Genomic DNA, 52,020 nt, shown 5'->3' with positions numbered 1-52,020 from the left:
AGTGTCCTCCATGGATTCTACGAAGAAGTGAAACAGGAATGGGTTGGAGAAGGTAGACGGATCGAAGACTTTGAGCAGGATGGCCCTAAGATTCTTATCATTTTAGAAAATGCAAGTATTCATAAAAAGGCAGAGATTCTAGAGAAGATAGCGAAGGAGATGCCCAACATTGGGCACCTCGATTAATTACCGTATAGCGAACATGAAAAGCCTGAAACCCCTGAAATCTCGTAGCTACTTCCACGAAGATTTGGATTTTTCGAGGTGCCCCATTGTTTTAGAATTTCTGCCACCCTACAGTCCGGACTATAATTTAATCGAGTTAGTTTGGCACTCTGCAAAGGAATTCATTGCCAATCGTCTATTTGAGTCGATTGAGGATCTAGAAGCGCTTGTTCATAACCTGTTGAACGAAGGGCAGCTTGTCGTCAACTGGGATCGCAAGATCAGAAATAAAGGAAACACAATCAATGTAATTTAAATGCATATCAGCTTACCCTCAAGACCATTTTTAGAATGAAATAGCCCTGCGTCCTTTTCTTTTCGACAATAGCTGTTTTAGGGATTTCTCTAACGGCTATCAGCATGGCAGAATCGCAAGATAGAGGAGAAGTTTCACGGCGAGTGATGGATTCGACCTTACCCCTCTATGGCACCTGGGTCGGTACAATTCTAGCCTTCTATTTCTCCCGTGAATCCTTTGATGCCGCCTCACAATCGGCTGAACGGATTCAGATTATCACGAGGGATCAACCCCTACGGCCTCTAGCCAATGGAAAGCTTAGTCAAATCGCCGTCAAGTCTTTAGCCAATGGGCTGATTTTCTCTGAAACAGACCTCACCAAGCCTCTCAAAGAATTGGTGCAGGATATGGAGTCTAAGGGGCGCTACAGAATTCTGATTGTTGATTCAAATAAAAAGTACGTTGATCTGGTGTATCGACTAGACGCACAAAGCTATATCACCCAGCCCGTAGCCCGTTCTTCCCATGCCGCCCCCCCTTCGCCAGAAGCCTCCGTTACGGCTTCAGGATGTGGAGAGATCGAGATGCCCGCTACCGTTGAAGTACCAGCCAGCCTAGAGCCTCAATCTGGCAATGCCCCAGATGCTGCACCCCCGATAGAGGGTGGGCAACCCGATAACGATCCCGCTGCCCAAATCACGTTGAATAATTATTTAGAATGGCGCAATGCACAAGGCGATAAAGCTAGGCCAAAGGTGGCGTTTTTGCCCGCTGGGGCAACCCTAGCCGATGCCGATACCAAAATTCAAACAACGCTGGGCTGTCGAGACATCATTGTAACTCGCGATGGTACACCAACCAGCCCGGTGGTGGTCTATATTACCGACGCTGACATTGAGCAATATCGGTAGGTAAAGCTGGGACGCTTCAAGCTCACCATCGCCAAAACCGAAATTTCTCGCTATTCTTGAGCCATTTCCCGTACTTGTGCGTTTTGTCTCTACGGAAGGCTCCTAACAATGACCGACTCTACCCCCATGGCTCACATCACCATCACCTTCAACAATGGCGTAGTCCAGGTCTATGCTGTCACCGAGCAACAGCTCGACGGCTTGCAACTGGCTAGTCGGGTCAAAAGCATGATGGAAGCGAGCATGGTGGCTCTGGAAGTGGAGGATCGCTTGGTGATGCTGCCGATGGCCAACATTCGGATGATTGAGGTAAGTCCATCACCGACCAAGCTACCCGATACCGTCATTCGTCATGTGGTGCCCCTGGAGTAGGGCATGGTTGCGCAGATGGCGTCAATGATTAGGCTATTGTCGAGGTCGGGGGGTTAGCGCTTTCCACAGAGGGTGGGTTGGCCCCTGTTGGAGAATTTGATGGTGGAGTTGGTTGAGTCGTTGCCGTTCCGATGGGGTGGGGCCGAAGAGAATATGGCGGCTTTCGGCCACCAGGAGCGCCACGGTGAGACCGACACAGAGGCCCAGACCTAAAGCGGCAAGGCGATTATAGGCCACGGCGTAGCGAACGGCTGTCCAGGTGAAATATTGCCGCAGCATGGCCCCCTCTCCCCTCAGGCTCCATAGGCTGAGGCTACCCACCGTCAGCCAGAGGAGGACACTGGTGCGCCACCAGCGACGAAGCAAGATAACCCGAAGTCGCTCAATTTGGCGCTGATGCTGGGGATCCACAGTCACAGTCAAGGCCTAAGGAGATAGACGAGGAAAACCGAGGTGGAGCAGCGGGCCAGGTTAAACTTGCTCGGCAGGAGTGGAGGCATCCGGGTCGGTGGCGGTGTCGTCTGGGGAATCTGATTCGCCGCCGCCGTAGGCTTGGCCGCTGCGTTCGCGCCAGAGGGTCAGCAGGGTACTAGCTACAAAGATACTGGAATAGACCCCGGCCAGGAATCCCACAATCATCGCCAGGGCAAAGAATTTCAGGGTTTGCCCCCCAAACAGCACAATGGCCAATAGGGGCAGGGTGGTCGTGAGGGTAGTATTGACGGAACGAGCCAGGGTTTGGTTGACCGATTCGTCTACCACTTCGCTGATGTGCCGTTCGGGGTGCAGCTTCAGATTTTCGCGGATGCGGTCGTAGATCACCACCGTATCGTTCACCGAGAAACCGACTATGGTGAGCAACGCCACGATGAAGAGGCTGTCGATTTCTACCCCCAACACCAGTCCCAAGACGGCAAAGACGCCCATGGTCACCAGTACGTCGTGGGCCAAGGCGACGATGGCAAAAACGGCGTAGTCGAGCTTAAACCGCAGGCTGAGGTAGGCGACGATGCCCGCAAAGGACACCAGCAACGCCAACAGACCAGAGGCCAAAAGCTGCCGCCCAATCACTGGCCCCACCGAGTCGATTTGGGTGGAGTTGATGTCGAAGGGGCCGACGGTTTCTTCGAGGTTGGCCTGTAGGGTGGAGCGTTCGTCTACATTCAGGTTTTTGGTGCGGATGGAGAGGGTTTGGCGATCCTGCCCCAACAGTTGCAGGCTGCTGGATTCTAGCCCCTGATCCGCCAACACCTGGCGCACCTCGTCGAGGGAAATTTCCTCGGTGCAGCTTTCGGTGAGGGTGCAGGCGTGGGTGAGCTGGAGTCGGGTGCCGCCGACAAAATCCAGACCGGGCCGTAGGGGCGCACCAAACTGCTGCCAGGAAATCGCCATAGCCACGATCCCCAGGCCAATCACCAGGGCCGAGAGGCTCCACCACAGGTTGCGTTTTTGGTTGATAGGTAGGTTCATGGGGTGGCGCTCCGGGGGGCAGTCAGGCGGCTAATGCCGGGGTAAAACCATTCGGGTTTGCGAAACTGGGGCATCCCCAGGGCCACAAACAGCAGGGTGCGGGTGCAGGTAAAGGCCGTGAACATACTCACCAACACCCCCAGGCCCAGGGTGAGGGCAAAGCCCTTGACCAGACCCGCCCCAAAGAAAAACAGCGCCAAGCAGGAAATCACCGTGGTGACGTTACTGTCGAGAATACTGGAAAAGGCTCGATAAAAGCCCGATTCCACCGAGCGATACAGGGTTTTGCCAGCGCGGAGCTCCTCACGGGTGCGCTCAAAGATCAGCACGTTGGCATCCACCGCCATGCCAATGCTGAGGATGAATCCGGCAATCCCCGGCAGGGTGAGGGTGACGCCCAGCATCACAAACGCCGCCCAGGTGAGCAGGGCATAGACCACTAGGGCGATGTCCGCCAAAATTCCCGGCAGGCGATAGTACACCGCCATGTACACCAACACCAGGGCTAGACCGACGAGGGCAGCGTAGAGACTGCGCTGGATGCTGTCTCGGCCTAGGGTGGGGCCAACAGTGCGGTTTTCCACGACTTCTACAGGCAGGGGCAGGGCACCGCCGCGCAGTTGAATTTCCAAATCGCGGGCCGACACCGCATCAAAGTTGCCGGAAATCACCGCAGTGCCCCCGGTAATCCCCAGTTCGGCATACTGCACGTCTACCCGTGGGGCGCTAAGCAGGCGGTTATCGAGGAAAATCCCTAATCCTCGGCCCGTTCCCGCCACGGATTTGGTCAGTTCGGCAAAGTCGTTGGCCCCTTCGTTGTTGAACTCAATCACCACTTCCCACTGGGTACCATTGCCGGGACGGGCTAGGGCATCGGTGAGCTTGTCGCCCTTCAGTTCGCTGGGTTCAAACAGGTCTAGGATGGCGGCTTCGCTGGTGGTGATGTCGGCCTGGATGGCGTCAATTTCCGCCTGGGTGGCGTCGTCCATGGCTCCGGTGGGGGGCAGGTTGTCCTGAATTTGGGCGAGGTCAGCCAGATGCTCCTGCAAAATTTCGGTTTCCACCAAAAGCTGCTGCTCGGTGCCCACTTTCTGCGCCCGAAACTCTAGCTGTGCCGTGCCGCCCAGTACCCGTTCCGCCTGCTGAGGATCGTTAATCCCTGGCAACTGCACCAAAAGCTGATCATTGCCGAGCTGCTGCACAATGGCTTCGGAAACCCCTAGCCCGTTGACGCGGCCTTCTACCACGCTCTGCACCGCTTCCATTTCCCGCTCGGTGATGGTGGGAATGGCGGCGGTGGGCTGCACCTGAATGGTGAGCTGGGAACCGCCACGCAGATCCAGACCGAGGGAAGTGGGAAACAGGGGATTTTCCGACAGCAGCGAATTCGCAATCAGCGTCACGGCCCCAATGGCCAATGCCAGAATCAGTGCTAACCAAGCTTGATACTTTGCCATGGATCAGGGGGGTAACAGGACGAATGGGGAATTCGGAGATAGAGAGTCTTTCCGGCGCTCCTAGCCTTCTGGGAATGGTCGCTTATCCATCAGTTTCTATCTTAATTTGACCTGGGTGTTGATCCCCCCTAGCCCCCCTTAGAAAGGGGGGAACCGGAGTCAAAGTCACCCTTAGAAAGGGAGGAACTGGAGTCAAAGTCCCCCTTTCTAAGGGGAATTTAGGGGGATCCCTCAGGCTGGTATGGATAGGTCTGATTGCGGATCAGCGGTAGCATCCCTGGGGGTGAGGGCCAACGGCTGGGCCGTAACCGCGCCTAAACCTTCAGGGCCATCATGTTCTCAACGGCGGCTTCAATCTGCTTGGGCTGCACGATGGTCAGGCTTTCCAGCTTGCCGTTGTAGGGGGTGGGGATGTCTTGGGAAGACAGCCGCAGCACCGGGGCATCCAGTTCATCAAAGAAGCGGTCGTTGATGGAGGCGATGATTTCTGCGCCAATGCCGCCCGTCCGCATACATTCTTCCACGACGATCACCCGGTGGGTTTTCTTGATGGAGGCTCCGATAGTGTCGAAATCCAGGGGTTTCAGGGAAATCAGGTCGATCACCTCTGGGTCAAAGCCCTTGGCCACGAGACCTTTCACCGCCTGGGTGACGTGGTGGCGCATCCGGGAATAGGTAAGGATGGTGACATCCTTGCCGGGGCGGACGATTTCGGCCTTATCCAGGGGCACTAGGTACTCGTGGTTGGGCAGGTCTTCCTTGAGGTTGTAGAGGAGGACGTGCTCGAAGAACAGCACCGGGTTGTCGTCGCGGATGGCGGATTTGAGCAAGCCCTTGGCATTGTAGGGGGTAGAGCAGGCCACGATTTTGAGACCGGGCACCGCTTGGAAATAGGCTTCCAGCCGCTGGGAGTGCTCGGCCCCTAGCTGCCGACCCACGCCGCCAGGGCCACGGATCACCATGGGAATTTTGAAGTTGCCGCCGGAGGTGTAGCGCAGCATCCCGGCATTGTTGGCAATTTGGTTGAAGGCCAGCAGCAAAAAGCCCATGTTCATCCCTTCGATGATGGGCCGCAACCCGGTCATCGCCGCACCGACGGCCATCCCGGTAAAGCTGTTTTCGGCGATGGGGGTATCGAGCACGCGGAACTCGCCGTACTTGTCGTAGAGGTCTTTGGTGACTTTGTAGGAACCGCCGTATTGGCCGACATCTTCGCCCAGCACAAAAACGGTGTCGTCGCGGCCCATCTCTTCGTCGATGGCCTCGCGCAGGGCGTTAAAGAGGAGAGTTTCTGCCATGGTTTCGGTGTCGTTGGGTGAAGGTTGAAGAAAAACGTAAGGAAAGCGTTAATTCGCCAAAGCTAAGTCCTGAAATCCCCTATGAAAAGGGGTAGGGGTGGGTTCCGCATCAGACATCTATCGCTATAACCGTAGACCGAATCTATGGAAGTAGAATCGCTAGTATGAAGACCCCCTCGAAAAGCACCGGGATGCCAGTGCTGTTCTCCGACATCCCCACCCTACGAGGACGTTAGCTGTCGGCGAAGATGTACTTATAGAGGTCGTCGGGGCTGGGTTCGGGGCTTTCTTCGGCGAAGGTGAGGGCATCGTCGATGGTGGTTTGGATGCGATCCCGCACGCCCTTGAGGGTGGCTTCGTCGGCGAGATTTTGTTCTAGCAGGTAGGCTTCAAAGCGCTTGATGGGGTCACGGGCCAGCCATTCTTCTTTTTCGGCCTTAGAACGTAGCTCGTCGGGGTCGGCCAGGGAGTGCCCCCGGAAGCGGTAGGTGAGGGCTTCAATCAGGGTGGGGCCTTCTCCGGCGCGGGCGCGGGCCACGGCTTCTTGGGCAATGGATCGCACCGCCATCACGTCCATGCCGTCTACTTCATAGCCCGGCATCCCAAACACCGAGGCTTTTTTGTAGATTTCTGGCTGGGAGGTGGCGCGTTCATGGGCCATGCCAATCGCCCATTTGTTGTTTTCTACGACGAATAGAATCGGCAGCTTCCACAGCGCCGCCATGTTCAAGCATTCAAAAAATTGGCCGTTGTTGCTGGTGCCATCGCCAAAGAAGCAGGCGGTGACTTGGTCGGCACTGGCATCCCCTAGGGCCACGCGGCGATAGTGGGTTTGGAAGGCGGCCCCTAGAGCCACAGGGATTCCTTCCCCAATGAAGGCAAAGCCCCCCAGCAGGTTGTGTTCGCCCGAAAACAGGTGCATGGAACCACCCCGACCTCGGCTACAGCCCGTTTCCTTACCGAAGAGTTCCGCCATCACATTTTTGGCGGGTACCCCGGCGCTGAGGGCGTGGACGTGGTCGCGGTAGGTGCTGCACACGTAGTCATCGGGGCGCATGGACTTGATCACCCCGGTGGACACCGCTTCCTGACCGTTGTAGAGGTGCACAAACCCAAACATTTTGCCCCGATAGTACATCTCGGCGCACTTGTCTTCAAAGAAGCGACCCAAAATCATGTCTTCGTACAGCCTCAGCCCTTCCTCACTGGAGATGGAAGCTGCTGGAGCCTGAAACTGGGGTAATGTCCGTTCTTGAACCATGGGTCTTGCTGGGTCCTACGCTGCGATGTCCAACACTTGACTATACCGAAAAAGGTGTCCCCAAAGCGTTACCCCGCCGGGGCAGCGCCAGGGGATACCCAAAACTGTTTCCTATCATACCGAGGGCCGTACCGTTATCAAAAATCCTGAGTTGACGACACCTGCAAAAACGGGCTAAAAGAGGGGTGATCGCCCCTGGCCAGAGGTCGAGGTCTATGATATAAACTTCACCTTTTAAGCGGTTTGTTTTTATCGGTTGAAGGGTTAGGGCTATCGGCGGTGCTCAAAGGCTATGAATCCTGTCGTCAGGAACATTGTGGTCGTGGGCAGGGTGGACATTATCTATCCCGACGATGGTGGCAATAGGTGACAAAGGTCAGAAACAGCGCTCAGAAACAGCGGGCAGGGGCAAGACGAAGGGATCGGTTGGGGCTTTTTAGGTACTATTTCGGGTGAATTCGCTGCTGGGGATATGAACTGTGCACGTTCCATTGGACTACTACCGAATTCTAGGTCTGCCGATTCAGGCTACGGCGGATCAACTCCAGCAGGCCCACCGAGATCGGGGTTTGCAGCTTCCCAGGCGCGAATTTTCTGAGGTGGCCATTGCCGCCCGAAAGCAACTCCTTGACGAGGCTTACCAAGTCCTGTCTGATTCTGACAACCGCCGAGACTACGACAGCCGTTTTTTAGCTGATGCCTACGCCGAGTCTGCCCCAGAGACCAAGGGAGGCGGGGGGCTAGAGGTGCGCTCTGATCTAGGGGAAGCAGCCCTACGATCCCTAGCTACGGAACCCAGGGCTGGGGAAAGTCCGGGCAACAGCATCGAAATTGAGCCCAATTTGTTTACTGGATCGCTGCTGATTTTGCTGGAGCTGGGCGAATACGAGCAGGTGATCCACCTGGGGCGACCCTACCTGAGCAGCGGCACCGCTAGTCTGGCCGATGGGCAATTGGGCGACCCAGCCCTAGTGCAAGGGGATGTGGTGCTCACCTTGGCCCTAGCTTGTTTGGAGTTGGGCCGTGAGCAATGGCATCAGCGCCAGTATGAAACGGCAGCGGAATCCCTAGAAACGGGGCACGAACTGCTGGCCAAGGAAAATCGTTTCCCGACTCTGCGGGCGGAAATTCAGTCGGATCTGTACAAACTTCGGCCCTATCGAATTCTAGAACTGCTGGCCCGCCCCCTCGATCAAACCCGCGAACGGCGGCAGGGATTGAAACTGCTGAAATCCATGCTGGAGGATCGGGGCGGCATTGAGGGCAGTGAGGACGACCTGTCTGGGCTGGCCATTGACGACTTTTTGCGCTTCATTCAGCAACTGCGGGACTATTTAACCGCCTCCGAGCAGCAGGAATTATTTGAGCATGAGGCCCGTCGCCCCTCGCCCGTCGCCACCTATCTCACGGTGTATGCCCTGCTGGCCAGGGGGTTTGCCCGTCACCAGCCCGCCCTCGTGCGTCGTGCCAAGCAGTTGCTCATGGGCCTTGCCAGTCAGCAGGATGTCCACCTAGAGCAGGCGGTCTGTGCCATGCTGCTGGGCCAAACCGAGGAGGCCAACCGCGCCTTGGAGTTCAGCCAAGAATACGAACCCCTGGCCTACATTCGCGAACATTCCCGCCATTCCCCCGACCTGCTGCCGGGACTCTGCCTCTACACCGAGCGCTGGATTCAGGACGAGCTGTTCCCCCATTTTCGCGATTTCAAGGGGCAAGAGGCCACCCTCAAGGACTACTTCGCCGATCCCCAGGTGCAAAGCTACCTAGAGGCCATGGTGCCAGCGGGGCCAGAATCCGCCTGGGAAGGGGTCGATCCCGCCGTTCAGGACTACAGCATCCCCACCGTGGAGGGGTCGCTGCCCATCCATGCTCCCTCCCTCTCCAGCCCCACGGCCTATCCGCGCCCTACGGCCATGCCATCCTCCGCCACCAACGGCTACAGTGCGCCCCCGCCCGCCCCCGCCCCGAGCCGCAATGGTCACGGTGCGGCAGAATCCTACGAGGCTCGCCCAGGACGCACCCACCCAGCGGCTAAGGCCACTAACTCGGTTGGTGCCGTTGCCAGGGTCTCTCCCAATCCTACGCCACCTCAGTCTTCGGCTCCGGTGCATCCAGCCCAGCGGTCTACCCCAGAACGGCCCACCCCAGATCGATCTCAAGGGCGATCTAAATCAACGCCGTCGGTCATCACCCCAACGCCCCTAGACCGGACAGCGCCCGATCTAGAACCCTCCGTGGCGGAACGGGTGGCCCAGCTTTCCCCAGAAGGTCAGTTGCAGTCCTCCGCCAAAGCCAAGGCCACGCCGTCCTCCCCTAGCTCTTCCCGTGCCAAGTCGCCTCAGCCCAGCACTGCCGCTGCCCGATCTATCACGGCGAAGGATCCCTCAGCCACCGTTCCCTCGGCTAATGTGACGCAGCTTGAAGCAGGGCCACGGCGCAAGAAGTCCTCTTCGCCTCGCTGGGGACGGTTGGCTTTGGTGGGCGTCGTGGGGTTGGTGGGGTTAGGAGCCTTAGGCTTTGCCACGGCCCGTACCGTCAGTTGGGTAGCGGGGGCGATGTCTGGGCCAAGGCTGGAGGGGCGACCTCTAGAATTAAGCCTTGCCGAGCCTGCCGTGGAAATCCCTAGCGCCCCTAGCCCCGATGAGCAGATCGGCGCAGCCAGCATGGCCCAACAGGTGATTGAGACCTGGCTGAGCGCCAAACGTGCCGCCATGGGGGAAGACTATCAATCCAACCAGCTTGAGACGATTTTGACTGGCCCCCTGCTGAACCAATGGCAACGCCGCGCCGCTGCGGCCCCCCAGGAAAACTGGTATTGGGAATACGAGCATGAGGTGGAGGTGCAGTCCGTGACTCCCGATGACCCCACGGCGGATCGGCTTCAGGTGACGGCTGTCGTCCGGGAAAATGCCCGATTGTTTGAATACGGCGTGGAAAACGACCGAGCCTCTTACGATGACCGCCTCACCATGGAATACGTCCTCGTGCGGCAGGATGGCCAGTGGCTCATCGAAAGCATGGGCCAAGCCGCAGGCCAAAACTAGGGATAGGGTCGCCCGCTTCGCCCTGACAATGCCCTGGGGTAGTGATGGCGGTTATCCCTCCAGCGATGGGGTCAACCGTGTTTTGATACAATGCTGGCTGACAGCCTTGGGCTTAGCCCTGTGGTGCCTCACCGAGTCCGATGCCCCCATGGGGTGCCACCCTATCCGGTGTCAACCTGGGTGCCCACCATCGGAGCTGATTGATGTATGGATGAGATGTTGATTACCGTTATCGCGCAGAGCCACCCTGAATGCCAGTAGATAGCCCGCCCAGATCCTCCGTCCCCTTAATTTTGGAGTCGCTGCCAACCCCAGAGTTGCCCAGCCAAGAATGCCCCCGTCGTGCCCGCACCCAGATTGATCTGCTGCTGCTGGCCATTGAGGCGTTAGATTTGGGCGGCAGTGAGGCGATGCTGACGGTGGCCCAGGAGTTGGGCCTCGATCCGGTGGTGAAGGGGCGGGTGAACCTGTGGCTGTTACGCAGCACCAACCCCATGCGCCGCTATAGCCAGCGTCGGCCTATGACCCTAGAGGAAGCGAAGGCGCTGGTCGCCATTATCGGCAATCTATCCCGACGGCTGACGGTGCTGATGCGGCAGTTACTCACGGGCTATCAGCAGCTTCGGGAACGGGGTCTGTCCCTCGACCATCACCTGCGGCTAGCGGACTATCTTCAGCGGTTTCGCACCCATTTTCGCTCTCGCATGAACCCCCGTCGGGCCGGGGTGATCGCCTACAGCAGCGATGAACAGTTGGACGAATTAGCTATGCAATTATTAGAGCAACTGCTGCTCTGCTCCGGCATTTTGGGCACCCAGCGGCTGTGGAGTAGTTTGTTTGATGGAGAGGTGGTATGACCGTTAAACGTCAGTACACCCTGCCCTACTGCAACCTCGTGCTAGAGGGCATTGAGGCCGTGGTCGGCGATCCCTACTCCCCGATGACGGTGTTGATGAACGCGGAATGCCAGTTCCCTGGCGTCACCGATACCACCCTCACGGGCGGGCGCGAATTTTTAGATGGCCTCGTCGCCGCCGTCAGTGCCTACGGTCAACATTTGCTGAGCGGCATTCCTCGCCCCGCCAACCCCGCCATGCCCTTGGTCAATGTGAAGTCGGGGGAGGGCAATCTCCACCATCTCATGGTGCGGCAGCAGCCCAGCACCGAACCTGCCGTGGATACCGACGCCCTGGCTCCGCTCGATATTCCCCTCACCACCGTCCAGTTCTACGACCTGATGGAGGCGGTGGATCAACTGCTGGCCGATGGTCTGACGTTACCCGACCTCAAGGCTCAGTTCCAGGCCATTCCCCGCCGGATGGTGAAACCCGCCGAACCCATTGCCAAACGGTCTGCCCCCGCCGTAGTCGGAGCCGCTGCCCTCGTTGCCGCTGGCTTAGCCCTATTCTTTGTGCCGCCACCGGAATTTGAACCCAGCCAACTGGAGCGTCGCGAAACGACAGAAACCCTAGATACCGACGCGGCGACCTCCCCCGACCCAGAGAATCTGGACACCTGGGACGAGGCTCCCCTGATTACCGATACCGTCACCCTAACCACTCTGCGGCGGCAACTGCGGCAGCGCCTCCAGTCTGGGTGGACCGCGGCCAACGATGCTCGTGAAGAACTGGTCTACCGAGTGGTGGTCTCAGAAAGCGGCGATATCCTGGGCTATAAGTACGAGAACGATGTCGCCCTAGAGGCCGTGGACAGCACTCCCCTGGCCCGGTTAACCGTACCGACGATAGATCCCGAAGCCCCCCGGCAGGCGGTGGCTCAGTTTTTGACCCGCTTCACCCCCGATGGCGAGGTAGAGGTAGATATTTGGGATCCCAACCTGGCTACCGAAGACCTCCCCAGCGAAGACCTCCCCACCGAGGATCCTCCCGCTGAAGACTCGTCCGCCAGCGAGTCACCTAGCGACGAAAACACAACCGAAACCGACGATACCGCCCTGGCAGACGATCCAAAGGATGAAGCCGATCAGCCTGATGCCACGGATACAACCGGGGATCGGCTCCGGCCAGAGACAGCCCGCGAACCCAACAAGCTAGAGACCCTGGAAAATAAGATTACCGACGGGGATCGCATCCGCGCCCTCAACCAAGATCTACGGGCACAACTGAGTGAGGCTGACCTGCCCAGCACTCGCGCCGATTTAATCTACCAGGTGCGCTTGGATAGCCGGGGTAACATCGTAGGCTACAACGCCATCAACACTGATGCCCTGCTGCTGGCCCAAGAAACCCCCCTCCCCGATTTGGTCACATCCCGTCCAGCCAGCGAAAACCAGGCAGATTTCCGGGTTGTCATTACGTCAAACGGCGTCATTGAAGTGAGCCCCTGGGATGGCTGGCCTCGCTAGGGCATTGGGGGTCTCTAATTCGGATTTCCTCTCGTATTCTTCGTTGCTCTTCCTCAGCTCGATCCTCCTCATCTCAGGTTGCTGCCTCAGCTCTTCGTTGCTCGTCTTCGGTAGTCACCGATGACGCCACAGGGGACAACCGCTCCTCTATTGCAGCCCCACATACTCCTGAAGGGATTTCACCTCTAGGGGATGCTGTTGCAGGGAGTGGATGGCGGAGGCGGTGGCACTGGCCCCAGCGATGGTGGTGATGATCGGCACCTTGTAGGCTAGGGCTGTGCGGCGGATGGAGCGGTCGTCCTCTAGGGCGGTACTGCCTGCCGGGGTGTTAATGATCAGTTGGATTTCGCCGTTTTTGATGGCATCTTCGATGTTGGGACGACCTTCGTGAACCTTGAGGATCAATTCGACGTTTAGCCCCTCGTCCATCAGGGCTTTGCGGGTGCCGCTGGTGGCGATCAGCTTCAGGCCCATCTCCGCCAGTTGCTTGGCTACGGGGATCACCGCCGCCTTGTCCCGGTCATTCATGGAAATGAAGACAGTGCCGGAGAGGGGCAGCTTTTGGTTGGCCCCCAGTTCGGCCTTGGCGAAGGCTTTGCCAAAGTCGGCGTCAATGCCCATGACTTCCCCGGTGGAGCGCATTTCTGGCCCCAGCAGGGCGTCGGTGCCCACAAATTTGTCAAAGGGCAGAACGGCCTCCTTCACCGCGATGTGGTTAGGGATCACCTCGGTGGTAAAGCCCAGTTCCGCCAGGGTTTTGCCCGACATCACCCGCACCGCCAGCTTGGCCAGGGGATGGCCGATGGCCTTGGAGACAAAGGGCACCGTCCGAGAGGCGCGGGGGTTGGCTTCGATGATGTAGACCTGCCCGCCCTTGACCGCAAACTGAATGTTCATCAGGCCAATGACGTTGAGGCGTTTCGCTAGTTTCACCGTCCAGTCCCGAATGGTGGCCAGGGCTTCGGGGGGCAGGGTCATGGTGGGCAGGGAACAGGCCGAATCCCCGGAGTGGATGCCCGCCTGCTCGATGTGCTCCATAATGCCGCCGATGACGACTTGGCCCGTGTGGTCGGCAATAGCATCCACATCCACCTCGATGGCGTTCTCCAAAAACTTGTCGATCAAAATGGGGTGATCCGGCTCGACTTGGACGGCGTAGGTCATGTAGCGCTCTAGGTCTTCGTCGGAGTAGACGATTTCCATGGCCCGCCCACCGAGGACGTAGCTGGGCCGCACCACCACGGGGTAATCAATCTGCTGGGCCACCTTGAGGGCATCCTGGAAGCTACGGGCCATGCCGTTGGGGGGCTGCTTGATGTCGAGTTCCCGCAGGATGGCCTCGAAGCGCTCTCGATCTTCGGCCATGTCGATGGAATCCGGCGAGGTGCCCCAGATTTTGGTTTCGGTGGTAGGCAGGGAAGAGAGGTATTGCTGAAGGGGAACCGCCAGCTTCAGGGGGGTTTGGCCGCCGAACTGGATGATGATACCGACGGGATTTTCGGCCTCAATAATATTGAGGACGTCTTCTTTGGTCAGCGGCTCGAAATAGAGGCGGTCGCTGGTGTCGTAGTCCGTTGAGACGGTCTCTGGGTTGGAGTTGACCATAATCGTCTCGAAGCCATCATCGCGCAACGCAAAGGACGCATGGCAACAACAGTAGTCAAACTCGATGCCCTGGCCGATGCGGTTAGGGCCACCGCCGAGGATCATCACCTTGGGACGGTCGCTGGGTAGCACCTCAGTTTCGTCTTCGTAGGTGGAGTAGTAGTAGGGGGTGAAGGCCTCAAACTCGGCGGCGCAGGTGTCCACGGTTTTGTAGACGGGGATGATGCCCAGCCCCTTGCGGTACTGGCGCACGGTGTCTTCGTGGGTGTTGGTGGCGTAGGCAATTTGGCGGTCGCTAAAGCCCTGGCGCTTGACCGCCCGCATTTGGTCGGCGGTGATGGCGGTGAGGGGAGTGCGCTTGAGGAATTTTTCGGTCTTCAGCAGCCCTTCAAGCTGGCGCAAAAACCAGGGGTCAATGCTGGTGAGCTGGTAGATGTCGTCCACCGTTAGGCCCAACTGCATGGCGTGGCGCAGTTCAAACACCCGCTCTGGGTTGGGGGTGCGCAGCTTGGGACGAATTTCATTCAGGCTGGGCAGCTTTTCGGGCCGATCACAGCCCCAGCCCGCTCGGCCAATTTCTAGGGAACGCAGGGCCTTTTGGAAGGACTCCTGAAAGGTGCGCCCAATGGCCATCGCCTCACCCACGGATTTCATTTGGGTGGTGAGGGTGTTGGAGGTGCCGGGGAATTTCTCGAAGGCAAAGCGGGGGATCTTCGTGACCACATAGTCGATGGTCGGCTCGAAGCTAGCCGGGGTTTTCTTGGTGATGTCGTTGGAGATTTCGTTGAGAGTGTAGCCCACCGCCAGCTTGGCCGCAAACTTGGCAATGGGGAAGCCCGTTGCCTTAGAGGCCAAGGCCGAACTACGGGACACACGGGGGTTCATCTCAATCACGATCACGTCCCCGGTGTCGGGGTTAACCGAAAACTGAATATTGGAGCCGCCCGTTTCCACGCCAATTTCGCGGATGATCTTAATCGAAGCATCCCGCAGGCGCTGGTATTCCTTATCGGTGAGGGTTTGGGCTGGGGCCACGGTAATGGAGTCGCCCGTGTGTACGCCCATGGGGTCGAAGTTTTCGATGGAGCAGATAATCACCACGTTATCCGCCAGGTCGCGCATCACCTCCAGCTCGTATTCCTTCCAGCCCAGCAGCGATTGCTCGATCAAAATCTGCGATACGGGGCTGGCGTCGAGGCCAGAGCGGGCAATGGTTTCAAATTCCTCCTGGTTGTAGGCAATGCCGCCCCCGGTGCCGCCCATGGTGAAGGCAGGCCGAATAATCAGCGGGAAACTGCCGATTTGCTTGGCAATCTGGTGCGCTTCGTCCATGGTTTCCGCCAAGCCGGAGGGGCACACCCCCACCCCAATCCGTTCCATGGCTTCTTTAAAGAGTTTGCGATCCTCGGCCATCTCAATGGCTTCCAGCTTCGCCCCAATCAGTTCCACCCCGTAGCGCTCTAGCACCCCGTTTTTGGATAGCGCCACGGCAATGTTCAACGCCGTCTGGCCACCCATAGTGGGCAACATCACGTCCGGGCGTTCCCGCTCGATCACCCGCTCCACAATTTCCGGGGTCAGCGGCTCGATGTAGGTGCGATCCGCCGTTTCCGGGTCGGTCATAATCGTGGCCGGGTTGGAGTTGATCAACACCACCTCGTAGCCCTCTTCCCGCAGGGCTTTGCAAGCCTGGGTGCCGGAGTAGTCAAACTCACAGGCTTGGCCAATCACAATGGGGCCAGAACCAATCAGCAGAATTTTTTTGATGTCGTCGCGGCGAGGCATAGGCGGCAGGGGTGGTGAGAAAATCCAACCTATTCTAAGGGCTAACGGCGGGATTCGATTGCCGAACTTGCCCCCGCCAAGGCCGATGGACTGGACAACCGGGCCAAATGTCACCGTTCCCTAAACTTAAGCAAAATTAAGTAAAACGCTTTCCAGCCTCGACCACTACGCATCTAGAACATGGGTTTAAGTCAGCCAATGGTCAAAGGGTTGGGCGAACTGGGCCAAGGATAACAGTCGTAGGTGATCATCGGCTTGGGCGATGGCGCGATCTGCGGCGGTGTTGTAGCCCCAGTCGGCGAGGAAAAGCGGCAGGGTGGCCAAATCGGGCTGGGCTTGTACCGTTTGGAGCGCTTTGATGCGGTCCTCCACAAACCAAATTTCGGGCGTGGCGTGGGAAGTCTGCCCAGCCAGCAGGATCAGTTGCCGCAGGGTCTCATACTTGGGCTGTTTAATCTCCTTGCCGAGGATTCGATCCGCTGCCAATTCCAGCCCCTGCTGAGCCAAAAGCTGCTGAATAAACCGCCCCTCCTTGGTGGAAATAATCACCAGTTCCACCCCTTCTGCCTGGGCCTGCTGAAGCCGAGGCAACACCCCCGGATAAAACCGATGCAGCCCTAGCCACCCCTTGAGGTCAGCGGCCATCCACTGATCCCGCACACCATCCACCGCTGCCCCCAGTTGGGCTGACGCTAACCCCGCCTGGGCCAGCAACTGAGGCACCAGGGTCGGCCAGTGGTCAAGGATATCCTCCTCCGCCACTCCGGTCAGCAGTCCGTAAAGCACCAGGGGCATTTCCCACCCCGTTTCCACCACCGGACGCAGGGGATAAAACCGCTCGGCCAACCCATTCGGCGACACTGGGGAAGTCGGCTGAAAGACCTCACAGTAGGCTTTCCAGGCCGTTTGGAAGTACTCCAGCAGGCCATCGCAAAGAACGCCATCAAAATCTAGGGCAAGCAGGGTGGGGGGCATAGGTCAGGGTTCTGGTATCTTGCCAGGGGACTAAGCTGTTGGGGATTCAGATGGCGGGTTGGTGTCGTCGCGCAGGTGGGCGGGTTTCCAGCCTTCATGAATTTTTTGCGGCGCACGGGACACCACCAGGCAATCGTCGGGCACGTCCTTCCGCACCACAGATCCGGCGGCAATGGTTACATCGGATCCCACGGTGATGGGGGCCACCAGGACGCTGTTCGACCCGGTTTTGGTACGGTCACCGATGACGGTCGGGTGTTTTTGGTAGCCGTCGTAGTTGGCGGTGATGGTGCCTGCGCCCACGTTCACCTTTTCGCCCAGGGTGGCATCGCCCAGGTAAGACAGGTGGGCCACGTTGGTGCCTTGGCCGAGGGTGGCTTTCTTCAGTTCCACAAAGTTGCCGATGCGGCAGTTTTCGCCGACGACGGCATGGCCGCGCAGGTGGGCATAGGGGCCAACCCTCGCGCCCGCTGCCACGGTGCTGTCGGAAATCACCGAAAAGGTGATGGTGGTGTTCGGCCCAATCTGGCTGTCTTCAATCATGGAACCGGGGCCGATGCGGCTGCCTGTGCCGATGCTGGTGTGGCCGCGCAGGTGGGTTTGGGGTTCAATCACCACGTCGGGTTCGATGTGGACGGTGGTGTCGATGGTGATGCTGTCGGGGTCAATTAGGGTGACGCCAGCGGCCATCCACTGGGCTTTGATCCGCTCTTGCAGGATGGCGTAGGCTTCCGCCAATTGCTGACGGCTGTTGATGCCAAAGATTTCCTGGCAGTCGGCCACATCCACGGCCATGGCGGGGCTGAGGTCTTTGACCACGTCCGTCAGGTAGTATTCCTGCTGGTCGTTGTCGGATTGCAGATGGGGCAGCACCTCCATCAGTTTGGGCCAGTTAAAGCAGTAGACCCCGGCATTGATGCGCGGATTTTGGCGCTGGGCGGGGCTGCAATCCCGGTGCTCCACAATTTCGGTGACGATGCTTTGCTCGGTGCAGAAGACCCGACCGTAGCCCGTGGGGTCAGCAAATTGGGCCGTTAGCAGGGTGGCGGCGTTGCCGTTGTCGCGGTGGGTTTGCACCAGGGTATAGATGGTTTCGGGCCGTAGCAGGGGCACATCGCCATTCAGCACCAGCAAGTCGCCCTCAAAGCCTTCTAGGTGGGGAATTACCTGCTGCACCGCGTGCCCCGTCCCCAACTGTTCCGCCTGGTGAACAAAGGTTAAGTTCGGAATATGGGCCAAGGCCAACCGCACCTTCTCTTGGCCAAAGCCGACGATGACGAAAATGCGCTCCGGCTGGATAGCTGCCAACCCGTCCAACACCCGTTCCACCATAGATTTACCCCCCACCGAGTGCAAAACCTTCGGCAGGTCAGACTTCATGCGGGTGCCGCGTCCGGCGGCGAGAATGGCAACGGCAACCATGGCAGTAGGCTCCCTCTAGGCGTGGTGCTGCACAAGGGAGTATACAGCATTTCCTGACCTGGAAAGACACCGCCAAGGCTTGAAAATCAAGGGTTTTCAGGCCATTCGCTGACCTTGTGTAGGGTCAGAATGCTGTCCCACAAGATCACACCATTTCTACAATCCCCATCATGCCTTGGTCTTCGTGGTCAAGGATGTGGCAGTGGTAGACGGTTTTGCCTGCAAAGTCGCGAAAAGGAATGCGGATGCGCACGGTTTCGTAGGGGCGCAGGTTGACCACATCCTTCCAGGCCCGCAGGGGTTCCGGCTGGCCATTGCGGCTGATTACCTGAAACCAGTTGGTGTGCAGGTGAAAGGGGTGATCCATCCCCGCCTTGTTGATCAGCACCCAATCCTCCACGGTGCCCACCTGCACCTGGGTATCCACCCGATGGTGGCCAAAGGCGCGACCATTGATGAGAAAGGGATCGTGGGTTTCGGGATCGATGCCGTGGTCGAACACAAACTCCCGCACGATGGAGGGTTCTGGCAGGGTTTCCACGGTTCCTAACGCTGTCGGTAGGTTAACTAAAATTGAAGTTCCCGATTCGCTGGCCGTCGTCCCGCCATAGTCCAAGGTGGCGATGGTTTGAGGTTCTTCGGTGTCAACAGTTCCGCGCCCCATCATCGACCCGTGGCCCATCATCGATCCGGCCATGGCGGCAATGCCCCGGTCGTAGGGCAGGCTCAGCAGGGCATAGCTGCCGGGATCTCGATCCCCCGGCACTAGCAGATCCGCCCGTTCTCCAGGGGCCAAAATCACCGATTCTTGGGCCACCGGAGCCGTGAGAGATCGTCCATCGGTCGCCGCCAGCCACCAGGGATGATCCGCCAACTGGAGCTGATACACGCGGGATGCGGAGGCATTGAGAATCCGCAGCCGCAGCAAACCGCCCTGGGGCAAGTTAAACCGAGGCTGTACCTGACCGTTGACGGTGATCAAATCTCCCTGTCGTCCCCACATGCGGAAGGGCGGCATCGGTTCGCGCACCTGCCCCCGACGGTCGAGGTCAAAATCTTGCAGCACCAGCACCGCCTCCTGGGCGGCTTGTAGCTCGGGTAAGTGATCTACATTGCCTGGGACTTCATCTCCCCGCACGATGATTGTTCCTGCTAAACCATGAAAGACCTGCTGTGCTACCAGACCATGGAAATGGGGGTGATACCAAAAGAATCCGCTGGGGTGAGCGTCGGGAATTTGAAAGTCGTACAGCGCCGTTTCCCCTGGAGCCACGGTGCGAAAGGGATCATCGGCCAAGCCCGTGGGCGGCAGATGCAGCCCGTGGTAGTGCAGGTTGGTGGGTTGATCGAGGGCATTGGTGAAGCGAATTTGCACCCGATCCCCCGGTCGCACCTCAAGCTGGGGGCCAGGGATTTGCTGGTTATAGGTCATCAGCGTGGCCGAGCGTCCGCCCAGGGAGACTCGCCCCAAGCTGGCGGTTAGGGCTACTGCTAAGCTTCCCGATTCACTGCGGTAGACCTTGGGCGGCGACGGCGTGGCCAACCGCGCACATCGTGCCACCAGCGGAGTTCCCGCCACCGCCGCCATCAGCGACAAAAACTGCCGTCGTTCCATACTGTTAGGCTTTCCTGCACTCTTCCCGGACGAACGTACCCTCTACCCCATGGATCTCTACCATGACGGCCTGACTTTAGTAGGAATTCCCCTTCAGTATGGCCAAATCCTAGGGAGTATGGCCAAATCCTAGGGTATATCGGGCCAGTTAAACCCACGGGATTGCAGGAGCTGGCGCTGGCGCTGGCGGGCTAGCTTTTGCAGGTCGATACTGCGGTCAGTTTCATCGACAATTTCCCCGGTTAGCACCTCCAGCACGTCCTCCAGGGTGACTACGCCGGAGACGCCGCCATACTCATCAACGACGACAGCCAGGTGTTCGCGGGCGGTTTGAAATTCTTGCAGCAGCTTATCGGCCCGCTCGGTTTCGGAGACAAAACGCACGGGGCGTACCACATCGCGAATGAGCTGCTGACCTCGGCCCTGGATGATGGCGGCGAGCAGGTCGTGCTTCATCACTAGGCCCAAGATGTGGTCGATGTTGGCGTCGCTGACCAGAATGCGGCTGTGCTGGGAGTTGAAGATTTTGTCCTGGGCTTCGGCAATGGTGAGATCGCCGGGCAGGTGGGTGAGGGCCACCCGTGGGGTCATGATGTTGATGGACTTGGTGTCGTTGAGGCGAAACACTCGCCGAATCATTTCCGCCTCGTCCGCTTCGATGATGCCCTCTTCGTGGCCGATGGTGGCCATCAATTTGATTTCCGCTTCATTGGTGCTGGGTCGGTGGCCAGAGCTAATAAAGGGGGCCGTCACCCGCTCTAAGGCAATTACAATCGGTGTGAACAGCCAGGTGATCCCCCGGATGGGCATGGCAACGGCGAGGGCGATAGGGATGGCGTAGCGTTCACCAAAGATTTTTGGGAAAATCTCCCCAAAGAGGATGACCAGCAGGGTCAGCACCGCCGTGAAGATTCCCAGGAGCGCATCGCGAAAGATTGTAGCGGCTATACCCCCAATGAGGACACTGCCGACAATGTTAAACAGGTTATTGAGGATAACAATGGTGGCGATGGGGCGATTCACCCGCTGGCGGATGGACAATAGCGCCAGGGCGGCAGGTTTTTTGGACTCAGCCAATTGCTGCGCCTTGAGGACAGACACCGAGAGTAGGGCGGCTTCGCTGCCGGAACACAGCGCCGAACCCACCAACATCACAAGAATTGCGGCTACTAGACTCAGCATAGGTTCGTTCGGGGCAGACCAACGGAGGGCAAAGACACTGTTATGATTCTTCTAATCTTACGCGCTAGGGAGAACGGTGTCGGTTCGATCCGTTGCTTCTCAGCAACACCCCCGTGGATCACCGACCCCGGCCAGCGGTGGGGAAGATGCCTGTCTGCCTGAGGCCATGCCACAACCACAGCCCATGAGCGATACCATTCTCGATGTCCGCCACCTTAGCGTTGAGTTTGAGGTGGAAGGGCGAATCATTCCGGCGGTCAACGACATTTCCTTTCAGGTAAAACGGGGCCAAACCCTCGGCATTGTGGGGGAATCTGGCTCCGGCAAGTCTGTCACCTCCCTGGCGGTGATGGGGCTGATTCCATCGCCACCGGGGCGCATTGTGGGCGGCGAAATTCACTTTCAAACCCCAGACACCCCAGCGGTGGATCTCTGTGCCCTCAGCGAAGACCAGCGGCAAGCCTACCGAGGGGGCCAGGTGGCGATGATCTTTCAGGAACCCATGAGTTCTCTCAATCCGGTGTATACCATTGGGTTTCAGTTGGTCGAAGCCATCCGCCAACACCAGGACATCAGCAAAGAAGAGGCCCAAGGGCAAGCCATTGAACGGTTGCAGGAGGTAAAACTGCTGCCCAATGTTGCCCAGCAACGGGCAGCCTTGCAGACTGAGAATCCCCACCTTTCAAACATGGCGCTGATGGCCCAGATCGAAGCCCAGCAACAGGCCATGCTAAACCGCTACCCCCACGAGCTTTCTGGGGGCCAAATTCAGCGGGTGATGATTGCCATGGCGATTTCCTGCAACCCCGCCCTACTGATTGCCGACGAACCCACCACCGCCCTAGATGTCACCGTTCAGGCCACCATCCTCGACCTGCTGAGAGAACTGCGGGATCGGCGGGGTATGTCCCTGATCTTCATCACCCACGATCTGGGGATCATCGCCGAAATTGCCGACCAGGTGGCGGTCATGTACCAGGGGCAAATTGTCGAAACTGGCCCCGTCCTCGATATTTTTGCCACCCCCCAACACCCCTATACAAAGGGCCTGCTAGCCTGCCGTCCCCGCCCCGATCAGCGCCGTCGCCGTTTGCCCACCGTGGCCGATTTCATGGCCACCGAATTGGAACAGGGCCAACTCACCATCCGCGAAAAAGTCCTTGACGCCGCCGTCCTCGCCCAATTCTCATCGCTAACGGAGCCAGAACTGGAGGTCCGCGCCCAAACCCTCGCCGCCAGCGCCCCCCTGCTGGCGGTCGAGAATCTGAAGGTGGGCTATCCCATCCGGGGCGTGTTTGGCAAAACCCAGCGCTACGTGATGGCCGTCAACGATGTGTCCTTCCAGGTGCGCCAGGGGGAAACCTTTGGTCTAGTGGGGGAATCGGGCTGCGGCAAAACCACCCTAGGCCGTGCCCTGCTGCGCCTGGTGACCCCCCTCGGCGGCAAAATCTGGTTTGAGGGCCGAGATGTGCTCACCCTCCAGGGTCAAGCCCTGCGCACCCTGCGCCGCGATATGCAAATTGTCTTCCAAGACCCCTACAGTTCCCTCGATCCGCGCATGAGTGTGGGGGCCGCCATCGCCGAACCCCTGAAAATCCACGGCGTGGTCAAAAGCAAACGCAACCAGCAGGAACGAGTAGCCTACCTACTAGAACGGGTGGGGATGCCCACCGACTGCATGAACCGCTTCCCCCACGAATTTTCTGGGGGTCAACGCCAGCGCATCTGCATTGCCCGCGCCCTCGCCCTCAACCCCAAATTCATCATTTGTGACGAGTCGGTTTCCGCCCTGGATGTCTCCGTCCAGGCCCAGGTGCTCAATCTGCTGAAGGAACTCCAGGCAGAATTTGACCTCACCTACATTTTCATCTCCCACGACCTCGCGGTTGTGAAATTTATGAGCGACCGCATCATGGTGATGAACCGAGGCCAGATGGAGGAAATCGGCCCCGCCGAAGCAATCTATCGCCAGCCTCAAACCGCCTACACCCAAAAGCTGATCCAGGCTATCCCTGTGGGCAGCCTAGATCGCATCCAGGAGCTTCAGAAAGACCGACTTGTGGCCTAGCGATTGCGCAAACTGGCCTCACACGAAATCTGGCTGGTTTGCCCCCGGTATTAGCGGGCGAGGAAACCTCGCCCCTACGGTTTGCTGGACTAGGAATCAGGGCTATCTAATTCGCGGATTCGTATGCTACCCAGGCAAGACCTACCTGGATGCGAGGAATGACGAGGCTCTGGCTCTAGTCCCAATGCGTTTAGAGCCGTTTCAGGTGGGGATATTCGGCAATCATTTCGTCGGCACTGAGGGTTTCGCCAGACTGCTGGGGCGTCCACAGCACCTCTACAGCCAGGAGGTCATCGCTGGCGATGGCCCCAATTTGGCCTAGGGCTCGCCGTAGGTCTTCCGTGGAACGAATATCGGGCAGGTCTAGCTTGCCCTGGGCCGCCACCACCAGGGTCGCCAAAATATATTCCCCTGGGGCCGCGAAGTCATCGGCCTGACCGGGCAGAGCGGCCTTGGGGGCCGATTGGGTGATCTGGCTGTTCACGTTGGAGAGGGTTTCTTCTGTGAACTGGCTGCGGGTGGCCAGGGTGTAGCGGTTAAATTCCTGCTCGGCACTGAGGAGGCGGGTTTGCTTGTCTTCGCTGGCTCCGTAGACCCAGTAGTCGGGGTGGCGCAGTAGGGAGAGGGTGGTTTCCTGGAGCAGCTTGGCCAATCCGGCGCTGCTGCTGGTGTCGGCACTGAGGGCAAGGCGATTGAGGTCGTCCTGAAGGGATCGGGCATCGGCCAGCAGGCCCACTTGCAGCTTGGTTACCACCACTGGGGGGTTGCTGGAGGTGACCATGGGCATAGCCCCATCGCCTTCACTCACTCGCCGGAAGCTATTGATTAAAAAGTTGGCAATGGCAAACACCATCAGCAGGGTAAACAACCCGCCAAAGCCACCGCCAAAGCCAAATAGGGGGAACAGGAAGGGAAAGCCAAAGCCGCCACCGGGGTAGTAGCCGCCACCGCCCACCGGGGCACGAGTACTGGGGCCGGATGGAGCCATACGAGGAGCCGGAGCCCGGAAACTCCCGCCGCCAATGCGTCCGCCTGCCTTGGCCGCCCAAGCGCCATCGGCATGGCCAAACACCAGCACCAGGGCCAACCCCAGGGCCAACATGGGCTTAAACAGGGCCTTCACCCATTGCAGCTTAAAGCGTTGAAACAGTTTTTGCAGCATGGTTTCTAAACACCGGAAAAGACGAAACACCGTAAAGTTTATGAGGCGTTGGTTAACGTACTTAATACTTTACCGCGCCCGCCCCAGACAATCAGGGGCCACGGTGGTCTTCCCTGGGCCGGAAATCCGTACTGACTCGGTGGATAGCATTCCCTAGCCGCCGCCCACAATGGTGACGATTTCTAGGTGGTCGTCGGGGTGCATTTGGGTGGTGTCCCAAAGCTGGCGGTGCAGAATTTCGCCGTTGTATTCCACCGCCACCAGACGAGGATTCAACCCCAGAGCGGTTAAAAACGCGGGCAAACAGGTACCCGGTTGGCAAGCCTGGGGTTCTCCATTCACCCGCACCAAAAAGCTATCAACGGTGGGATCCATCATAGGTACAACGAAGGGAGGTATCGCAGAACAGCTTAGTCAGCCCCAAGTTCCATGGGCCAAGTGCCGATGTACCGACCCAGCACGTCTCCCTGGAACATGGCGTTGAGGTTGAAGTAGTGGTAGCCGTAGCGGTTGGGGTTGACCACGTTGCTCATCACGATGACAAAGTTGGTGTTGGCCGGAATCGGCGCTTCGGGGGTGATGACAATGCGGCCTGATCCCTCTTCCCACTCAATACTCTCGACGGGAATGACTTCACCACCGCGCCAGTCTCCCTGCCGGATTTGAATGGCATTGAAATCTAAGCGCCCTCGCCGTTCCGTGAAGGACTCGGGATACTCAATTTCAAAGGAGAGGATATCTTGGGTCACCTTGCTGCGGGCCACTTGCAGGTAGTAGCGGCTGTTGCGGCTGCGAGGGCTATTGAAATCAATGAAGTAGCGCAGACGATATTCGGGGGCAACGCCGCCAAAAATGGTTAACCCCGACTGGGCCGGAGCAGGCTGCGGCAGTGCTACACCAACACCCGTGGCCATGGTGGCCGCCGCCAAAGCCAGCAGTGCAAGTCGCAGAGAACGTTGGGGGGATGCCATGGATTACCTCCGAAAAAACCGTCTAGATCGATACAACAGGGTGGATGGATTCAGACCAAACTCTAGCGCTTGCGATCCGAGGCCATGGGGCCACCTGTGCCAGTGACGCAACCGGGTAACCAAAAGTGCCAGATCAGGCTTGACTAGCCCCAATCACTGAGGTCATTGACGGTGTTACACACTGTTGCAGTTTTCCATCCTAGCATCGCCGTTTTCCCTTTTGACCAGGGTTTCCGTGAGGGCGGCTTGGCCTAGGCTGGCCCGATGGCTGCCGTGGCAGCTTCCACCGCTAGGGCCACATGGGTCCAGTGGGTGCCACCCTGGCAGTAGACCACGTAGGGCTCGCGCAGGGGGCCATCGGCGGAGAGTTCCGAGGTGCTGCCGTCGATGAAGGTGCCCCCGGCCATCACCAATTGGGTGTCGTAACCGGGGGTGACGGCGGGGACGGGTTCCACGTAGGCATCGATGGGGGAATGCTGCTGAATGGCCTTGCAGAAGGCGATCATTTTTTCGGGCGAGCCCAGCTTGATCGCTTGAATCACGTCCCGCTGGGCCAGGGCTGGGCTGGGTTTAACCAGGTATCCCAGCGCATCGAAGGTGGCGGCGAGGAGATAATTCCCCTTCATCGCTTCCCCCACCATTTGCGGAGCCAGGAAAAGCCCCTGGTACATCAGACGGTTTTGGTTGAGGCTGGAGCCACCGCTGGAGCCGATGCCCGGTGCCGTTAGCCGACAGGCCGCCGCTTCCACCAAATCCGCCCGTCCGGCCACGTAGGCTCCGGTGGTGGCAATGGTGCCGCCCGGATTTTTAATCAGCGATCCGGCCATCAGGTCAGCCCCTACGGCGGTGGGTTCGCGGTCTTCCAGAAACTCCCCGTAGCAGTTATCGACAAAACACACCACGTCGGATTTCTGCCGTTTCACCGTCGCCACGATCCGCTCAATTTCGGCTATGGTTAGGGTTGTGCGCCAACTGTAGCCGCAGGAACGCTGAATGTGTACCAACCGAGTGTTCGGTTTAATCGCGGTTTCCAGGGCGTCCCAATCCACGGAATCGGCGGCGGTCAATGGTAATTCTCGATAGGTGATCCCAAATTCTGCTAACGAACCCTGGCCCGATGATCGCAACCCAATCACCTCTTCCAGGGTGTCGTAGGGGGCTCCTGCTACTGCCAAACATTCATCCCCAGGGCGAAGAACGCCGTAGAGGGCGCAGGCAATGGCGTGGGTACCCGACACAAATTGGGATCGCACGAGGGCTGCTTCTGCTTGAAAAACCTCCGCAAAGACCTTATCCAAGGTGTCTCGGCCCAGGTCATCATGGCCATAGCCCGACACACTGCTGAAATGGTGGCTGCCCACCCGGTGCTGCCGAAACGCCCTGAGCACCCGCTCAAGGTTATGCTTGACCTGGGTATCAATTCCGTAAAAAATCGGAAACATTGAGGACTCTGACGGCATCATCGTGTTTGATCGTTGCGAAGGTTAATTTTTTTCGTTAAGAAACGAGGGAGAACCATTGTCCCTCACATTTATTCAACCTGTCCAAAACTTTTGTCCCAATTTTTGTCCAAAACTTCAGAGATTTCGTTCATGACTGTAGCCTCCCCTACCTCCACTCTCTCCCGCGACTGGGTCACTTTGTGGTTCATGGTCGCCATGCATGGCCTAGCGCTACTGGCGTTCTTGCCCGGAAACTTTTCCTGGGCGGCAGTGGGGGTGGCCCTGCTGCTGCACTGGGTGACGGGTTGTCTGGGCATTACCCTGGGCTGGCACCGCTTGATCTCCCACCGTAGTTTCCAAGTGCCCAAGTGGCTGGAATACTTCTTCGTGTTCTGCGGCACCCTGGCCTGCCAGCACGGCCCCATCACCTGGGTCGGTCTGCACCGCCACCACCACGCCTTTTCTGACCAAAGCAACGACCACCACGACTCCAACAAAGGCTTCTGGTGGAGCCACATGGGCTGGATGCTGCGGGACGTGCCCGCTAAGAAAGAAATGGGGCGCTTCACCCGCGACATTTCCGACGATCCCGTGTATCTGTTCTTTGAAAAATATTTCCTAGCTCTGCAAATCGCCCTCGGTGTCGCTCTCTATTTCCTTGGTGGCTGGCCCTTTGTCCTGTGGGGTATCTTTGTGCGCCTGGTGGTGGTGTACCACTGCACCTGGTTGGTCAACAGCGCTACCCACAAGTTTGGTTACCGCACCTACGAAACCGAAGACAAATCCACCAACTGCTGGTGGGTGGCCGTCGTCACCTACGGCGAAGGCTGGCACAACAACCACCACGCCTTCCAATACTCCGCCCGCCATGGCCTCCAGTGGTGGGAAATTGACATCACCTGGATGACCATCCGCCTGCTGGAAATGGTGGGGTTGGCCAAAAAAGTGAAACTGGCCAACGCCAACGCCACCGAGTAGGGACGAGGTCTCCTCGACCTTCCGAAGCTCAGCCTTTTAAGGCCTGATTCAAGATCAGGTAGTGCATTAATCTACGGGTCAGAGAAAAAACAGCCAAAAACAGCAATCTACTGCCGTAAGGTCTCTAGGGTCGCCTGATTATTCTCTAGCCTGTACGAAATAGGACTACCCAAGATCAATGCCGTCCACCATCCCCTGGGCGGCATTCTTTTTTGGAGAAGCTCTCCTCCACCAGGGCGAATCCGACTGTGGTACGCTAGATAAGCAAAACGGGATGTAGCGCAGCTTGGTAGCGCACTTCGTTCGGGACGAAGGGGCCGTGGGTTCGAATCCCGCCATCCCGATTTTTCCAACACCTGCGGTCGTGGCTGACCTTGGGGCGGCAGTGGATGTATGGACTACTCCTTGACCGGAGTAGATTCGGTAGCCAACACTACAGCATGATGGAAGTCTTGGATCAAAGGTGGTCGCCCCTTGATCAGCCTCGCACCTAGCCCTATTCCGTCTAAGCTGTATCTCGTTTCTGGTATTGCTCGAACCAGAGGCGCTTGAGGGTAGCGTCAATATCTTCCTGCTTGACTTTCTTGTATAAATCCAGCTTGGTGCGAACGAATTCTCGCAGCATCTTATCTACCGTTTCGTTGAATTTCTCCCATTTGGCCTGGTCGGTGTTGTTGGCTTCCATGACGTTGGCAAGGTCTGAATCTTCTTCCACCTGTTGCTGAATCCGCTGTAGGTCAAGGCGGTCATCCTCCGTGAGGTTCGCCCCATACAGCTCGTTAAGGCGGGTGACGATGTTATCTAGGGTGTCGGTTTCTTCCTCGGTAAGGCCACCGCTGGATTCTCCGGCATAGGTGCCAGGGAGTTCCCCAGCCCGATCCGTCAAAGGAATGGCCCCGGTGTAGGTTTCCTGAATGCGGAGGGAGTCGAGTTGGACGGCATTGAGCAGGTCTTTCGGTAAGGCTCCTGTCTCTCGGGCGTCGAGCTTGCGATTGAGCAGGCGCACGTAGGCGTAGAACTTTTCGAGGAAGAGGTCTTCAAAGGTGATGATTTGGGAGTAAAAGCCGTAGAGTCGGTTAAAGGTTTGCAGGGCTGATCGGAAGGCTTCCCGTTCTTCTTCTTCGCGGCTGATCCATTCGTCCCGCACCTGGTCGAGCAGGGGTTGGATTTCTTCCAAGTTGCGCTGCGGGTTCCAGAAAATTTTGGCGAAGGCGTCCACATCCTCCCCGTTAAAAATCTCAAAGTCGAGGATGTCGTCTTTGAGGGTGTAGAGCCGGTCGGGGTCAGACTCTTCCGACAGCAGGGTGGTCTGGTAGTAGTCCTGAAAAGCCTCCCGGATGGTTTCGGCGTCATTGACAAAGTCCAGTACTAGGCAGTCTTCTTTGCCAGGGGTGGTACGGTTGAGGCGGGATAGGGTTTGGACGGCATTCACGCCCCCCAGCTTTTTATCTACATACATGGCGGTGAGTAGGGGCTCGTCGAAGCCAGTTTGGTACTTATTGGCCACCACCAAAATGCGATAACCGGGCAGTTTGAAGGCATCTGGGATGCCCAGCTTGCCCTCTAGGCCATTCAGCCCAGCTTCGGTGAAGGACTCATCGAGGTCTTTGTCGTCTACTTTTCCCGTGAAGGCCACTAGGGGCTGGTAGGCCAACCCGGCTTCTGCCATCAGGCGGCGCAGGGTGAGGAAGAATCGCACCGCGTGAAGGCGAGAGCGGGTGCAAATCATCGCCCTTGCGCGTCCTTCCAGGCGGTCGGCTACATGGTTGAGGAAGTGATCCAGAATGATGCGGCATTTGGCTTCAATGGCGCGGTGATCGAGGTCTACCGCTTCTTTCAGCACGCGGGCGGCTTTGTTTTTGGCGTATTCCTTCGCGAGTTCCTTGGTTTGGCGCAGCTTGAAGTAGCGCTCGTAGGTGGTGTAGTTCTGAAGTACGTCGAGGATGAACCCCTCTTCAATGGCCTGCCGCATGGTGTACTCGTGGAAGGGGCGGTACTGGTTGGGTTCATCGGGATTGGGGCGACCAAAGATGCGTAGGGTCTTGGGTTTGGGGGTGGCGGTAAAGGCAAAGTAGGAAATGTGGCTCTGGTTGCGCGATCGTGCCTGAATATCCGCCAGGATGCGGTCGTTGATTTTGTCTTCGTCGTCTGCTTCGGTGGTATCGCTGGCCTCGGCAGAATCTAGATCGGCGGAGAGGGTTTCGTTCAGGTGCTTGGCCGACTCTCCACTTTGGGAGGAATGGGCCTCGTCGATGATGACGGCAAACCGCTTACCCTCCTGGGCTGCCGTGCTACTAGAGATGACGGGAAACTTCTGTAGGGTGGTCACGATGATGTCCTTACCCTTTTCGATGGCCTGACGAAGCTGGGTCGAGTCTTTGTCGATGGGGACAACGGTGCCAGCGGTCTGCTCGAACTGTTTGATGGTGTTTTGCAGTTGCCGATCCAGCACCCGCCGATCAGTAACAACGATGATGCTGTCGAAAAGACGATCCGTGTCGCCTTCGGTGCGGTAGAGGTTGGCGAGTTGATGAGCCAACCAGGCGATGCTGTTGGACTTGCCTGATCCAGCGCTGTGCTGAATGAGGTAGGTGTGGCCTGCTCCTTCGCGTTTGACCGCTGACAGCAGGCTACGAACGCCATCGAACTGGTGGTAGCGAGGAAAGATAAGCCGTTCTTTTTCAACGTCCTTTAATTCGGTGCCCGTCCAGATTTTTTCGGACTCAACCTGAATACAGAGATAACTTTGTAACAAATCCAGCAGGGTATCGGTCTGCCAGATGTCTTCCCATAGGTAATGGGTGCGGAAACCGTTGGGGTTAATGGGGTTCTCGATGTCTTGGTTGAAGGGGAGAAAGAACGTTTTGTCTCCGGCCAAGCGGGTGGTCATGAAGACTTTTTCGTTGCCCACGGCAAAATACACCAGGCAGCGCTTGAACCGGAACAGGGGATCATTGGGATCACGGTCTGCTTTGTACTGCTTTACGGCCTGTTCTACAAACTGCCCCGTGAGGGAGTTTTTGAGTTCGGCGGTGAGCAGGGGCAGCCCGTTGAGGAAGAGGGCCAGATCTAACTCGTTGGTGTTTTTTAGGCTGTACTGAAGCTGGCGAATCACCCCAAAGCGGTTTTGCTGATATTTGGCCCGATGATCGGAGTTCATGCCGCTGGAGGGGCGGAAGTAGGCCAGCTTGAATTTACACCCTCGGGTCTCAATGCCTTTGCGGAGCACCTCTAGGGTGCCCTTGCGGTCGATCTGGTTCTGTAGCCGCTCACAGAGTCGCCGCCCGGTTTCTTCGGCGGTGCCGTACTGTTTCTCTAGCTTCTGCCACTGATCGGGCTGGGTGGCCTGCACGAAGGCGATGAAGTCCTCTGGGATAAGGCACAGGGCTTTGTTGTAGCTGGATGGTGGGCGCTGGGTGTAGCCAGAACCGACGAGATGGTTGGTGATGTGGTCTTCAAAGCGCTTTTCGGTGGGATGGGCTGGCGACATGGGACAACGGCGCGAGAACGGCAGGCGAACGGGGAAACGGCTGTAACCCTAAGTGTGCCCTCAACGACTAGCGGGGGTTCTATTTGGGGAGGACAATTCAAGAAAACATGATGTAGGGGGTTGGCGGTACGATTTTTCCTTGGCTGTAGATGGTTTTCCTTGCTTGAAGAGGAAATAGACAAACGCTAGGAGACTGTGACATTGACCTGTTGCTGCGGTTGAACCTGCAAGGGTTGTTGGATCTGGGCAAAAGCCTCATAGATATGGACTTCTGGGTTGACGGCCTCAAAACTTACCACTAGGCAGTAGGGCACAGTAGCTTCCGGGTCTTTGTTCCACCCTTCATGGCCCACCACAGCGATGCAAAAGCCCTCTCGGAGGTCATAGGACTTGACGATCGCCCAGTCTTTCTGGATGGTTCCTGCGCTTCTGGAGACTTCCTTAACAATGCCATCGATCCCTTGGGATGGCACTGTGCCATCATCGCGTCTTCTCGCCTGTCTTTTCCCTAGAGTCCAGGGAAAGCCGCCTTCCCCCTCCTCGGCGTCTGAGCTGGCTTGGTCGTACTCTTTGAGGACTTTTGCCAGGAAAGCGTCTGGGTCTTCTCCCCGTTTGCTACAGGCCCAATCGAGCCAGGTCGAGAGATACTTCCGGCGATTGCGACGGGTGCGCCGAGGCTCTGCGACGTAGGACAGGGTGATTTCGATGCGAATGTCGAAGCCTTCGCCTTCCCTGAGCAGGAATTCGGGGATTTGAACCTGATAGACCTTGGCTTGCCGAGCTTTGATGTATTCATTACCCGGAGTTGTGAGGGTGATACGGTTATGAGAATTGCCTAAAGCCCGATCAATATTTGGAATTCCGTAGCCCATTGTCCGCAAACCGTAATAGAGCTTCTCTACAGTCTCTTCTGTCCAACTGGGCAACCGAGCTGATTGAACAATTAGGGCGCGGTAGAGCAGAGCATTTTGTTCTGGGAATTCTGCTGCTAGGGCAGCTGCGATATGGGTGACTTTTGGGGCTGCAAATGATGTGCCTACAGTATCGCGACCAACGACTTTACCGCCATTTCGGACAGCTCGGACTAGTTCGGGGCAGACAGCCTCTGGTGTAGAAAAATTGGGCGAGTCATTAGAGTCAATGACGAGGTCTCCTCCATATTCAACAACCTCAGGCTTGATAGTGCCCCAGATGCCCAAGCCCGTACAAGAGAATGCGGAAGGATAATCTGCGTCCGCTAGTGATCTTACCGATGGTGAGTCATAGGTAGTGTGAGCTATTGAGCCAACCGTCAAAGCTTGGAGGCTTTGACCCGGATTAGCAATTCTTGTGGATGGCGAGAGTAAATAGTCTGGATAGTCTCTACCTGCATCTAAATGAGCCTTAATTGCTGGACGAGCAGGATAATTAGTAATTCCGTTGAGGTTACCAGCTGCCACAATCAGGAGAAGATCTCCCGCCCTATTCCAAGTGAGCTTATCGATAGCAGCAGCCCAAGCAGTCATAAATTGAGTGCGGTAAGGGGTAACGCTCGTAATTGAATGATTAAATAGACAGGTTCTTGTGCGCCCGAAATAAAAATCAACGATCTCTTCTAGAATCTCGGGCGGAAAAATATTTTTGGGAAGGTGATTATCGCGATTTAGAATCCTAGCATTTTGGAGCCAACAGATCGGCTGAAGTTGCCCCGTTCGAGGAACCCCACGAGGATATATGACCGCTCCAGCGACCCTAGTACCGTGTCCTCCATTTGGAACGTAGTCTGCTGTCTGATTGAACTCTCCTGGCACCCAGGATCTCGAATTGGCGTAATCAATTGCCGCTTTGAGTAATGGGTGGCGTTCTTCTATACCACTGTCGATAATGCATACCCTGGAGGCTCCAGGTTCTGGGGAACCAAGGACGAAACTATCTCGATCTTCTCCTATAGCATCCGGATTAACCGGAGGAAGGGCAATGTCCTCATACTCTGACACATCGAAGATGTAAGGAAAATTAAGAACAAGGTCTCTTAGCCCCTTTCCAGAAATGCGAATTCGACAGGAGAAGCTATCAGGCAGGCGCGACACCCCTAATTCCACACCGGCAAAGTTATGAAGTATTTCGCCTTCATAGGCATAAACGAATTCTTCGAGCTGATCAGAGCGCTTGAGATAGAGGGTGTCCCATTCTTGAGGCGTTAAACTATGCTTATCCAGCCACCACTCTACACGCTCCTGAAAATTTTCGTCTGTCTCCAACTCTTTGCGTTTAGGGCATTGAGAGTATAGGTGTTGAATATCGATGCAGGAGATACCGACATCGACAATGTATTCTTGATTGTCAGTAATCTGATCCCATTCGGCTTTGAGTCTTTCAGACAGAATATACTCTGGTCGGCGGGTGCCTTCGATGAGTTTCCAAACTCCTGGAACCTTGCTACCATTGCGCTCAGACTTAATAAATTTTTCAATCTTCTTTCTGAGTTCAGATAGGCCTGTATCCGCTGAAGCACCGATAATGTACCCTTCTTCCAAATCGGCAACTATTTCAATTCCAAAGCTGCTCAGGGCTTCAGCATCGAAGGTATCAGGATCAATTTGAAGAATAAATGAAATGATATCTGGGAGGATGGGCTTACCTTCTTGCTGACGTTGTTTCTGTTCTTTATTCCAGTTGGCAACAATTAAGTCAGCAGAAGATTTAAGCCTACTTCCGTGACTTTCAGAATCTTCTATATTTGCCGCAGTTCTTGAGGAGACTTTGTACTCGTACACATCAAAAATATAGGGAAAATTAAGAACTAGATCTCTTAATCCCTTGCCAGAAATAGAGATTCGGCAAGAGAAGCTATCGGGCAATCTTGAAATGCCTGAATTAGGTTCGGTCGAGTTACGGAGTATTTCGCCTTCGTAGGCATAAACAAATTCTTCAAGCTGCTCTGATCGTTTTTGATAGAGATCATCCCATTCATGAAGCGTTAGGTTGTACTTATCTAGCCACCGTTCTACGCGCTCCTGAAATTTTTGATTCGTTTCAGATTCCCGTCGTTTAGGGCATAGAGAATACTGCTCTTGAATATCGACACAAGAAATGCCCACATCAACAATATATTCCTGGTTATCCTGAATCTGATCCCATTCGTCTTTAAGTGCATCGGAGAGGATGTACTCTGGGCGACGAGTACCTTCAATAAGTTCCCAAATTTCGGGAACCCTGCCGCCACCTCGTTCAGAATTAATAAATTGCTCGATTTTCTTTCTGAGCCCGGACAGTTCCGTGTCTGCTGAAGCACCAATGATGTAGCCTTCTTCTAAGTCAGCAACGACTTCGATCCCAAAGCTCTTGAGGGAATCGGCATCAAAGGAGTCAGGATCAACGTGAAGAATAAAGGAAACAGCGTTGGGAAGGTCAGGCTTGCCTTCTTCCTTCCGCTTGTCCTGCTCTTCTTGCCAGTTGGTCGTAATTAAATCAACCGAGGATTTTAGTCTGCTTCCATGACCTCCAGCATCTCCTTGATTCGCAGCAGTCCTTGGAGAAGCTTGTCTGACGCCTCTAAGCGAGGCAGCAATCCCTTGTTTGGCTAATCGAAGTGGTAGATGGGGAAAATTTGAGGCGTTATCCGGCATGGGAAATTAGGACATCTTGGATGGCGTCTTCCAAATGTTCTTGGATGACTAGGTCTTCTCTGTCTAAAATGGCACGCTTGGCAGCATTTTGTGCAATCTTCACAATTTGAGCAGCAGAAACGCCGACTAGCTTTTGTACAGTCGCGTCCCAATCGACCGAACCGACCTCGACCGATGCTAGGGTCTGCTTTAGGATGGCACGGATTTCTGGCCTTTCAGGCTTGGGAACTTCGATCACGTCGTCAAACCGTCGCCAGACGGCTTCATCCAAAAATTTGGTTAAATTGGTGGCGGCGATGAGCAGCCCGTTCGACACCTCATACTCATCCAGCAACTGGAGGAAGGTGTTGACGACTCGTTTGATTTCGCCGACTTCCTGGGCGTCTTCGCGGGACTTGGCCAGGGCATCGCATTCGTCGATGAACAGCAAGCAGGGATTGACAGCAGCAGTCTCGAAGACTTCCCGGAGGTTGGTGGCAGTTTCGCCTAGGTAGGAAGACACCATCGCGTCAAAGCGGACTTTGACCAGGGGCAGCCCTGTGTTCCAGGCGATGCGCTCGGCTCCCATGGTTTTGCCGCACCCTGGGGATCCGTACAGCAGAATTTTCTGGCGATACTTCAGACCGTAGTGAGCCAGTCGGTCGCGGGCAACATACTCTCGCTCGATGCGGCAGAAGCGCTCTTCAACGGCATCGGATAAAACCATGTGATGCCGCAGATGATCATGGGGAACCGTCACGACGAAAGAATGGTTGAAGCGCCGATGGCTGGATAGCGGCTGTAGGGTCTGTGCCGCCGTCGAGCTGAGGGCAGAGCGTTGGGAGGTCGCTGAAGCCTGTTTGGGCTGAGGCGCTGGGGACAACGGCTCGGCGTTGGCTAGGCGGGTGCTCTTTTGCAGGATGGCGTCAAGCTGCTCGGCCAGCTTGATATGGCCCAATTTCCGCTCTTCGGCGATGACAATAGACAACATGCTCTGTATTGCCTGTGAATCGTCACTGGCAACGGCCCGGAACAACCTTTTGAGCACGTCTCCTTTCATGGTTTGCTTGCGATGGTTCAAGAACCGGCCTAGAGGGTGATTGCGGCCCTATCTTTAAGATACCTAAACTACCTGCCAGAAATTTAACCGTAACAGCCAGCACATAACACTTCACATGGGTAGATCTGGCCCTGCCTCGTTGCTGGGAGAATGCTGGCCAGACGACCTAGGGGCGGGTGCTACACCTCAAGGGGTGGGGTTGTTACGACCAGGGCACCTGGGGTTCCTTGCGTTACAATATGCAAAGGCCATCGGGAAACGCCCACACCAAATCTTTTAGGTTTTCAAGCTTCCCAGCCGAAGGGACGACCCCTGCCCCGATGGTCCGATGCCTTGTTTTCGTTATCGGTCTGATTGTTCTGGCCCTGCCCAAAAAGCGTCCTCCCAGCATCTGTGGAGGAAAGGAGGTAAAGCCTATGAAAATGATCCAGCGATTTCTGAAAGTACCGCCAGTGGCTCACTTTGCTGGCCTATGCACCTACTCGGCAGCCGTTCTGGCTAATTGGTGGACGTCAGGGGTCTTTTCAATCGCTACAAGTCGGTAGTCAGAAGGGGGAGGACAACTCTGATGTCCTCCCCCTTTTTAGGTTGTGGTGTGGATCTCCCTGATTTCCCACTCCTCCCCGGCAGTTTTGTCAATATATTCTTCTTCTGTACCAAAGATATCTATATACCTAGGCGAAGTGGGATAGTCGCGTTAGGGTTTCGCATAGCTACCAGCTCTAAACACTCATTTTTTGAATACTAGCTAGCAGTTATATTTGAGTCTCCAATGCTCATCGAGTGCTTCTTTGATTAACTCCCATTCATCAGATTGAACAAGAGCCTCAATCAATCTTTGGGCAGCTTGTCGCAAAATGTCTGCCGCTAGTTCTACCCGCTCTGAGTTACCAAGCTGCTCATGCCACTGGGCAGTTCTTTCTGTGCTAATTGTCTTTCCCAAAATTGGTGTCTGCCTTTCAGGTATTAAGGCTTCTTTATCCTTCCAAATAACCTGATTGCGATCATCAGTACCAATTCCCAAAATCCCGATGGTTTTGACTGGATATACATCAGGGATAGGTAACTGTCCCTGATTTGGTAGGATTAGTTGCATTGGAGCTTGGGTAGCCACCTGTTGAAGATCTGATTGCTTGATCAGTTGATCCCTAGAGATAGATTTAGAAGGTGGACGTGTCTTCAAATCCCAATACTCTACTGTGCCGGAGTTGTCGTTAGACAAAATAGCGATATCTGACCTGCCACCCAAACCATAGATTATAGATTTAGGAAACGAATCAGTCATTTCAGTTTGAGGAATGCTGTTTATCCACAAGCCTGATTCTCCAACTTCATAGCCTAATATCCTTCCACGACTGTCAAAGAAAGTTCTCGCTACCTCGGCGTATTGTTTTACGTAGGACAGAATATTTTTCTGCTGGTCTTTAGCCAACTCAAGATTTGGGCCAAATCGCCAATCTATGAATGAGGGAAGAAGAGTAGACAATTCAACCCACTTCCCAAAAGAATTGTCATTTATCTCTCGCCAGGGTTTTGTTTTACGAATCTGTCTCTTATAAAAAGGGAGGTCATTTATGCCAAGACGATTTCTGCTTTCCGGCTTTTTAGAAATCTTTGACAAGAAATCGTTTTTCTTGTCTTCTAAAATACGAGGAGAAGCGTTATTAGAACCACACTTACATATTTCGTTAAGGATATAATCCCAGGTCTTTGTCGTAGCCAATATAAATATGACATCTTTGTTATAGCTCCAAGATATTTCAAAACTACCTCTAAATCCCATTCCAGTCAAAATAAGTGGCGGAGTTCTTTTTAGACTGATGTGCCGCTGAACAAAGTTAATCTCACTTAGCAACTGTTGTCTTAGGCTTGCTTTCCATTGAAGATTGTTTGGATTTCTCACAGTTATTTCTCTCTTTTCTATTTCAAGAATTCTATTTTAATTATGATGTCTCGTCAACTGGCACCTCCAGCTTTCCGGTTACGGCTGCGGTAATCAATGACTGGCGATATTCTTGGAGTCTTTCGATTTGTGAGTATATTTTTTTGATTGACTGATCAATCTTTTGCTTTTTCCTCAGCAGAAGAGCCATGACTGCCCTTTGTTCTTCTATTGGTGGAACTGTAGTAATCATTCCCTTGACATCATTCATTCCAATTGTAGGAATTGTTGATCCTGCGGTTAAACGATATAGTTCTCCCTTCATTGCATACATGACATGAAGCACGAAGGTGTTCAGCATCTCAGTTTTACAAACCCAAGCAATAATATGTTGAGATACAGCCATAGGCTTTGTGGTTATAGCCGCAAGCCCCACTCTAGCTCCATCTCTATTAAAAACGACGGCTCCAGCTTCTATCAAATGGGCCGAAGAATTAGCCATCCCGTATTCACTAATTTTTATTTTTGTATCATCAATATAATCACTTTTTTCCAAAGTCTTTGTGTCATTCAATGACACCCAAGGGATAGTACATTCTTCATCATCCCAATAACTTTCTTCAGATTTTCTTGGAGTATGCCCTGTTTCGAGATCACAAACATACTTCAATCGCTTAGCTTCCCAATGCTCTGGAATCTCACCAATCCAGGGGATGCCGGAGTCCTTCATGGGAACATTGGGGTTTAGCCCCTTGGTAACGGCCTGGTTGATGAGGGCGGCGCGTTTTTCTTCGAGAAGCTCGATAAGGCGCTGTTTTTTGGCAATGAGCGTGTCGATGGCTGCGGTTTTGCGATCAAGGAAATTTGCGATTTCCTTCTGCCTTACTAGAGCAGGTAAACCTACAACCTCATCAAAATAATATTGTGAATCAAGGTTTTGAATCCCTGTAGTCTGCTTAATGGCTCTAGTGTTTACACGACCTGCGTAAAGATGTGCATGGAGATAAGTCAAGAAACGCGGATCGCAAGAATCGTCAATCTCTACGCGGGCAACAAAATTAGAACATACCGCTGGCCCATCATGGTCATATATTACAACTGCTCCAACAGGTTGTAAGTCCCCACCACCAGACTTTTCAATCAATAAGTCTCCCTTTTTCAGAGTGCGCCCAACTCTATGACTTAGAGGAACGTTTCTAAAAGTAGGGTCATTAAGAGAAACTCTGAAAGCTGTTCTGTCAAAGTCTGTGACACGAACACAAATAATATCCTTGGAATCTTGTTTGGGTTCGTCACCCCAGATCCCATTTTTAATTTGCTTCGTTGTTCTCTTTAATCTAGCTAATTGCCAGTCGGATGGAATGGAACCGACCCAAGGAATTTGTTCTGGATTAATATCCGTAGATTGAATCACTATAAAATTTCCTCCAACATCCCCCGAATCTCCTCTTCCAAATCTCGAATCTCCGCCTCAATTTCCCCTAACGGTCTCGGTAGCACGTACCCTTTCAGGCAACATCAAAACTTGTTAAGTAGCGCGTTGGCCCTGGAGGACACACCAACATACCAAACCCTGCATCAAGGGTGGTGAGATCTACATCGCGTTGAACCTCTACGCGAATCGTAGCGCCTTCTAAGGTAAAGATGAGTTGACTACCAGGCGTGATTCCCAACTGCTCACGAATATCAGCAGGTATCACAACCTGGCCTTTAGCGGAGACGGTCACAGTAGACATAGGGCTCATGTTTAATCGCGTAAGAAAATTTTATCGCAGCCATTGTAAGGTGAAGCAGCCTACCAAGAATCCGATTCTGCGAATGTTTCGCCTAGCCTACGGGTCAGTCATCCATTACAAAACCTCCTCCAACATTCCCCGAATCTCCTCTTCCAAATCCCGAATCTCCGCCTCAATTTCCCCTAACGGTCTTGGCGGCACATACTCATAAAAATGCCGGGTAAACGGTATCTCATAGCCAATCTTCGTTTTGCTCTCATCCACCCAGGCATCCGGCACATGGGGCAGCACCTCCCGCGCCATATACGCCTCAACATCATCCGTCAGCGGCACATTCTCATAGTCTCGCAGTTCCGGGTCGGGTTCCGGGTTGCCGTCCTTATCCTTACAAATCTCCGCCGTTTCATCCCGCTCCCCCAGGGCGCTGATCATCGCCTTCAAAATCGGGGCCGGGAACTTCACACCCTGGGCCTTCGCTTCCCGCTTCAGGTCTTTCAAGAAGATGGCCCGATCTTTATATAGCTTGGTGCCATCCAGCGCCTTCAGCACCGCCAAATACTGGGCCTGCTCCTGCCGTCCGGCCTCAATATCCTCCTGGCGCTTGGCGGCGTCCTTCTTCTTGCTTTCCACCAGGCTGATCCAACTGCGCTCTTCCCTCAGCCGCCGCAGCCGTTCCTCACTCACCTGAAAATTTAGCCGTAGCGGGCGTTCTACGGTAATGCGCCAGTAGCCAAACTCTTCATCGTTAAAGATCTTGACTTCCTTACTTTCCTCAAAGGCCGTGTAGAGCTGGGTTAGCTCCTGAATGTGCTCCGGCGACAGCTCCTTGCGCTTATCCCCCAAAGATTTCCGCATCTTGCGGAAATGGCTCACCCCATTAATAAGCTGCACCTTGCCTTCCCGGTGGGGCGGCTTTTGGTTTGTCACCAGCCAGATGTAGGTGTTAATGCCCGTGTTGTAAAACATCTGGTCGGGTAGGGCCACAATCGCCTCCAGCATGTCATTTTCGATCAGCCAGCGGCGAATGTTGCTTTCCCCGCTGCCCGCTTCCCCGGTAAATAGGGGACTGCCGTTGAAAATAATGGCAATCCGGCTGCCGTTGGGCTCCATCTTAGAAATCATGTGCTGCAAAAACAGCAGCGCCCCATCATTAATGCGTGGCGTGCCCACAGAGAAGCGACCCGCTGGGTTTTGGGCCTCTTCGTCGATAAAGGCTTTCTCACTCTTCCAGTTCACCCCAAAGGGTGGATTGCAGAGCATGTAGCGAAACGTCTCGCCCTTGAAGCGGTCGTTGGTAAAGCTGTTGCCCTCCCGAATGTTCTCTGGGTTCTCTCCGGTCACCAAAAAGTCAGACTTCGACACGGCGTAGGTCTGCTCATTCAACTCCTGACCATAGAGCTGAATGGTAGCCTGATCGTTAATGTGGTTGAGGATGTGATCTTTGGCAATGGTGATCATCCCGCCCGACCCGCAGGCGGGGTCAAAAATCTTGCGGATAATGCCTCGCCCCTGTAGCTCATTGCCATGCTCGGCAAAAATCAGGTTACACATCAGCCGAATCACCTCGCGGGGGGTGTAGTGGTGTCCGGCGGTCTCCCCAGTGAACTGGTTGAACTTATAGAGCAGATGCTCGTAGATGTAGCCCATATCGTGGTTGCTCACCACACTGGGGTGAAGGTCGATCTCCACAAACATTTCGATCAACCGCTTCAGCAGATTGTTCTTTAGCAGCTTGGCCACCACCTGGTCTAGCTGAAAGTTCTGCAAAATATCGCGCACGTTGCTGCTGTAGCTCTGGATGTAGAACTTAAAGTTCTCCTCCAGGGCCGCCTCATTGTCGGCTAGGCGCTTGAGATCAAACTCTGAGGTGTTGTAGAAGCCCAGCCCGTCGGTCACATCCAGCAGCAGCAGATCGAGATCCGCTTCGGGCAGATCGTCTTTGAAGGTAGCGTAGTCCTGACGTACCCGCTGCCGAATTCCATCGATGTAGGTGCAGTCTAGCCGTCGCAGCACCACAAAGGGCAGCACCACATCCCGAAACTCGTTGTGCATGAAGGGGCCAAAGAGGATGTCGTCGGCCACCTGCCAGATAAAGTTGGCCTTATCCTGAAACTGGACAACATCTGAAGTTTGAACCATGGGAGCGTAGACGCCAGAGTGATTTGAAGACAAACCGTGCCTAGCCTCAGCCGCAGAGGTGTCCTGGTAAGGCCAGAACCCCCAGGCCGAGGCTGGTATTTAACTCTACTGCCACAAAGGACAGAGTAAGGACATTCTTAGGATTCCTCTCAGGATGTAAAACCGATCTAGGCTGGGGATGGCCCCTCTGATCCGCAGATAGGGCTGAGCTATAGCTTCACAACCTGCTTTTGAAACTCGGCCAGGTCAGCAAAGGCTTTACCGCATCTAAGACATATCCCAGCCCCCCACTCTGCCGGTATCGGAAAGGAAGCCTTACAGCAGGGGCAACGGGACAGCAGGGCCAACCCATGGGGTTCACAGTAGGCGGTTGCCTTGTACTGCCAATGCGTCCGATGGTGGGGCTGCTCGGCATAGCAAGCCGCACACAGGCGGATGGTATGGACAACCGAGCAAATTTCCATCGTCATCAACCACTAAAATATCGGCTGGAGTATAATCCATCTGCCAGACTTGATTACTTTCCTCAACCTCCAAGTCATCTCCATCTTTAGTGTTGAGAATCCGTTTTTAACCCTGCCATCCTGAAGACCTGGGCGCTTTGTGTTCGCTGTTCTATCCCCTCTGCGGATGAATCATCCTGGAAGGACTAGGCTGGCTGGGCTGTTGTTTGGGGCTGGCCCATTGCACAAAGCGTTCCACCAGTCCTGGAACTAGACGTTGGCCCAGTACGGCTACTCGGCTTTGCCAATCCACTAGAATTTCCGTTTGCCCCTGGCCCAACCCTTGCAGTAGGGCGGCGGCAACCCGGTCGGCTGAGGCCGGACGCATCCAGCGGAACCTCTCTAGGCCACGCACCATATCGGTATCTGTGAGGGAGGGTAACAGGGCCACCACGCGCACCCGATGGGGGGCTAATTCGCTGCGCAGGGCTTGGGTGAAGCCCAGGATGGCAAACTTAGTGGCGGAATAGGTGGCCATGGTAGGTGCCGCCACCTTGCCCATCAGGCTAGAGACATTGACAATGCAGCCCTCGCGGCGGGCCACCATGCGGCGGGCGACTAGGCGAGTGACGGTATATAGCCCCAACAGGTTGGTGTCGAGTTCCGCCTGTACCTGATGCAGAGATGCCTGTAAAAAGGGCGCTTGGTGGGCCACTCCGGCACAATTCACCAGCAGATGAATGGGGCCGTGTTGTTGCCAGGTCTGGGCAATGGCTACATTCACCGCCACGGCCTGAGTCAGATCCAGCGGTAGGATAACAGCCTTCGCCCCCCGCTGTTCTACCTCGGTAGCCACCTGGGCCAATCGTCGGCTATCACGGGCCACGAGTACCAGGCATTGGGCACCGTGATCGGCCAAGGCTAGGGCAATGGCGCGGCCAATGCCCCGCGAGGCTCCAGTAATTAAGGCCGTTTTGCCGCTGACGGCATTCGTCGGCCTAGACGCACCAAACGGTATTTGGGAAGGTGTCTCAGTTGCGATCAAAGCAGGGGTGGCCGTAGATAGGGCACTAGGATTTCGTCGTCCCATCCACAAATGGGACATCAGATCAGTCAAAACTTTCATGGAGTTACCTCCGACTGAAGGGCTGAAGCATTCAGACCGCGTGATGATTGTTGGGTGGCCATGGCGAAACAGACTCGCGGATAAATGCCATGGCAGAAGGCCGTAGAACCGAGTCCTCAGGTGCAGCAAGACAGCGGTGGCCTACCCGTTTCTTAGAAAGGAAAAATTAGTTTACCGAAATCGTGATGTTTCGTGACGTAATCATGGTGGCTGTTCTCCTAGCGAAGGACTATCCGAACCAATGAATACTGACCTTAGCACCGGGATCAGCCCTCGACCACCATTCTGAGAAACAGGGCCGAATTGTATTTTTTCTCAATAAGTTTCTCATAATGCCAGACTCAACCCAGCGCCCGACAACAAAGGCTGATTTTACTGCTGCCAGAGAATTTTGGTCGGTGTCTGCTCGCCCAACTTCACTGGCCACTCTATGAGAAACCCTGAGCCCTGGGAACCCAATTCTGATGGCTCAATTTTGGAAACCTGCGCGATGATAGGGCTTAGGTTTGTGGGAATACGGCAATGAATCGCTATGCCTTGGGCGCTGCCATGGCGCTGCTGTTACTGCTTGCGCTGTCGGGGACAGGGGGGATCAATCGGCTGTTTCGAGGTAACGACCAACTGCGGGGTGGGTTGCGGGCCGATGATACCAACCTTGGCACCCTGCCCATTGAACAGGCCGGACAGGCGGTGCAGCGCCAAGGGTCGGCCTCTGGCGGGGTACCCATGAACCCGACCAATCTGCCCCCTAGCGGGGATCTCACGCCCACCACGAACGGCGGGTTCACCACCCCAGCGGGAACCCCACCCGCCTTCAGCCCCACTCAGCCTGGAACACCCCAAAACGTGGTTCCGCGCCAGGGAATCACGACCCTACCCGCGCCCCTTGGCGATATTGCTCCGGTACAGCCCGACTTGGTGCGACCCGACCCAGCCCCCCCCGTCACCGATGACCCCGAACTAGAGTCCATCCCGGCCCTGTGGTAGGTTGGCCCTCACCCTAAATCCCTCTCCCAAGTTGGGAGAGGGACTTTGAAGCATCCGGCCTCCCTCTCCCCGTGGGAGAGGGGCTGGGGGTGAGGGCCACTCCCACGCTTCCCGCAAACTAATCCCCTTGTCCTCTCTTGTTTCGCAATGTCTGCTGTGCCACCTAAACTTCGCCCCTACCAGGTTGAACTGATTAACGACCTCTACCGCAAGCTGAATGAGGGCCATAAGCGGGTGGCCATTGTGGCGGGCACCGGGGCCGGAAAAACGGTGATTAGCGGCCAAATTTGCGCCCATGCGGAGGCGGCGGGTAAGCGGCTGATGTTTTTGGTGCATCTGGACGTTTTGGTGGGCCAAACCTACGAAAAAATGAAGTCTTTTGGGTTGCACTGCGGCTTCATCAAGGCGGGCTGGGAGGAAAACCGCGACGCCCCGATTCAGATTGCCAGCATTCAAACCATGGCCAAACGCCGCTGGTGGAAGCAGTGGCCCGCCGATGTGGTGTTCTACGACGAAGGCCACATCACCCTCTTCAGCCAGGTGGGCAAGTCGGTGCTAAAGACCTTTCCCAACGCCACCCACCTAGTGATGACCGCCACCCCCGAACGCCTCGGTAAAGAGCAACTGGGGGACGTGATGGAGACCCTGGTGGCCTCCCCGGTGCCTAGCACCTTGCAGCACATGGGCTACCTCGCCCCCATGAAGTACTACAGTATGCCCCCCGATGGCGTCGCCAACCTCAAGGACGTGAAAACCGTCGGCGGCGACTACGACGAAGCGGGCCTGAAAAACGCCTGCGACCGCCCGGAACTAATCGACAAAATCGTCACCGAATGGCAGCGCCTCTGTCCCGGCAAACGCACCATCGCCTTTTGTGTGGATCTGGAACACGCCCGCCATGTGGCCAACGCCTTCCACGCTGCTGGCATCCCCGCCGCCACCGTGGAAGGGGGTACGCCGATCAAAGAACGTCAGCAGATGTACCAGGACTTGCGCCAGGAGAAAATCCTGATGCTCACCTCCTGCAACGTGATCAGCATCGGCTTTGACGAACCCAGCGTAGAAGTCGGCCTGTTACTGCGGCCCACCCAATCCAGCGCCCTGCACCTGCAACAAATTGGCCGCGTCATGCGGATTTCGCCCCAAACGGGCAAGGGCTACGGCATCATCCTCGACCAGGCCGGGAATCTGGAACGACTGGGCTTTCCCGAAGACATCAAGGACTACCACCTGCCCGTGCAGCAATCCGGCGGCGGCAGTGGTAAACCTGCCCCCACCAAACCCTGCCCCCAGTGTGGACGGGTGGTGCTGTCCTTCATTGCCAAATGCCCCGACTGCGGCCATCAGTGGATCACCGAGCGGCCCCTAAACCTAGAGGATATGGTGGAAATCTACTCCGCCGCCCAGGCTCACCAAATCAACGACCTACCCACCCTGGTGGAACTGTTCCACAGCCACCGCCGCCGTGCCTACCTGCGCCGCAACGCCCCCACCTGGGCCGAGCGATCCTTCTGGGAACACTGCGGACGCTGGCCTAAGGATTCCTGGTGTTTTGGCTCCCTCTTTGGCCCCCGCCCCACCCCTCAGCAGATGATGGAGTATTGGGAATACCTACAAAAAAGTGCCAAACGCCTCGGCAAACGCCAGGACTGGATTGTGCAGGAGTTTGAAAAGGAATGCGGCCCCGGCAGTGTTCAACGGCTAGCGGGGTTTCGGCAGGCAATGTAGTACTCCTAAGCAGAAAGCCCCAACGGTGGACAATCTCATCTATGGCGGATTTTACGTGAGTGAATTACATGACGATGATCCCCCCTAGCCCCCCTTGAAAAGGGGGGAACCGGAGCGGAGTCAAAGTCCCCCTTTTTAAGGGGGATTTAGGGGGATCTCCAAGGACTTACGGCATGAAAACAAGATGTGTATAAACAGTAGCCTGGTGGAAGAGGGGCTAGGGGTGTAGCTTGCTTCCCGCAGGGTGGGCTGTTGAGGTGTAGGACTGTTGAGTTTAACCCGAACCAAGGTTATCCCAGGCTTCATCCATCAACTGCCGCACGTCTTTGAGTTGGGCCATGGCGTATTGCCAATGACCATAGCGGCCATCGGCGTTGACGGCCTCCACCCAGCGCTGCCCTGCGGCCTTTTTGAGGTCTCGCTGAAGATCCCAGCCCTTGGTTTCCAAAATGAAGTGGTGGGGGGTGGGGGTCTTGAAACGGATGATGAAGTCGGGGATGTAGTCGTGGGGGTAGCCGTCTTTGCCGAGGTAGGGGATGGTGAACCGCAGCCCCTCGTTTTTGATGAAGGCGGCGGTGCCGGGGTGGGTGTCGATGATGTAGGCGGCGGCCTGCTCCCATTGGTGGGTGTCGGCAACGACGTAGTTAGTGTGGCTGTGGATTACCTCTCGGACGGATTTGCTCGTCCAGAAGTCGATGTCGTCGGTGGTGCAGAGTCCTCGGTGGGTTTCGTATTTGGGCACTTCGGGGGCTTCGCCTTCGTCAGTGTCGGGGCGGATGGCCTGGGTGAGTTGATCCACCACAAAGCCGTAGTAGGGCGACAAAAACACGTCCAGAATATTGGCAGGGGCGACGGGGTGTACCTTGTCCCGTAGGTAGCGATCACAGATCATCCGCAACTGGGGAAACAGCACATGGGCCGGAGCCTCGTAGGTGCCGCTGGCGATGTAGGTGCGGGTGAGGGTGCTGGCCAGGTCAAACACCAGTTCTTGAAAGCGTCGCCCCTGGCGAAAGGGGTTGAGGGTAATGCTTTCTAGCCTGCCGGGGCCAGAGAGGGAGGCCCGCCCTTGGTTGTTGGGGATGGTGGCCTTCATTTCCACCTCTGGGGCAATGGTGAAGGGATCTAGCTCTAGCGGACTGACGGCCTCCCAATCTACCCGCACCCGGTTTTTAACCGCCTGGGTATAGCCCTGCACCAGGGGAATTTCGATCCGGTATGGGGATTTACCGGGGACGGCATAGACCCGATAGCGCTTTTGCTTCTGGGGTTTGGCGTTGGTGGGGTTGGCTTTGTAGGGGATGATCTCGAAGGGCACTCCAAACACCTTGGCCACTTCTTCGCCAAATTGGCTTTGCTCGTTGAGGGTATAGTCTGCTCGCCGCAGGGCACGCCCCACCACCTGCTCACACAGCAGTTGAGACATAAAGGGCCGAATGCCAATCACATGGGTGACGGTGTTGCAGTCCCAGCCTTCGGTGAGCATTCCCACGGAGATGATGCAGCGGATATCGCGACCGGGGGGATGGAGGGGCCGATGGAGTTTTTGGGCTAGGGCAGCAAAGCCTTCGGGGTAGATGGGGCAACCTTGGCGGTCGGTGGGCCAGGTGAGGCGACCGACGGTATCGAGGGTAAAGCGCATCCATTGGGCTTCGTCGGAGGCGGAGGCTCCCGATTCCATGTCCTGGGCGACTTTGGAATCGACGCGGATAGTGTTGATGCAGTCGGCGGTGTTGCGAAAGAGTTCCACCTTGCAGGGGGAAATGTTGGAGGCTTGTTTGCCCTCCGCCATCCATTCGTAGAGGGTTTTGGCGATGGCGGTGTTTTTGCACACCACAATGAACACGGGCGGACGGGGATCGTCCCGGTTGGGATCGTTGGCCCAGTCTTCGGTGAGGGCGGCCCATTCGGCCCCTAGCATGGTGATCGGGTGTTGGGCATACTTCAGCACCGCATCGGGTTTGGGGTTGGCTTTGTTGCTGCCCCGCTCCTTGGTGCTCATCCGCTCCATAATCCATTTCCAGATGTTGAAGTAGCCCGGTACGTCTTTGCCCGTGCTGTCGCGCACCGCCAGTTGGGGCACCTTCACCAGTCCAGCTTCGATGGCATCCATCAGGCTAAAGTCGGACACAATCCAGGGAAAGGGTTTGTTGGCGTTGTGGCCCATGCGGCTGAGGTAGTAGGGGGTGGCCGATAGGTCTACACAGAGGTTGATGCCCCGCTGTTTGTGGATGCGGTCTAGACCCTCTACCCAAATGGTGGCTTCCTGGGTTTGGTAGTCGTCATCTTCTTCGGGGGCGTCTTCCCACAGGCTGGCCTGGTCGTCGTCGGGGGCGTTGGGGTGGATGCGATAGGCATGGTGGGCTTCGTCGTTGAGTACCAGAATGTTTTGTTTGCCGCCTACCGCTCGGCCTAGGATGCGTTTAATCCAGGCGGTTTCGCTTTCTAAATACCGAAAGGCCACCACCTTAGCCGCTGTGAGGTTGCCTTGGGTATCGTAATTTTCGCCGCCCTCGGCTACCCGCAGTTGCCCTAGGGCCACCTGTTTGCGGTAGGTGTCTAGATCTAAATAGCGGCGACCCCTGGCGGTGGTGTTTTTGTCACCAATGCGGATGACTTCGGTGGTTTGCACCTGCACGCCCACCCGTGTCACCTTGGCGGGGGCATCTCCGGCGGTTTGGGGGGTGCGCCGTTCAAACAGGTGCCAGTTCATCACCAACACGCGCCCTCGCCGCAGGTCGTCCATCAGGTGGGCGGGCACCAGGTCGCGGCTGCGGTAGAGGCTGGCTTCGCCCAGGTCGGGGTTGAGTTCGGCCAGTCGGTCGCGGATGGTGACGTTGGGGCACACGATGAGCACCACGTCAGAAAAGCGGGCATCGCCCCGGTCATTCACTTTGTTGAGAATGCTCCAGGCGGCCAGCATGGCCATGACGGTGGTTTTGCCGCCCCCGGTGGCAATTTTGCAGGCATAGCGGGTAAAGGCCCGAACGCCGTCTTGCCATTGCTGTTCGGTGGGTTCGTCGGTGGGGATGGTGATGCCCTGGCGCAGGTCGGATCGGGCTTCGGTGAGAAAAATGATGGTTTCTGCGGCTTCCCGCTGGGCAAAAAAGAGTTGTTGTTCTCGCCCCGGATCGTTCCACAGCTTTAGCAGTTCTTGGGTGGTGCGGGTGGTGCCGGGGTAGCCCTCGTTGCGCCATTCGTTGACCCTGGCCCGAATGTGGTTGACCAAGACCATCAGGTAGGCGTTATCAAAGCCGCGATGATCGTGGCCAAGGGGTAGGTCTTTGCAGGGAAAGAGAATCTCGTTTTGGGTGTCCCAGGGTTTGGATTGATCTCGCGGTGGATACACAATGGACGGTCGCCGCCCATCCAGCAATTGGGGTGGATCGCCCTCGCGGATAAACCAATAGCGGTCTGGCGCATCAAAGGGAGAATTTAGGATAGGAGTATCAACTTCGTAGGTCATAGAAAGTAACCGTGCAAATAACTGTTAAATCTCTCTTTCGTAGGTTGGGTGGCGCGATAGCAGAACCCAACAAATCTACGGGGTAAATCGAGTTGGGAGTTGGGTTTCACGTCGTTTCGCCCAATCGACTGCGGCTGAGGGTAATTCAGGAAAATCGCTACAATGGGCCTTAGCTCCCTTCGTTTCTAGAGCAATCGTTGTATGGTTCTCTCGACCCTGCCAATCCAGACGGATACTTGGATAGCGGCCACTTGGGAAGATTTTGTTGCCACCATGGGCGATCCCCAATATCGCGAGGGACGGGGCTATTTTGACCACGACGAAATGAGGGTGGAGATGGCGGCTTTGGGGGCGGGGCACGGGCGGCAAAATACGGTGATCGCCAATGTAGTGAACCTATTTGCGCTGGTCAAGGGTCTGCGAGTGGCGGGGTTTACCAATTGCAGTTTCTATAGGGCTGGGGAGCAAGGATGCCAGCCGGATGTGGCCTTTTATTTGGGGGAAGGCTTTAGTCTGCCGCCCCAGGACAATGCGCCCATCGACGTTAACCGCTATGGCCCGCCCACCTTGGTGATTGAAGTGGGGGCCAGTTCCTTCCGGGACGACCTGGGGGCAAAGCGGTTGCTCTACGAGCGGTTGGGGGTAGCGGAATATTGGGTGGTTCATGTCGCAGAGCGGCGGGTGATTGCGTTTTCGGTGGTGGATCGGCGCAGTGGCGAGGTGGCCGTGTCGGAGGTGTTGCCCGGTTTGGAAATGGCGGTGGTCATAGAAGCCCTAGGCCGTTCGCAAACGGAGGATGACGGAACGCTGATGCGGTGGCTGATGGAGCGCTTTCAACCTGGGCAGGGCTTGGGTTAAGGGGAGCAGGGTTTTGCGGATTCATCCCACGTTGTTTACCTCCCCAAGGGTTTAACGACTAACAATTCATTGCCCCGGTCGTCGATGACTTTGACGGCAACCTGGCGATGATCTCCGGCTTCAAAGGGGGCGCTGGTGGTTCCGGCGAGGTGATCCCAAACGGAGTCTTCATAGGTGCCTTTGAGGGCTTTTTTGAGGCTATCCCAGGCGGCGGTGCGAGGAAAGAAGGCTTGGCACACATGGAAGCAAAGGCCGTTGTAGTCGGTATCGAGGAACCAGGCGGGTACGTCATTTCTTTAGGAAGCAAATTGATCGTTATGCCAAGTGATAAATTGCTTTGCCGGATACTCCGCTTCTTTCTCTGGCAAGACCACTAATCTTTTGCCGTGTAAAGCATAGTAATCCTTTCCATTCTCATATTCTTCTCTAATTCGATTGCTGACTTCAATGTGATAGTCTGGCGTAATCGTGATTAGATACTTGTCAAAAAGCTTATGCAAGTCTGCCCTTAGCAAGATTCCATTCGTTACATCGTGTGGGCCTGCTTCAGCATAGCCTTGAATATGGGCAGCTTCTAAAACAGGTAGTGTACGTTCCCCTGTCATAGCACATCTTCGGCTATAGCTTTGGGTAACAACTGCACGAAAACTACCTTGCCCTAATCTAGCGCGAGTTGTAAATTCTGCGCCATAACGGGCACCCTGAGTTCCTGTAACTGAGGCCGTTTGATCATCTTTATGATGTGGATCTAAGAGTTTCCCAGAACTTCCAGGACTTGCAGGGCTTCTAGGACTGCCAGGATTCCCTAACTGGCTTAACCTTTCCTGAACTTGCTCAAAGAGAAGTCGTCCTGTTTCTTTTGCAGTACTGTACGTTTTGCCGCGAACAATATTTGAAGCCCAATCTTCTGGAACGGGGATCCACTGATGTCGAGGAAAGAAAAATGGCTCTGCAAGAACGCTACAACCTATTTCTGGATCAATGATATTTCGTCGCCCTCTCGCCTCTCGATAGAGGGTAATCTTTTCCTTAAGTTCAGAATAACTTTTGACGCCATTCTTTTCCTCAAAGGTTTCCCAGGCGATAGAGATAGGCAAGTTAACGTATGTTACAAAGTAGCCGCCACCAACGATAAAATTTTGCGGACTATGGAGTTTAAATAGAAAAAGCTCAATATCTTGTCGTTTAAAGGGTGGTGTGCCGCTAGGCTGCCAGAAGTTCACTTCATCTGGTTGGAGGTTAGCTAGAAACTCATACCAGTCATTGTCAGTGACTCCAACCCAGAAATCCATATCGCTTACTGTCCTTGTAGTTGTTTTCTCAAGATAGTGATATCGATGAAGTAAGCTGATATGCATTTAAATTGCATTGATTGTGTTTCCTTTATTTTTGATCTTGCGATCCCAGTTGATGACAAGCTGCCCTTCGTTCAATAGGTTATGAACAAGCGCTTCTAAATCCTCAATCGACTCAAATAGACGATTGGCAATGAATTCCTTTGCAGAGTGCCAAACTAACTCGATTAAATTATAGTCCGGACTGTAGGGTGGCAGAAATTCTAAAACAATGTTGGGCATCTCCTTCGCTATCTTCTCTAGAATCTCTGCCTTTTTATGAATACTTGCATTGTCTAAAATGATAAGAATCTTAGGGCCATCCTGCTCAAAGTCTTCAA

General features: G+C 55.7%; 36 protein-coding genes, 1 tRNA gene and 2 pseudogenes. 13 read left to right on the top strand and 26 right to left on the bottom strand.

From position 1 onward, the window contains the following. The 4 genes and pseudogenes from H6G62_RS12945 to H6G62_RS12930 form a co-directional block, all read left to right on the top strand. Nucleotides 1-186 (top strand): annotated as a pseudogene (locus H6G62_RS12945) (IS630 family transposase); the annotation flags it as partial. Between the two features lie 88 nt (nucleotides 187-274). Beyond that, nucleotides 275-481, top strand: a pseudogene (locus H6G62_RS12940) (transposase); the annotation flags it as partial. Between the two features lie 146 nt (nucleotides 482-627). Continuing rightward, nucleotides 628-1,374, top strand: a complete 747-nt coding sequence (locus H6G62_RS12935) for a hypothetical protein (RefSeq protein WP_190495725.1) — start codon at nucleotides 628-630, stop codon at nucleotides 1,372-1,374. Nucleotides 1,375-1,482: 108 nt separating this feature from the next. Continuing rightward, a complete protein-coding gene (locus H6G62_RS12930) occupies nucleotides 1,483-1,746 on the top strand; it encodes a hypothetical protein (RefSeq protein WP_190495723.1) in 264 nt (87 codons plus the stop codon). A gap of 33 nt (nucleotides 1,747-1,779) precedes the next feature. On the opposite strand, the gene H6G62_RS12925 is transcribed toward H6G62_RS12930, so the two are convergent. The 5 genes from H6G62_RS12925 to pdhA all read right to left on the bottom strand — a co-directional run bounded on the left by H6G62_RS12925 (nucleotide 1,780) and on the right by pdhA (nucleotide 7,232). After that, on the bottom strand, nucleotides 1,780-2,163 hold the full coding sequence (locus H6G62_RS12925) for a hypothetical protein (RefSeq protein WP_199324946.1): 384 nt from the start codon (nucleotides 2,161-2,163) through the stop codon (nucleotides 1,780-1,782). A gap of 54 nt (nucleotides 2,164-2,217) precedes the next feature. Then, nucleotides 2,218-3,216 (bottom strand): protein translocase subunit SecF, encoded by a 999-nt coding sequence (gene secF, locus H6G62_RS12920; protein ID WP_190495721.1) that lies wholly within the window; start codon nucleotides 3,214-3,216, stop codon nucleotides 2,218-2,220. Beyond that, nucleotides 3,213-4,673, bottom strand: a complete 1,461-nt coding sequence (gene secD / locus H6G62_RS12915) for a protein translocase subunit SecD (protein ID WP_190495719.1) — start codon at nucleotides 4,671-4,673, stop codon at nucleotides 3,213-3,215. Before secD ends, secF begins: the two co-directional genes overlap by 4 nt. A gap of 314 nt (nucleotides 4,674-4,987) precedes the next feature. Beyond that, entirely contained in the window at nucleotides 4,988-5,971 is a 984-nt protein-coding gene (locus tag H6G62_RS12910) for an alpha-ketoacid dehydrogenase subunit beta (RefSeq protein ID WP_190495717.1), read from the bottom strand. A 232-nt stretch (nucleotides 5,972-6,203) separates the two neighbouring features. After that, nucleotides 6,204-7,232 (bottom strand): pyruvate dehydrogenase (acetyl-transferring) E1 component subunit alpha, encoded by a 1,029-nt coding sequence (pdhA, locus tag H6G62_RS12905; protein ID WP_190495716.1) that lies wholly within the window; start codon nucleotides 7,230-7,232, stop codon nucleotides 6,204-6,206. A 479-nt stretch (nucleotides 7,233-7,711) separates the two neighbouring features. On the opposite strand from pdhA, the gene H6G62_RS12900 reads away from it, so the two are divergent. The 3 genes from H6G62_RS12900 to H6G62_RS12890 all read left to right on the top strand — a co-directional run bounded on the left by H6G62_RS12900 (nucleotide 7,712) and on the right by H6G62_RS12890 (nucleotide 12,641). Then, nucleotides 7,712-10,276 (top strand): IMS domain-containing protein, encoded by a 2,565-nt coding sequence (locus H6G62_RS12900; RefSeq protein WP_190495715.1) that lies wholly within the window; start codon nucleotides 7,712-7,714, stop codon nucleotides 10,274-10,276. A gap of 251 nt (nucleotides 10,277-10,527) precedes the next feature. Then, nucleotides 10,528-11,133 carry a DUF3038 domain-containing protein gene (locus tag H6G62_RS12895; protein WP_190495713.1) on the top strand — a complete coding sequence of 202 codons (606 nt, stop codon included), beginning with the start codon at nucleotides 10,528-10,530 and terminating at the stop codon, nucleotides 11,131-11,133. After that, a complete protein-coding gene (locus H6G62_RS12890) occupies nucleotides 11,130-12,641 on the top strand; it encodes a DUF4335 domain-containing protein (RefSeq protein ID WP_190495711.1) in 1,512 nt (503 codons plus the stop codon). Before H6G62_RS12895 ends, H6G62_RS12890 begins: the two co-directional genes overlap by 4 nt. 147 nt (nucleotides 12,642-12,788) lie before the next feature. On the opposite strand, the gene carB is transcribed toward H6G62_RS12890, so the two are convergent. The 5 genes from carB to H6G62_RS12865 form a co-directional block, all read right to left on the bottom strand. Beyond that, nucleotides 12,789-16,031, bottom strand: a complete 3,243-nt coding sequence (gene carB / locus H6G62_RS12885; protein WP_190495709.1) for a carbamoyl-phosphate synthase large subunit — start codon at nucleotides 16,029-16,031, stop codon at nucleotides 12,789-12,791. A gap of 186 nt (nucleotides 16,032-16,217) precedes the next feature. Beyond that, nucleotides 16,218-17,006, bottom strand: a complete 789-nt coding sequence (locus H6G62_RS12880; protein WP_190495707.1) for an HAD family hydrolase — start codon at nucleotides 17,004-17,006, stop codon at nucleotides 16,218-16,220. 30 nt (nucleotides 17,007-17,036) lie between these two features. After that, complete coding sequence (glmU, locus tag H6G62_RS12875) at nucleotides 17,037-18,428, bottom strand: bifunctional UDP-N-acetylglucosamine diphosphorylase/glucosamine-1-phosphate N-acetyltransferase GlmU (RefSeq protein WP_190495704.1); 1,392 nt, start codon at nucleotides 18,426-18,428, stop codon at nucleotides 17,037-17,039. A 145-nt stretch (nucleotides 18,429-18,573) separates the two neighbouring features. Then, nucleotides 18,574-20,043 carry a multicopper oxidase family protein gene (locus tag H6G62_RS12870; protein WP_190495702.1) on the bottom strand — a complete coding sequence of 490 codons (1,470 nt, stop codon included), beginning with the start codon at nucleotides 20,041-20,043 and terminating at the stop codon, nucleotides 18,574-18,576. Nucleotides 20,044-20,172: 129 nt separating this feature from the next. After that, entirely contained in the window at nucleotides 20,173-21,225 is a 1,053-nt protein-coding gene (locus H6G62_RS12865) for a hemolysin family protein (RefSeq protein ID WP_190495700.1), read from the bottom strand. 184 nt (nucleotides 21,226-21,409) lie between these two features. Here H6G62_RS12865 and H6G62_RS12860 point away from each other — a divergent pair, with 184 nt between their 5' ends. After that, the gene (locus H6G62_RS12860; protein ID WP_190495731.1) at nucleotides 21,410-23,293 is read left to right on the top strand and encodes an ABC transporter ATP-binding protein; all 1,884 of its coding nucleotides are present in this window, start codon (nucleotides 21,410-21,412) and stop codon (nucleotides 23,291-23,293) included. 190 nt (nucleotides 23,294-23,483) lie between these two features. On the opposite strand, the gene H6G62_RS12855 is transcribed toward H6G62_RS12860, so the two are convergent. The 4 genes from H6G62_RS12855 to H6G62_RS12840 all read right to left on the bottom strand — a co-directional run bounded on the left by H6G62_RS12855 (nucleotide 23,484) and on the right by H6G62_RS12840 (nucleotide 26,889). Continuing rightward, the gene (locus tag H6G62_RS12855; RefSeq protein ID WP_190495698.1) at nucleotides 23,484-24,455 is read right to left on the bottom strand and encodes a DUF1517 domain-containing protein; all 972 of its coding nucleotides are present in this window, start codon (nucleotides 24,453-24,455) and stop codon (nucleotides 23,484-23,486) included. Nucleotides 24,456-24,608: 153 nt separating this feature from the next. After that, on the bottom strand, nucleotides 24,609-24,833 hold the full coding sequence (gene thiS, locus H6G62_RS12850; RefSeq protein WP_190495695.1) for a sulfur carrier protein ThiS: 225 nt from the start codon (nucleotides 24,831-24,833) through the stop codon (nucleotides 24,609-24,611). 32 nt (nucleotides 24,834-24,865) lie between these two features. Then, nucleotides 24,866-25,426, bottom strand: coding sequence for a DUF2808 domain-containing protein (locus tag H6G62_RS12845; RefSeq protein WP_190495692.1), 561 nt, complete (start codon nucleotides 25,424-25,426; stop codon nucleotides 24,866-24,868). A gap of 251 nt (nucleotides 25,427-25,677) precedes the next feature. Beyond that, the gene (locus H6G62_RS12840) at nucleotides 25,678-26,889 is read right to left on the bottom strand and encodes a methionine gamma-lyase family protein (protein ID WP_190495691.1); all 1,212 of its coding nucleotides are present in this window, start codon (nucleotides 26,887-26,889) and stop codon (nucleotides 25,678-25,680) included. Nucleotides 26,890-27,018: 129 nt separating this feature from the next. Between H6G62_RS12840 and H6G62_RS12835 the strand changes: the two genes are divergently transcribed. Then, nucleotides 27,019-27,846, top strand: coding sequence for a fatty acid desaturase (locus tag H6G62_RS12835; RefSeq protein ID WP_190495689.1), 828 nt, complete (start codon nucleotides 27,019-27,021; stop codon nucleotides 27,844-27,846). A 270-nt stretch (nucleotides 27,847-28,116) separates the two neighbouring features. Next, a tRNA-Pro gene (locus H6G62_RS12830) sits at nucleotides 28,117-28,190 on the top strand. A gap of 161 nt (nucleotides 28,191-28,351) precedes the next feature. Here H6G62_RS12830 and H6G62_RS12825 read toward each other — a convergent pair. The 8 genes from H6G62_RS12825 to H6G62_RS12790 all read right to left on the bottom strand — a co-directional run bounded on the left by H6G62_RS12825 (nucleotide 28,352) and on the right by H6G62_RS12790 (nucleotide 43,309). Continuing rightward, complete coding sequence (locus tag H6G62_RS12825; RefSeq protein WP_190495688.1) at nucleotides 28,352-31,336, bottom strand: DEAD/DEAH box helicase family protein; 2,985 nt, start codon at nucleotides 31,334-31,336, stop codon at nucleotides 28,352-28,354. Nucleotides 31,337-31,521: 185 nt separating this feature from the next. Then, a complete protein-coding gene (locus H6G62_RS12820) occupies nucleotides 31,522-34,944 on the bottom strand; it encodes a S8 family peptidase (protein WP_190495686.1) in 3,423 nt (1,140 codons plus the stop codon). Beyond that, nucleotides 34,934-35,914 (bottom strand): ATP-binding protein, encoded by a 981-nt coding sequence (locus H6G62_RS12815; RefSeq protein ID WP_242051970.1) that lies wholly within the window; start codon nucleotides 35,912-35,914, stop codon nucleotides 34,934-34,936. The genes H6G62_RS12820 and H6G62_RS12815 overlap by 11 nt, the downstream gene beginning before the upstream one ends. An 817-nt stretch (nucleotides 35,915-36,731) precedes the next feature. Next, nucleotides 36,732-37,886 (bottom strand): hypothetical protein, encoded by a 1,155-nt coding sequence (locus tag H6G62_RS12810; protein ID WP_190495682.1) that lies wholly within the window; start codon nucleotides 37,884-37,886, stop codon nucleotides 36,732-36,734. Between the two features lie 40 nt (nucleotides 37,887-37,926). Beyond that, on the bottom strand, nucleotides 37,927-39,279 hold the full coding sequence (locus H6G62_RS28605; protein ID WP_190495680.1) for a restriction endonuclease subunit S: 1,353 nt from the start codon (nucleotides 39,277-39,279) through the stop codon (nucleotides 37,927-37,929). A gap of 94 nt (nucleotides 39,280-39,373) precedes the next feature. Beyond that, nucleotides 39,374-39,601 (bottom strand): AbrB/MazE/SpoVT family DNA-binding domain-containing protein, encoded by a 228-nt coding sequence (locus H6G62_RS12800; protein WP_190495678.1) that lies wholly within the window; start codon nucleotides 39,599-39,601, stop codon nucleotides 39,374-39,376. Nucleotides 39,602-39,715: 114 nt separating this feature from the next. After that, complete coding sequence (locus H6G62_RS12795; RefSeq protein ID WP_190495676.1) at nucleotides 39,716-41,740, bottom strand: N-6 DNA methylase; 2,025 nt, start codon at nucleotides 41,738-41,740, stop codon at nucleotides 39,716-39,718. A 615-nt stretch (nucleotides 41,741-42,355) separates the two neighbouring features. Then, nucleotides 42,356-43,309, bottom strand: coding sequence for an SDR family NAD(P)-dependent oxidoreductase (locus H6G62_RS12790; RefSeq protein ID WP_242051969.1), 954 nt, complete (start codon nucleotides 43,307-43,309; stop codon nucleotides 42,356-42,358). A 522-nt stretch (nucleotides 43,310-43,831) separates the two neighbouring features. Here H6G62_RS12790 and H6G62_RS12785 point away from each other — a divergent pair. Next, complete coding sequence (locus H6G62_RS12785) at nucleotides 43,832-44,296, top strand: hypothetical protein (RefSeq protein ID WP_190495674.1); 465 nt, start codon at nucleotides 43,832-43,834, stop codon at nucleotides 44,294-44,296. Between the two features lie 156 nt (nucleotides 44,297-44,452). Further along, complete coding sequence (locus tag H6G62_RS12780; RefSeq protein WP_347239351.1) at nucleotides 44,453-46,024, top strand: DEAD/DEAH box helicase; 1,572 nt, start codon at nucleotides 44,453-44,455, stop codon at nucleotides 46,022-46,024. A gap of 274 nt (nucleotides 46,025-46,298) precedes the next feature. Here the strand turns inward: H6G62_RS12780 and H6G62_RS12775 are convergent, their stop codons facing one another. Then, the gene (locus H6G62_RS12775) at nucleotides 46,299-49,487 is read right to left on the bottom strand and encodes a type III restriction endonuclease subunit R (protein WP_190495670.1); all 3,189 of its coding nucleotides are present in this window, start codon (nucleotides 49,485-49,487) and stop codon (nucleotides 46,299-46,301) included. 201 nt (nucleotides 49,488-49,688) lie between these two features. Here H6G62_RS12775 and H6G62_RS12770 point away from each other — a divergent pair, with 201 nt between their 5' ends. Next, complete coding sequence (locus H6G62_RS12770; RefSeq protein WP_190495669.1) at nucleotides 49,689-50,345, top strand: Uma2 family endonuclease; 657 nt, start codon at nucleotides 49,689-49,691, stop codon at nucleotides 50,343-50,345. Nucleotides 50,346-50,380: 35 nt separating this feature from the next. On the opposite strand, the gene H6G62_RS12765 is transcribed toward H6G62_RS12770, so the two are convergent. From H6G62_RS12765 to H6G62_RS12755, 3 genes are all read right to left on the bottom strand, one after another. Continuing rightward, entirely contained in the window at nucleotides 50,381-50,584 is a 204-nt protein-coding gene (locus H6G62_RS12765; protein WP_242051968.1) for a hypothetical protein, read from the bottom strand. A gap of 57 nt (nucleotides 50,585-50,641) precedes the next feature. Continuing rightward, complete coding sequence (locus H6G62_RS12760; protein WP_199324945.1) at nucleotides 50,642-51,703, bottom strand: HNH endonuclease; 1,062 nt, start codon at nucleotides 51,701-51,703, stop codon at nucleotides 50,642-50,644. Next, a partial coding sequence (locus H6G62_RS12755) for a transposase (protein ID WP_190492465.1) occupies nucleotides 51,704-52,020 on the bottom strand: 317 nt, incomplete at its 5' end.

Origin of the sequence: Phormidium sp. FACHB-1136, assembly GCF_014697375.1 — a bacterium.
In the GTDB taxonomy this organism is placed as follows: domain Bacteria; phylum Cyanobacteriota; class Cyanobacteriia; order Phormidesmidales; family Phormidesmidaceae; genus Nodosilinea.
Note: the sequence above shows the minus strand (reverse complement) of the source record. Positions and strands in the feature narration are given on the sequence as shown.

Bases quoted from the DNA above. Each gene is read 5' to 3' on its own strand.
- H6G62_RS12935 (WP_190495725.1), top strand. From the start codon at position 628: ATGGATTCGACCTTACCCCTCTATGGCACCTGGGTCGGTACAATTCTA.
- H6G62_RS12930 (WP_190495723.1), top strand. From the start codon at position 1,483: ATGACCGACTCTACCCCCATGGCTCACATCACCATCACCTTCAACAAT.
- secF (WP_190495721.1), bottom strand. From the start codon at position 3,216: ATGAACCTACCTATCAACCAAAAACGCAACCTGTGGTGGAGCCTCTCG.
- secD (WP_190495719.1), bottom strand. From the start codon at position 4,673: ATGGCAAAGTATCAAGCTTGGTTAGCACTGATTCTGGCATTGGCCATT.
- H6G62_RS12910 (WP_190495717.1), bottom strand. From the start codon at position 5,971: ATGGCAGAAACTCTCCTCTTTAACGCCCTGCGCGAGGCCATCGACGAA.
- pdhA (WP_190495716.1), bottom strand. From the start codon at position 7,232: ATGGTTCAAGAACGGACATTACCCCAGTTTCAGGCTCCAGCAGCTTCC.
- H6G62_RS12895 (WP_190495713.1), top strand. From the start codon at position 10,528: ATGCCAGTAGATAGCCCGCCCAGATCCTCCGTCCCCTTAATTTTGGAG.
- H6G62_RS12890 (WP_190495711.1), top strand. From the start codon at position 11,130: ATGACCGTTAAACGTCAGTACACCCTGCCCTACTGCAACCTCGTGCTA.
- carB (WP_190495709.1), bottom strand. From the start codon at position 16,031: ATGCCTCGCCGCGACGACATCAAAAAAATTCTGCTGATTGGTTCTGGC.
- H6G62_RS12880 (WP_190495707.1), bottom strand. From the start codon at position 17,006: ATGCCCCCCACCCTGCTTGCCCTAGATTTTGATGGCGTTCTTTGCGAT.
- glmU (WP_190495704.1), bottom strand. From the start codon at position 18,428: ATGGTTGCCGTTGCCATTCTCGCCGCCGGACGCGGCACCCGCATGAAG.
- H6G62_RS12870 (WP_190495702.1), bottom strand. From the start codon at position 20,043: ATGGAACGACGGCAGTTTTTGTCGCTGATGGCGGCGGTGGCGGGAACT.
- H6G62_RS12865 (WP_190495700.1), bottom strand. From the start codon at position 21,225: ATGCTGAGTCTAGTAGCCGCAATTCTTGTGATGTTGGTGGGTTCGGCG.
- H6G62_RS12860 (WP_190495731.1), top strand. From the start codon at position 21,410: ATGAGCGATACCATTCTCGATGTCCGCCACCTTAGCGTTGAGTTTGAG.
- H6G62_RS12855 (WP_190495698.1), bottom strand. From the start codon at position 24,455: ATGCTGCAAAAACTGTTTCAACGCTTTAAGCTGCAATGGGTGAAGGCC.
- thiS (WP_190495695.1), bottom strand. From the start codon at position 24,833: ATGATGGATCCCACCGTTGATAGCTTTTTGGTGCGGGTGAATGGAGAA.
- H6G62_RS12845 (WP_190495692.1), bottom strand. From the start codon at position 25,426: ATGGCATCCCCCCAACGTTCTCTGCGACTTGCACTGCTGGCTTTGGCG.
- H6G62_RS12840 (WP_190495691.1), bottom strand. From the start codon at position 26,889: ATGATGCCGTCAGAGTCCTCAATGTTTCCGATTTTTTACGGAATTGAT.
- H6G62_RS12835 (WP_190495689.1), top strand. From the start codon at position 27,019: ATGACTGTAGCCTCCCCTACCTCCACTCTCTCCCGCGACTGGGTCACT.
- H6G62_RS12825 (WP_190495688.1), bottom strand. From the start codon at position 31,336: ATGTCGCCAGCCCATCCCACCGAAAAGCGCTTTGAAGACCACATCACC.
- H6G62_RS12820 (WP_190495686.1), bottom strand. From the start codon at position 34,944: ATGCCGGATAACGCCTCAAATTTTCCCCATCTACCACTTCGATTAGCC.
- H6G62_RS12815 (WP_242051970.1), bottom strand. From the start codon at position 35,914: ATGTTGTCTATTGTCATCGCCGAAGAGCGGAAATTGGGCCATATCAAG.
- H6G62_RS12800 (WP_190495678.1), bottom strand. From the start codon at position 39,601: ATGTCTACTGTGACCGTCTCCGCTAAAGGCCAGGTTGTGATACCTGCT.
- H6G62_RS12795 (WP_190495676.1), bottom strand. From the start codon at position 41,740: ATGGTTCAAACTTCAGATGTTGTCCAGTTTCAGGATAAGGCCAACTTT.
- H6G62_RS12790 (WP_242051969.1), bottom strand. From the start codon at position 43,309: ATGAAAGTTTTGACTGATCTGATGTCCCATTTGTGGATGGGACGACGA.
- H6G62_RS12785 (WP_190495674.1), top strand. From the start codon at position 43,832: ATGAATCGCTATGCCTTGGGCGCTGCCATGGCGCTGCTGTTACTGCTT.
- H6G62_RS12775 (WP_190495670.1), bottom strand. From the start codon at position 49,487: ATGACCTACGAAGTTGATACTCCTATCCTAAATTCTCCCTTTGATGCG.
- H6G62_RS12770 (WP_190495669.1), top strand. From the start codon at position 49,689: ATGGTTCTCTCGACCCTGCCAATCCAGACGGATACTTGGATAGCGGCC.
- H6G62_RS12760 (WP_199324945.1), bottom strand. From the start codon at position 51,703: ATGCATATCAGCTTACTTCATCGATATCACTATCTTGAGAAAACAACT.